Here is a 57,228-nt window from a genome sequence, read left to right on the forward strand (position 1 = left end):
GCGCCGCAAACCATGACATGGCTCTCGATTCATCACGCCGGGGGTGACCCCCGGTCACCGGACTCCTGTGCGCGCCGATAGGCGGCGACGGCGGTCGGCAGGGTCATGAACAGCTTGTCCGTCCCGACCGCGTCGATCATCCCCGCGGCGTCGAGGGGGTCACGCAGGTCCTGCTTCAGCCGTGCCAGCGCGAACACGATGCCACGGCGTTCGCATTCCGATCGAAGCTGTTCGAGCGCGTCGATCGCGGTCATGTCGATTTCGACATTGGCCTCGACGTTGAGCACGAACCAGCGCACCGGTGACGCGGATCGGTCTATCGCGTCGAGCGCCCGCCGCCGAAAATCTTCGGCATTGGCGAAGCACAGGGGCGCGTCGTAGCGGTAGACGAGCAAGCCGGGGATCAGCGTCGCTTCCGGATAGTCGTCGACGTCGTGCATCCCTGCAACGCCCGGCACGATTCCCAGAACGCTGTCGTGGGCGTGCGCGAGACGCCGAAGCAGATCGAGGATGGTCAACGCAACGGCAACGAGTACCCCCTGCAGCACTCCCAGGAGAACCACCGACAGCGCCGTCGCCAGCGCGAGGATGCACTCGCTGCGTCGGAACCGGGCCAAGCGACGGAATTCGCCGACGTCGACCAGTTTTACCGCCGCGTAGACGACCAGGGCGCCCAGTGCGGCAGCCGGGATGGTCGCCAGCGCCCCGGTGCCGACGAGGACCGCGACGATCACGACCGCCAACACCACCAGCGAATACATCTGCGTTTTCGCGCCGGATGCCACGCCCAGCGCGGTTCGGCTGCCGCTCGAGCTCACCGGGAAGCCGTGCATCAGGCTCACCGCGAGATTCGACGATCCCAGTGCGCGCAGCTCGGCGTTCGCGTCGATGTCATCGCCGGTTCGGGAGGCGAACGCCCGGGCGGTCAAGACGTTGTCGGAGAACGCCACCACCGCGATCCCCACGGCGGGCACCAGGAGCGCGCGCAGATCCAGGGCCGACACCGCGGGCAGACCGGGTGCCGGCAGGCCGCCGGGGACCATGCCCACCAGATCGATACCGTGCCGCGACAGCGAAAGGAGTCCCACCGCCACAGACGCTGCGGCCACCCCGATGAGTGGGCCGGGCAGCCGGGGCGCCCACCGCCCCAGAGCCGACACCGAAGCCAGTACTGCGATGCTCAAGATCACCGTCGGCCAGTGCCAGTGGGCGGCGCTGCCGAAGAACTCGCGGACCTGTTCGACGACGGCATCGCCAAATAGCGGGGTCCCCGACAGCCGGCCCAGTTGCCCGGCCACCATGGCCAGGGCGATCCCGCAGAGGTAGCCGACGAGGACTGGTTTCGAGAGCAGGTTCGCCAGATAGCCCAGCCGCAGGAAGCCCGCGATCAGACAAATCACACCGACCAGAATCGCCAGCGCCGCCGCACAGCCGGCGTAACGTGCTGGATCTCCCGCGCCCGCCACGGGGAGCAGCACGACCGCCGTCATCAGCGCCGTCGTCGACTCGGGGCCAACCGACAGTTGACGCGACGACCCCATCACGGCGTAGACAGCCAGAGGCGGTAGCGCCGCCCAGAGCCCCACCACGGGGTTCAGGCCGGCGAGCGTGGCGTAGGCCAGCGACTGGGGGATGAGATATGCCGAGACGCTCAGGCCGGCCTGTACGTCGCCACGAAGATCGGATCTGCGATAGGCACGAAGATGCGCCAGGCCCGGTAACCAAGGTGCCCAGGCGATAGTGCGAGCGAGGTTCAGATTTCTCAACCGACCGGGCATGCCAGCGACTCGCAGGACCGGGTTGTGTCCGAGTCGGCTGGCATCTGGGAGCGCATCAGGCGCAGTGTCTTGTTGAGCGTGAGCGGAATCAGATGCGCGGTCACGGTGGCGCGTTCGAGCAGGTCGCTGTACACGCGCGACACCAGGTCCTGGACCGCAGTCCTGTCCCAGTTCGGGTACCTGGCGCACACGGCGTCGACCACGCCGGTCAGTTCGTCTCTGACGAGCCGCGACGGGAGCGCGGCGACCGGGCGAACAACATCGGTCGAGACGGCGTCAACGATCACTGTGGTCACCTTCCCAAGGCCGCCGTCGGGCAGCCTCAGACTGACGCTAGGTCAACGTGATCGGCCCGTGCAGGGCCGAAATGCCTCTCGATCCGGGTCACCGCCGTCCAGGCAGGGGCCGATCGGCCCTGTCGGCGTGGACGTTCGCCGCGCTGTAGTCGACGTAGCGTCTCGGACCGATGGCGCCGCGTAAAGGAATCGGAGACGACCATGACCGCCGTTCACCCACAGGCCGATCTGACCGACATGCCGCTCCGCGATCGCCTGTGCGTGGTGGGGATTGACCACTTTGGACGATTCGGGTTCGACCAGTCGCTGCTCGAGCTGTCGATCGCCGCCGACGTCGATGTTTCGACACTCACCGAGATGTTCGGCTCCGTCGAGGGGATGCGCCGTGCGTGCGACGACTTCCTGATGTCGTCGATCCGGCGGTCGAAGACCGACGCTTTGACGTCACGTGATCCCGGCTCGTGGCTGGCTCAGCTGAAGAACATCGAGTCCTATGCCCCCATGCTCACCTACCTCATCCGGAGCTTGGAGGACGGCGAGCGGATTGGTCACACTCTGCTGCAACAGATGTCCGAGAACGCCGAAGAATATCTCGAGGCCGCGGTACGTGCCGGCACGGTGAAATCGTCGCACGACACCAGCGGGCGTGCCCGTCTGGTGGTGATGTTCGGCGCCGGCGGATTCCTGCTGTACCGGCGCATGCACCAGTCACCCGACGACATGGGCGCGGTGCTGCGGGACTACGCACGCGACCTGGTCATGCCGGCGCTCGAGATGTACACCTACGGTCTGATGACCGACGACAACATGTATCAGGCATTTCTCGCGGCCGCCGCCAATTCTGAGCGCTGAGCTCGGTCCACTCTTCGGCGGTGGCGTATCGCGGGGCTGGTCAGTCCCGGACCACCAGAATTGAGCAGTAGTTCGGATATCCGAGGATGTCGTGACAATTCGGCGACGTCGGTCCGCCCAACCCTTTGCCCTCCCGACGTCCGACGACGGCGAGTTTCGTGGGCCTGGATGCGTGAGTGTGGGCGTATCCCGTCGCCGAGCCGGCCGCGACCGTTTCCACATGAACGTCGGGGTAGCGCCGCACCCAGCTGTCCACACGCCGGTCGATCTGCACCACGTCCGTCCGGCGGATCCTGCCCTCCTGCATCGCATGACGCACGACCGCGTCGTTGTCGGGTTCGTCGTCTAGCACGACGGCGATCACCCCGTCTTCCGGTGCGAGCAGATGATTCTCGTGACGGATGATGGCCACCGGACAGTGGGCGCTCTCAGCGAGCGCGGTCGATACCGCCCCCACTGCGCTGCCGGGTCCACGTCCGCCGGCGCCGACACACACCATCGCCGCAGAGCGAGATTCCTCGGCCAGAACGTGCAGTGGGTCCCCGCGCAGCACGGAGCTCACGACCGAGATCGATGACGCCGCACTCGCGGTGATCAGTTCGAGGTCGGCCAGCGCGTCCGCAAGGCAATCGTGAGTCGGCGGCCGCCGGGAATCGTCCACCACGTGGATGAGCCGCAACGGGGCCTCCAGGGCGAGCGCTTCGGTCGCCGCCCAGGCGACAGCGCTTCGGGCATCAAGGGATCCGTCAAGTCCCACCAGGACCGGGCCAAGTGGATCGTTCATCATCGGCGCCCTTCTCATCGTCTCAGCCGGAGCCTATCGACACGGGTGCCCTGCATACCGGGGCCGATGGTCACCTCTCGAAGGGACTTCGTGCGGCAGGAATGCGCCCACTCGCCACAGTCCCTCCCGATTCGGGACTTACGTCTCTGTCGGGCGACCCGCGTTCTGCTGCATCGTCGATGAAGTGAGGACGATCGAAAGGGCGACGACTGTGACGAGCCATGGACCCGACCACGAGGCGATCCACGCCGCGCTTTCGCTCGCGATGCGCGCGCCGTCGATTCACAACTCCCAGCCGTGGCGTTGGCGGGTGGGTGAGCAGAGCCTGCACCTCTACGCGGAGCGCTCGCTGCATCTCGAGCACACCGACCCGGATGCCCGCGATCTGGTCCTCAGCTGCGGCACCGCACTCAATCACTGCGCCGTCGCGCTGGCCGCGTTGGGCTGGCAGCCACGGATTCACCGGATGCCCAACCCCGCGGATCCTCTACACCTGGCGTCGCTCGAGCTGCACCGACACACACCGACCGATGCCGACATCGCGTTGGCCGCCGCCATCCCCCGGCGACGCACCGATCGGCGGATCTACAGTTCCTGGCCGGTATCCATCGGCGACGTCGCGCTGATGGGCGCCCGTGCCGCTCGCACAGGAGTCACCATGCGTCGCGTCGAAACTTCTCCGCAGTTCAGAGCGCTTCTGGCGCAGGCAGTCTGGCAGCATGTCAACGACGCCGAATATCTCGCGGAGCTGACGACGTGGAGTGGTCGCTATGCGTCGATCGCAGGGGTGCCGGCCCGCAGCGTGCCCGAGTCGAACCCGGCGGCGGCGGTGCCCGGTCGGCTGTTCGCCGGCGCAGGCCTCGAGCAGCCTCATGACGCGGCGCCGAACGACGACAACGCCGTTCTGCTCGCCCTCGGTACCGCCACGGACGATACGCCGGCACGGCTTCGCGCCGGTGAGGCCATGAGTCTGGTGCTGCTCACCGCGACCGCTCTGGGTCTGGCCAGCTGCCCCGTCACCGAGCCACTCGAGATCACCGCCACCCGCGACGCCGTCCAGACCGACGTTTTTGGGGCGAGTGCGTTTCCTCAAGCGCTGGTTCGGGTCGGCTGGGCGCCGCTGAACGCCGATCCGCTGCCAGCGACACCCCGCCGCCCGTTGCATGACGTGGTGTCCTGGCTGGACGGAATGCCTTTCGAGTGACGGCTATTCGTGCTGGACGAGGTCGGCGACAATCGAGAGTTCGGGTCCATCCCGGTGCGTGCTGCTGACCCAGCCCGCATCGTTCAGGACCCGGAGCATGTCGAAGTTCTCCGCCAGGACATCCGCGGTGAAGTGTCGCAGACCGTGGGCTCGGGCGATGCGACCCAGTTCGCGCAGCAGGATGGTGCCCACGCCGCGCTGGTGCTGGCCGTGCGCGACGAGGACCGCAACCTCGGCATCACCGGGCCGGTCGGATTCGATGTAACCCGAGACGCCGATCAGCGTTCCGTCCTGGTATGCACCGAGGGTGTAATGGCCCGGAGATTGGTCGACGAGCGAATCGGCCCACTCGTCGAGGTAGCGCGGATGGGCAGTGAAGAATCGCAGATAGATCTCCCGCTCGCTGAGCGTCGCTGTCAGCATGAGGATCGCGTCCCGGTCCGGTGGTGTCAGCCGGCGCATCGTGATGGCGCTGCCGTCGAGGAGGGTCGCCGTGACAGTGCCCTCTGGCGCCTGTCGCATCTCTACCACGCTAGCGGGCGACGAGCACGGAGCACTGTGCATGGGCGGTCGTCACGGGACAGGCCTGAGTCCGGGCCCACCGGACGGCGTCGAGTACCGCGTCGGATCCGTCCACACCGACCACGACGGGTCTGCGGTCTGTCGTTGTCAATGTTCATTCCTATCGATGTCAAAGCAGCTCGCCACTGAAGGTAGACCGTGGGCGACTGAGGCGCCGGAGGCGTTGGACCCACCGGCCGGAGGACTTTGGTCACGACGACGACACAGGCGACGGCGACCGGGTCGCTGCTGACAGAAGGCCCGGCGACAAGGGACATCCGGCTCTCGCCGTCGGCCAGGCGCACGGCGGATGATGCGAAGCAACCTGATCACCGGCATCAATCGAATCCGGGAGGATTGACGATGTACGACGAGTCGCCGTTGCCCTCGGTCGATGGATTCACCCGTGTCTTCGGCCGAAATCCTCTGATCCGGGCCGTAGACCGAATTGAACCGGTGGCGGTGCTGGTGCTCGCCGTGCTGTCGTTCGGCTTCATCGCGATCGCCGGCGCAGTGGGCACGGACGTGTACGACACGAAGTCCCGCGAGTACGCGGATGAGGCGAAGAGCAGCCACCTCCTCACTGCCACGGTTGTCGAGGACAGCAGGGTGGTCGTGCTACCCAACAGCCTGGCTCACGTCGCAGCGGTCCGATGGAACGCCGCGGGCAGCAATCACACGGACGATATCCCGTCGCCGAGGAGGCTGAAGTCCGGTGAGACGGTGACCATCTGGGTCGATGCCCGCGGTGACCGGATCCAGGGGCCCCCGACGAACGAGCGGGCCGCCGGTGAGGCCATCGGCATCGCGGTCCTGCTGTGGTTCGGCGTGCTCGGCGTCGCCGGCGTCACCCTACTCGTGCTCCACCGGCGGCTCGACACGGTCCGCTGTGCCCGTTGGGAACGCGAGCTGGAGACCCTGACCGACGACGGCGGTCGCGCCAGCCGACGGCCCTGACACCGGAGCCAACGAACATCGCGGCCCCGACCGTCAACAGGCACATCGATCGGCGATGTGCCTTCACGCATGAGGAGATGACATGTCCGACAACACAACAGATCACGGGATCATCGTCGGTGTCGACGGGTCGCCGGCGGCCAAGGTGGCGGTCGACTGGGCGGCCCGCGACGCCGCCTTGCACAACGTTCCTCTGACCTTGGTGCACGCCCGGCAGGGCGTCGACGTGAACATGTGGCTCGACGTGCCGGTGTCCGAGGACTTCTGGCGGTTCGCCGAGCAGCACAGTCGAGACATCCTCGCCGATGCGAAGACGGTGGCCGAAGCCGCCATGGCCGGCGGGGACACTGTCGCCATCGAGGAACGCGCCGTCGCGGGCAACGTGGTGTCGACGCTGGTCGACCTCTCCAAGGATGCTCAGATGGTGGTGGTCGGCAGCCGGGGCATGGGCAAGGTGGGCCGGGTACTGCTGGGGTCGGTCAGTTCCGGACTGGTGCATCATGCGCACTGCCCGGTCGCCGTGATCCATGACGAAGACCCACTGATGCCACATCCCGACCGGGCGCCGGTGGTGGTCGGTATCGACGGCTCTCCGGCATCGGAGCGTGCCACCGCGATCGCGTTCGACGAGGCGTCGAGACGCGGTATCGATCTGGTTGCGGTGCACGCCTGGACTGATCCGGCCTGCTACGCCCTCCCGGACGCGGCGTTCGCCGCCGTCGAACCGCGCGCCGAGGTGCTTGCCGAGCGACTCGCGGGCTGGCAGGAGCGCTACCCCGACGTCGACGTGAAGCGGGTTCTCGTCCACGACCACCCGGCGCATCAACTGCTCGAACAGTCGGAAGCAGCGCAACTCGTGGTCGTCGGCAGCAACGGCCGTGGCGGCTTCGCCGGAATGGTGCTCGGGTCAATCAGCTCGGCCGTGGTTCAGTCCGCTCGTATGCCGGTGATTGTGGCGCGGGCGTCCTGACGGCCCGACCGCCAGGCTTCACGTCAGCGGCGCCGACCACAGCAGGACGGTGCCTCCGCCGTCCGCAGGTCCGATCGTGCAGTGGCCGCCGGACTCCTCGGCGCGGCGGCGCAGGTTCGCCAATCCACTCTCGGTGAGGGGACCCTCGAAGCCGGAACCGTTGTCGACGACCTCGATGCGCAGATCGTCCTCCACCTTGACCAGCACGGTGAGTTCGGTTGCGCCCGAGTGCCGCACCGCGTTGCTCACCGCCTCGCGCACCACCGCCTCGGCATGGTCGGCGAGTTCGTGGCCCACCACCGACAGTGGGCCGACGTACTGCACGGTGGTCCGTAACTCCGCAATCGCGAACTGGGCGACGGTCTCGTCCAGCCGTTGCCGCAGCCGGGTGCCGCCCGGCGCACCGCCGTGCAGGTCGAAGATGGCGGTGCGGATCTCCTGGATGACGTTCTGGAGATCGTCCACGCACTCGGTGAGCCGGCTCTGCACTTCGGGGACCCGGGCTCGGGGGATGGTGCCCTGCAGGGCGAGGCCGACGGCGAACAACCGTTGGATCACGTGGTCGTGGAGGTCGCGCGCGATGCGGTCCCGGTCGGTCAGCACATCGAGCTCGTGGATCTGGCGCTGAGCGGTGGCGAGCTGCCACGCCAGGGCGGCCTGATCGACGAAGGCGCCGATCATCTCCAACTGCTCGACGGTGAACGCCTGCCTGCCCGCTCGGCGCAGCAGCACGGCCACCCCGACCACCGTGTCGGTGGTCCGCATCGGTAGGACGAGTGCCGGCCCGGCATCGTCGATGACGTCGATCTGCCCGTCGATGGCGTGCACCAGACGCGGCGTCCGCGTCCGGAACGCCTCGCCGATCACGGTGCCGGCCACGGATATGGGTGCCGCGTCCGCCGCGTCCAGCCGGGTGTGGCCCGTCGCTTCGACGATCATGAGCTGTTCGACGTCGCTCAGCGGCGCCTCTACATCCGAGGGCACGGCGACGAAGGCAACGTCGGCGTCGATCAGCTTGAGCGACTCCTCCGCTACCAGGCGGAACACCCGGCCCGGATCGGCGCCGCCGAGCAGTTCGGTGCCGATGTCCCGGGTGGCCTCGATCCAGGCCTGCCTCGTGCGGGACTGCTCGAAGAGCCGGGCGTTGTCGATGGCGATGCCGGCCGCGGCGGCCAGCGCCTGGGTCAGAACTACGTCGTCTTCGCTGAACGGCAGGCCGGAAGCTTTCTCCGTCAGGTAGAGGTTGCCGTACACCTCGTCGCGGATGCGGATCGGCACGCCAAGGAAGGCGCCCATCGGCGGATGATTAGCCGGGAAGCCGACCGACGCCGGATGGTCGTGGATGTTCGTCAGCCGGATCGGCTGCGGATCGTCGATGAGCACGCCGAGCACACCCCGCCCTTGAGGCAGCGGACCGATCTTCTTCCTCGTCGGCTCGTCGATACCCTCGTAGATGAACTCGATCAGTTCGTGGTCGTGACCGCGCACGCCGAGTGCGCCGTACCGCGCGTCGATGAGTTCGATCGCCGTGTGCACGATCGTCTTCAGGGTGGCGTCCAGATCGAGACCGGCGGTGACGATGAGCATCGCGTCGACCAGGCCGTCCAACCGGTCGCGGTTCTCGACGATCTCCTCGACGCGGTCACGCACCTCGCCCAGCAATTCGCGCAGCCGTAACTGCGACAACGTCTCTCGGATCGGCCGGACTCCGCGGTCACCAGCAGGGGGCGTATCCGCCATCCGGCCAGTGTCCCACCGCACGTTCGACAGCGACACGTATCCGAGAAACGAACGATCAGTCGTCGGTGGGGCGCTGCGGGCGGTCGAGTTTCGACACGAACACGGCTGCCTGCGTGCGGCGTTCCATTCCCAGCTTCGCCAGCAGCCGCGACACGTAGTTCTTCACCGTCTTTTCCGCCAGGAACATCCGCGCGGCGATCTGCTTGTTCGTGAGCCCCTCCCCGAGCAAATCGAGCAGCACCCGCTCCTGATCGCTCAGCCCGGACAGCGGATCCGCGCGTTCCGCGTTGCCTCGGAGCTTGGCCATCAGCGCCGCCGCGGCCCGGTTGTCGAGCAGCGAGCGGCCCGCGCCCACCTCCTTGATCGCCTTCGCCAGCTCCATACCCTTGATGTCCTTAACGACGTAGCCGCTCGCACCGGCCAGGATCGCGTCGAGCATCGCTTCGTCGGACGTGAACGACGTGAGCATCAGGCACCTCAGGTCCGGCAGCCGGGACAGCAGCTCACGGCAGAGTTCGATGCCGTTGCCGTCGGGCAGCCGCACGTCGAGCACCGCGACATCGGGGTTCAGTGCCGGGATACGGGCCAGCGCCTCGGAGACCGATCCGGCCTCTCCGATCACGTCCAGCTCGGGGTCGGCGCTGAGGAGATCGATCAGACCGCGGCGGACCACTTCGTGGTCGTCGACGAGGAACACGGAGACCATGGCCGCCCTCTCGGGTGTGGGGGTGGAGCCGACTGCCGGAATTGACTGTCCTTCAGACAGTATGCCCAGCGTCACAGGGCGCCGTGCCGTTCGCAGATCAACACGGAGCAGTCGGTGTCGTGCAGTGCGGCGTGTGCGGCGGGCCCGGCCACCTCTGCCAAGCCGGAGCGCCGCTCCTGGGCCACCACGATCAGTTGAATCCGATCGGCATGCGCGGCAAGATAATTGATCGTCGTACCGCGGGCCGCCACCGCCTCGACCTGCAGATCGGGATGCAACCGGCGCGACCGTCCCAGTCGCTGCTCCAAATGCGCCCGGGTCAGCCGGTTGATGTCCGCGACCGCGCGCGGGTCGTGGATGTCGGTGTAGCGGGCCTGCCACGTGGTGAGCACCCGCACCGGAGCCCTGCGCAGGTCGGCTTCCTCGAGCGCGCGTTCGAGCACCCTGGTGCTTCCCGGGGAGTCATCGACCTCAGCGACCACCCAGCCGGGGCTTCGCGGCGTCGGGTCGTGGTGCCGGATGATGGCGACCTCGCAGTGCGCGGTTCGCGCGAGGGACGCTGCGACCGAACCGACGCGCCGTCCCGTGATGTGGTCCCGCCCGAGCGCGCCGAGGCACACCATGGTGGCCGACCGGGATGCCGCCGTCAGCGCATGTTCGGGACGGTCCTGGACGATCTGCACCTCGACCTTGACCGGCTGCTCCAGCGACTCCACCGCCATCACCGCCTCCTGCACCGCGACCTCGGCGGTGGCGAGGTCGCGGGCCGCCTGATGGGGGTCCGGCAGCGACGTCCGTGGAGTCACGGCGTACAACAGCCGCAACGGGATGTCGCGGCTGACCGCCTCGTCGACCGCCCACAGCGCGGCGGTCACCGCCGCGCACGAGCCGTCGATGCCGACGACCACCGCCGGGGACGGCATCGGCCGGTCATGATTCATGGTTTCTCCTACGTTCGCGTGATCGTTGCGTCGACGGTATTGGCGGACGAGGCCACTCGTTTAGAGCCGAAGGTCCCCGCTGAGGCGACGGTGGTCCCCTGCTGCAACGTCTTGAAGGGCGTACTCACCGGCGGATCTCCAGCACGTCGCTCAGGTGGCGCCGGGGTGTCGGCGGCGGGGTGTCGTCGAGCGCCGGCGTCACCCCGATCCGGATGAGCACCTGCGGGTTCTCACGGCCGACCAGCGTGGCGATGATGTCCCGGCTGACCGCGACCTCTGTGAGATGACTCAACGTGCATGTCGCCATTCCCGCCATCGTCGCCTCGAGCAGGATCTGCGACAACGTCTCTCCGCAACCGAGCACGTCGCGTCTGCTGTCACCATGTGCGGAGATCACCAGCACCGTCGACCGGTCCTCCGGCACGCTCAGCCGCCGCTCCCGGTGGTGGTTGCTCGCCGGGAAGACGCGACCGACGTCGACTCGATCACTTTCGGCTGTCGACACCAGCGAACCATTGGGTATGCCGTCTGCGCCCCCGAAGGACCCGGTCCACCACTCGAGTTCGGCGTGATAGTCCGAGTCGTAGAGCCGCAGCGACTCACTGAGTCTGGAGGCCTCGGCGAGCCGGGGACGCGCGGTGTCCGCGACGACGTCGAGCATGGCCACCGACTCATCGATTGCGCTGCGCAGCAACGTCTCCAGCGATTCCCAATTCGGCGGCGGACCGAAGGGCAGCCGGTCGGTGCGGCGCCGCAGGATGGCGCCGGCGCGCAGTCGGTGCGCCTCGGTCGCATAGGACATCGGGGAGAAGTCGATCGACGCCAGGTGGGTGCTGTCGTTGGGGTTCGGGTACCGGTCGACGTGGCTGATCCAGCCGCTGGCCGCCAAGCTGACCCGGAGGTGGTCGAGCACCGCACCACAACTCAGCAGCGCTTCCCGGCCGGACCGGTCGGTCGCCACCAGCCGGCCGGCGTCGAGGAACAGCTGCAACCCGTCACGGTCGGCGACCCAGCGCCACGGCTGGCTGTTGTGCACCGACGGCGCCCGGCACGCCAGTTCAACGGCGTCCTCGAGTACCCCGATCTCTGGTTGTGTTCGCATGCTGTTCGGCCTTCCTCTGCCCGCTTTGCCTCACGGTGACCGCCGGCGATCGCCGAGCGGAAGGGTCCTTTGTCCCCTTGTGCGGGGGAGGTGACTTTCGGCCTCGGTGACTCGGGACCTTCCGACCGGGTGAGGGGTCCGATGGCCGCTGCGGTCCGTTACGCGACGGCACGAACATCGACTCATGACGACGACGCCCACGACGGCGGTCACCCCGGCCCGCGCCGACCCGCCCGAACCCGCCACCGATGCCGATGCCGATGCCGATGCCGATGCCGATGCCGAGATTCACGAAACCCACACCGGCGTCGTCGTCCTGCTCGGCGCTGAGGCGTTCAAGATCAAGAAGCCGGTGGTCACGGATTTCCTCGATTTCAGCACGCCCGAACGACGCGAAAAGGTCTGTGCCCGAGAAGTCGAACTCAACAGGCGGATGGCGCCGGACAGCTACCTTGGTGTGGCGCATCTCGATGTCCCCGGTCGAGCGGTGGCCGAGCCGATCATCGTGATGCGGCGTTATCCCGATCGACAACGGCTGCGGGCGATCGTCCTGTGCGGCGAGCCGGCGGAGCCCCACCTCGCGGCCCTGGCAGGAATCTTGGCGCGCTTCCACGCCGGTGCCGGTCGGTCCGACACCATCGACGCCTGTGCGACCGTGCTGCAGACCCGGAAGCGCTGGCAGGAGAATCTCGCAGAACTCACCCGCTACACCGACTCGATCCTCTCCCGGGGCACCGTCGACGAGGTCAGGCGGCTGTCCATGCGCTACCTCGACGGGCGTGCCGAGTTGTTCGCCGGCCGCATCCGGGCGCGCCGCATTGTCGACGGCCACGGCGACTTGTCGACCGACGATGTCTTCTGCACGGCAGACGGCCCGGTGCCGCTGGACTGCCTCGAATTCGATGATCAGCTGCGGTTCGTCGACGGCGTCGACGATGCCGCTTTCCTCGCGATGGATCTCGAGTTCCTGGGCCGGCGGGAGCTGGCCGAGTACTTCCTCGACTGTTATCTCGAACGGGCCGGCGACACGCCGCCACGCTCGCTGATCGACTTCTACATCGCCTACCGGGCCGTCGTGCGCGCCAAGGTGGACTGCATCCGGGTGCGTCAGGGCCGCACTGGCTCCGCAGCCGACGCCCGGTGGCACCTCGACCTCGCCGCGAGGCATCTGCGTGCGGCGAATGTGCGGCTCGTCATCGTCGGCGGCGGCCCCGGTACGGGCAAGACCACCCTGTCGAAGGCGCTCGGCCAGTCGAGCGGGGCGCGGGTGATCTCCACCGACGATGTTCGCCACGAACTCCAGCAGGCCGGGGCGATCGGCGGACAGGCCGGTGATCTCGACGTCGGCTTGTACGCACCGGGTAATGTGACAGCCGTCTACGAGGCGGTGCTACGCCGCGCGAGCGATCTACTGTCGCAGGGCGAGTCGGTGATTCTCGACGGAACCTGGCGCGACCCCGAGCAGCGAGTCAGAGCACGACGGGTCGCCGAGCGAACATCAGCCACGTTCACCGAATTCGCCTGCGGTACAGAACTATCGACGGCACAGCACCGCATCACGCAACGCGGTCCGACGACCTCGGATGCCACACCGCAGCTCGCAGAACAGCTCGCCGGACGAGCCTGGCCCGGCGCGCACACGGTCGACACCGGCAGACCGCTGGCTGAGTCCGTCGCCGAAGCGCAACAGATCTGCTGTCTGGCGATCTGACCGCAACACGAATCAGGAGCAATTGCAATGCACGCCATGGTCTATCACGGTCCCGGACGGCGCTCGTGGGAAGAGGTTCCCGACCCGGCGATCAAGGACGCGACCGACGTGATCGTGCGTGTCGAGGCGGTCACGATCTGCGGCACCGACCTGCACATCCTCAAAGGCGACGTGCCGGAGGTGTCGACGGGCCGAATCCTGGGCCACGAGGCGGTCGGCACCGTGGTCGAGACCGGCGCGGCGGTGGCCAAGCTCACCGTCGGTGACCGCGTGCTCGTGTCGTGCATCTCCGCCTGCGGCAGCTGCCGGTACTGCCGCGACGGTCAGTACGGACAGTGCCTCGGCGGTGGCGGCTGGATTCTCGGCCATCTCATCGACGGCACCCAAGCCGAGTACGTCCGTGTGCCGTTCGCCGACAACTCCACACACAGGATCCCCGCCGGGGTGACCGATGACCAGATGGTGATGCTCGCCGACATCCTGCCCACGTCCTACGAGGTCGGCGTGCTCAACGCGGGGGTTCGCCCCGGCGACGTGGTGGCCATCGTCGGCGCCGGCCCCATCGGGCTGGCCGCGGTGCTCACCGCCCGCCTCTACAGCCCGTCACACATCGTCGTGATCGACGTGGCCCAGAGTCGCCTCGACGCGGCGAAGCGGCTGGGCGCCGATGTGGTGGTCGATTCGGCATCGCAGGATGCACGGGCCGTCATCGACGACCTGACCGGCGGCCTCGGCGCCGACGTGGCGATGGAAGCGGTCGGCGTGCCCGCGACCTTCGAGCAGGCCGTCACACTGGTGCGTCCCGGCGGACATGTGGCCAACATCGGCGTGCACGGCGCGCCGGCCACACTTCACCTCGAGGACATCTGGATCAAGAACCTCACCATCACGACCGGTCTGGTGGACACCCATTCCACGCCGAGGCTGATCGCGCTGATGGCCGCCCACCAGATCGACACCTCACCGATGATCACCCACCACTTCGGCTTGGACGAGTTCGACCTGGCCTACGACGTCTTCAGCAGGCCCGCCGACACCGGCGCACTAAAGGTGCTGCTGACCGCGCCCACCACACCCCACCCCGAGAAGTAGACCAGCGCAAAGGATTAGCCATGCCCGAGAACACGCTCCCGATCGTCGTGGGAATCGACGGATCCGACGGCAGTCTGCGCGCCGTACAGTGGGCGGCGGCTGTCGCCACCCGCCGCGGCTCGCCACTGCATCTGCTGCACTCCACCTCCACGGCCGGGCATTTCATCTCCGATGCCGCAATCATCGCCATCAAGGCGGCCGCCGCCGCCGACCACCACGCGGCTGCGGAGAAGTTCCTGACGATCGCCCGAGACACTGTCGCGGAGCGCTTCCCGGACCTCACCGTCGACGTCGAGGTGGTGTCCGAGCCCGCGGATCAGGCGCTGATCCGGCTCAGCCGTACCGCCGGATTGATCGTCGTCGGTTGCGACGACGTGAACCGTGCCGTGGCGCTGTTGCTGGGATCGACGTCGCTCGCCGTGTCGACGCACGCGCAGTGCCCGGCGGTGGTGTGGCGTGACGTCCCGCAACCCAGCAAGGCACCGGTGGTGGTGGGCGTCGACGGCACGGCGGCCGGAACAGCTGCGCTCGCATCCGCTTTCGATTTCGCGGACCTTTTCGGCGCCCCGGTCAGGGCGGTGCACAGCTGGTCGACCGGCTTGGGGGGTGACCAGGTGACCTTCCCCTACCTGATCGACTGGGCGGCGATAGAGACCGCGGAATGGGCGCTTCTCCGTGCCGCGGTGAAGCCGTGGCAGCAGCGATACCCGCGGGTGCGCGTCGAGTATTTCGTCGAGGTCGGTAAACCGAGCAGTGTGCTGCTCGACCGCTGCACCGATGCGCAGCTCGTCGTGGTCGGTGATCACCGCACCAACGTCGTGTCGGCGACGTTGCTCGGGTCGACGAGCCTGAACTTGTTACACCACAGCTTCGTTCCCGTGGTGGTCTGCCGTCCCGAGAAGGGGTCGTGACCCTACCGGTGGTGGTCGGTGTCGACGGCTCGGGCGCGGCATTGGAAGCCGCGTTGTGGGCAGTCGACGAGGCGGTGAGGTCGAGCTATGACAGCCCCCGCTGAGTCCGCACCCGTGACGAGGGAGATCCTCGGCCCCTCCGACCGGGCGCTCTCGCACGCCTCGTCGCGGGTACCGATCGCGCCACGCGATGCGCCGGTCTCCGACGTGCTCGACGCCATGCGTGGTCGGCAGTTCGACTCCGCCGCTGCGGTTGCGGTCGTCGACGGCGAGCGGCTGGCAGGCGTCGTGACCATCGAGCGGATGTTCGGTGCAGCCGAGGGGGCCCGCGTGTGCGACGTGATGGACCCCACGACGCCGGTGGTGGCCCCGGACACCGATCAGGAGCATGCGGCCTGGCGCGCTCTGCAGCGCGCGGAGCCCGGCCTCGCGGTCGTCGACGCCGACGGACGCTTCCGTGGCCTGGTGTCGCCGCAAGAACTGCTCAGGGTTCTGTTGCAGGAGCACGATGAAGACTTGGCGCGGCTGGGTGGCTTCGTGGCGGGCGTCGAGTCGGCGCGGTCGACGAGTGTCGAATCGGTGAGAAGGCGGTTGTGGCACCGGCTTCCCTGGCTGCTGCTCGGTCTGCTCGGCGCCATGGCATCGGCCGTCCTGATGACGGCCTTCGAAGACCAGCTCACGGCGAACCTTGCGGTGGCGTACTTCCTGCCGGGCATCGTGTACCTCGCCGACGCCGTCGGAACGCAGACCGAGACGTTGGCGATCCGCGGGCTGTCCGTCGACATCGGCATCCGCCGAATTGCGGGTCGCGAAGCCCTCACCGGCCTGCTGATGGGCGTCGTCCTCGGCGGCCTCATCATGCCGGTGGCGACCTTGATGACGGGCGACGCGGCGCTCGCGCTTGCGGTTTCCATCGCCGTGGTCGGCGCCAGCACCGTGGCCACCGTCGTGGCGCTTGTGCTGCCGTGGGTACTGAACCGCCTCGGCAAGGACCCGGCCTTCGGTTCCGGCCCGCTGGCCACCGTGGTCCAGGATCTGCTGTCCATCGTCCTCTACTTCGGTGCAGTGGCCCTGCTGCTCGGATGACCCATCACATCGACGAGATCGGTTGGCGAATCGTATGGACATGACTCGGAAACCCACCGAGCGCGAACTCTCCGCGGACTTCTACCGGGTGTGCGCCGCCGTCGTCATCGTGATCGGACACTGGCTCGCCGCGTCGGTGTACTTCAGGGACGGGCAGTTCGGCAACGACGACGTGCTCGCCGACCTGCCCTGGACCCAGTGGTTGACGCTGATCTTCCAGGTGGTGCCGGTGTTCTTCGTGGTCGCCGGATACGCCAACGCGGCCTCCTGGGCCTGCGCGCGCGGCGCCGACGACGTCGCCTGGTATGGCTGGCTTCGCCAGCGCGTGACACGGACGCTCGGCCCGACCACCGTCTACGTGGCGGCAGTGCTCGCCGTGATCGCAGCACTCGTCGTCTCCGGGGTCAGTCCGTCGCAGGTGGCGTTCGGCGGCTGGGCGGTGGCCCTGCACCTGTGGTTCATACCGATCTACCTGATCGTCGTGGCCCTCACCCCCATCGCCGTTGCCGCACAACAGCGATGGGGCTTGACGGCGGTCGCCGTGCCGGCAGCAGCCGTCGCAGCGGTCGACGCCGCGAGCTTCGCCGGGTGGCTCCCCCATCTCGGCGCCGTCAACTATCTGCTGTGCTGGGCGGCCGTCTTCCAGATCGGGGTCGCCTGGCACGGTGGCGCGTTGCAGCGGCGCAGGCCGCTGGTGCTGTTCGCGAGTGCCGCTGTGGCTCTGGCGCTTCTCGTGGGGCCCGGCCCCTACCCGGTGAGCATGGTCGGCGTCACCGGTGCGGCCGTGAAGAACACCACCCCGCCCACCATCGCCATGGTGGTGTTCGCGGTCGCCCAGGCCGGTCTGGTCATCGCGGTGGCGCCGGCCATCAGCCGCTGGTTGCGACACTCCCGGCTGCGTGCGCCAGTCGCGATCGCGAACCGCAACGTGATGATGCTCTACCTGTGGCACATGGTGCCCGTCGTCATCGTCTCGTTGATCGCCTACCCGACGGGACTGCTGCACCAACCTCCCCTCGGGTCAGGGGGATGGTGGCTCGCTCGGCTGGCGTGGTTGGCCGTCCTTGTCGTCGTCACCGCAGCGGAGTTGACCCTGCTGTGGTTCGGTCGGTCCTGGTTCGCCGCGCCGCTTCGTACCGTTCCGGTTGCGCTTCCGCGGCGCTTCGCCGCACCCGCGCTCCTCCTCGGTGCCGTCGCGGCGACGATCGGGTTGTCGCGCCTCGCCGCGAACGGATTCACCTCCGACGGACGCTTTCCCGTCCTCCTCGTGCTGCTCTTCGTCGCCGGTGTCGCGCTGGTGGCGTTGCAGCCTGTCGGCGCTCGCCGTTCGGTCAGGACGGTGGCGCACCCTTCTGTTGGTCCGTCGCTTCGGGGTCAAAGGTCCCTATAGCTCTCTGCTCAGCAGGTCTTAGTGTCAGATCAACGAAAGGGGCACACGATGACGAGCTCACCGTCAGGTCCGTACATTGCTGTGGGCGTAGATGATTCGCCGTCCTCGCAGCCAGCACTCGAGTGGGCGGCACGCGAGGCCGAGTTGCGGACGATGCCACTGGTACTCGTGTACACCACTCCCCCGCCTGCCGGTGTCTGGCCGGGAGCAGGGGTTCCGCCGGGACTGATGGATTGGCTCGCTCAGACCGGCCACGACATCCTCGAGGACGCCCGCCAGACCGCCAAGGAACTCACCCACGGTGCGGTTCCGGTGACGACGGAGTATGCGTTCATGTCGCCCGCCGCAGCCCTGGTGGACCGGTCGAGAACCGCGGCGATGGTGGTGGTCGGATCGCGCGGTCGCGGGGCCTTGGCCAGGACCGTGCTCGGGTCGGTCAGCACGGCACTCGTGCATCGCGCCCACTGCCCGGTGGGCGTGATCCACGACGACGCACCGACGAAAACTGCGGCGGGTGCGCCCGTACTGCTGGGGTTCGACGGGTCACCGGCCAACAAGACGGCCACCGAGCTTGCGTTCGAAGAGGCGAGCCGACGTGGCGTCGACCTCATTGCGATGCATGCATGGTGGTCCCCGGGGGCCTTCGAATTCCCCCAGACCGACTGGGAGCACCTGCGCGCCAAGGTCGACCTCCACATGTCTGACCGGCTGGCCGCGTGGCAGGAGCGCTATCCCGGTGTAACGGTGCACCGCGAGACCGTCCCCGATCAACCCGCGCGCCGCCTGGTGGAACGCTCGCAGGACGCGCAGCTACTGATCGTCGGCAGTCACGGCCATGGCGGCGTGGCAAGCGTTTTGCTCGGGTCGGTCAGCACAGCGGTGGTGCAGGCCGCCTCGATCCCGGTGATCGTCGCCAGGCAGTCCTGACACCTGAAGTCATCGCGGCTGCGACCGCTCGACCCGGGCCATTCGCCACGTCTGTCCCACCATGAGCCGATTGACGCCCGCCACGGCAGCCTTGACGTGTTCGTCCGCCAGGTCCAAATGAGAGATGAACTCGGCGTCGTCAGTGTTCGGCGACTTCTCGGCGACGGCCAGGCACATGTGCGCGGCAGTGTGGGCGTCCTCTGCAGACGCAGCGAGTTCGGCATTCACGTCCCGATCAGGTGCGGGAAGGTGTGCGGGCATGCCGACCGCCGCGGCATCGTGCATCCGGTGGCAGGCGGTCCGCAGGTTTGGCCCGTCGAGATGCATGACGGCGCGTTGCGTGGCATCGATTGCACCCTGCAATTCCGAAAAGGCCGAAGAGCGGTCGACCACCACTGTTGTATCGCCGGCGGATTGGACGACGAGGCGTTGATGGGCTCATCCGTTCCATTCACCAGTTTCAGCACGCAGACGACAACAGCGATCACCCCAATGACGACCACCAGGGCGGTCAACACCCGCCCCGTTCGGTACCAGGCATTCTCGACCGGTTCCGCCATCACATCTCGTCAGGACATCGAGCGGCGTTGTCGCCGCCGGCACCGATTCAGCTGTGCGTGCTGCTACCGGACACCCCGGACCCGATCACTTCGAGGACCGCGAGACGATGAACGTGCTCAGGACGGCCGTCACAGCGGTCACCCCTGATATGAACATCGCTGCACTAGGCCGGTCCATGACTCTCCCTTTTCGCTGGGCATGCGATCACCTTCAACGCTAGAAAGGCGGCGAAAGAAACGTCAGGGCCGTTGGTCCTGGGTCTCGGGGCTCAGTGGTCCTGAACCGAATCGAGCTGGGCTGTCGTCGAGGCCGCGAGCGCGCAGGGTCGACAGAAGTCGGGAGATGCGATCAGTGGCCTGGCTCGGCCTTGCTTGGTATCGCGGCCACCAGAGGAGTGTCGACTCCGACGCGGCCCAGCAGATGTGCGCCACCCGGCGAGCCCAGCGGCCGGTCGCGCCCGGGCAGGACGGTGGCGAAGAACGCCGCGTTGTCTGCAAGATGAGCGACTGAGTCTGCAGGAAGGTCGGTTTCGTACTCGATGGCATCCACCCGGCATATCAGCTTGCAGGCACCACAGTCGACGCATTCGTCCGGGTGGATGTACAGCGACCGCGCACCCTCGTAGATGCAGTCCACCGGACATTCCTGCACACACGACTTGTCCATCACGTCGACGCAAGCCGATCCGATCACATAGGTCATGCCACCAGGCTAGGAAGTCGACATCGCTCGCGCCGCGGCCGAATGACACCGCAGGGCGGTGACTTTGGTCCCCCACGAGTGGAGACGCCTCACGTCGTCAGCACCGCCGCGCCGGCGATACGCCCCGCACTCAACGCAGCCAGGGCATCGTCGGCCCGGCCGAGCGGATACCGGATGGCGGTCACCTCGACGCGGTGCCGGCCGGCGAAGTCGAGGAACTCCCTTGCGTCTACGCGTGTATTCGAGGTCACAGAACGCGACTGCCTCTCCTGGAACAGGTGGCGTTGGTAGTTCAGCACCGGTATGTCGCTGAGATGGATGCCGGCGACGGCAAGGGTTCCGCCACGGTCCAGCGCCTCCAGCGCGGGCAGTACCAGGTCACCCACCGGTGCGAAGAGTATCGCCGCGTCCAGCTTCACCGGGGGCGCATCGCTCGAGCCCTGAGCTGATGCCGCGCCCAACGACAACGCCAGTTCCCGCGCTTCCGCACCGCGCGTCATCACGTGCACCTCGGCGCCCTGCGCGATCGCCACCTGCGCGGTGATGTGGGCACTTCCGCCGAAGCCGTAGAGACCCAGACGCCCACCGGGGGGCAGCTCGGCGCGCAACAACGATCGATAGCCGATGATGCCCGCACACAACAACGGCGCCAACTCCTCGTCGGAATACCCCACAGGCAGTCGATGCACGAACGCTGCAGGAGCAGTGAGGAATTCAGCATAACCGCCGTCGGCATCCCACCCGGTGTAGCGGGAGTCCGGACACAGGTTCTCCCGCCCGCGTAGGCAGAATCGGCAGTGCCCGCACGTGTGCCTGAGCCAGGCCACTCCTACGCGGTCGCCCAGCGCGAATCCCTCTCCGACACCCGGGCCCACGGCGACGACCTCACCCACCACTTCGTGGCCCGGAGTGACATGCGGGCGGTGTACGGGCAGGTCTCCCTCGGCGACATGGAGGTCGGTCCGGCACACACCGCAGGCGCGGACGCCGATGAGAAGCTCTCCGTCGGCGGGTTCCGGCACAGCGGTCACGACCGACTCGAGCGGATGGTTCCTCATCGGCGCCGGCGTGCGGACGCGCCAGGCACGCATCGTGGTCGCGCTCACGTCAAGCCGGTCGCCGGCTCATGAGTGACGGCGCACTCGTCGACGCACACGCCGACCGTCCACTCCTTGCCTTCATCACTCGATTCGGTCATGTCTGTGCTCCTTCGAAAAGTTCGCTGACCCACGCGGGCACGCGGGCTTGTTCGACGTTAATCATCCGGCGGCGCGCCGTCGTAAGGCCCAGAGCACCCCGGCTGGCGGTCGACGGCCCGGGTGTAGGTGCGGATGGATCAGTGCCGAGCGACGATGACCGGGACGCGGGCTGCCGCGGCCACGGCGGCGCCGACCGACCCGATGACCATTGCCGTGAAGCCCCCGCGGCCATGGCTGCCGACGACGACGAGCTGACTGCGCTCGGACCTCTCCAGGAGATGGCGGATCGGGTGCTCGAATTCGATTGCTGATTGGACGATCACGTCGGGATACCGTTCCCGCCAACGGGCCAGGCGCTGGGCGAGCGTCCGTTCCGCCGCGGACTGCATCGTCGTCCAATTCGAACCGACGCCGGGCGCCGTTTCGGCGTCACTGCACACGTGTAATGCGAGCAGCGTCGTGTGACGCCGAGAGGCCTCGTCGAAGGCGATCGCCGTCGCTCGTTCGGAGGCGACCGAGCCGTCGATGCCCACCAGCACCGGCCGTGCCGCCGCGTCCGCGCTTGCCACCCCCCCGTCGTGAACGACGGCCACCGGGCAGTGCGCATGCCTGATCAGCCCGGCACTCACCGACCCGAGCAGGCTGCGGATCCCGGTCTGGCCACGGCTTCCCACCACCAGCATCTCCGCATCACTCGAGTACTCGGAGATCGTCGCAACGGGATTGCCGAACAACAACGCGCTGTCGACCTTTCGCCGGTCTCCGATCGTGGCCAGCGCGTCGCCGATGCACCTTCGTCCGTCGCTCTCCCGGGACTCGAGCACTTGCTCAGGCACGGGGCCGGCTGGCCAGATCAACGCCGACGTGGCGACCGCTGCCATGGCGACGGTGTGCACCACGCTGAGTGGAAGGTTGCGCAATTCCGCTTCTGCGACGGCCCAGCGCAGCGCGGCATCCGATGGCGGTGACCCGTCGACGCCGACCACGATCGGTCGAGCCCCCAGCTCTGGTGCAGGCAGGTCGTCGGCATGGACGTTCACCGGCTCAGCCGCACGTCTGCACCCCGCGGACGCCGAGTGCGTCGACGAGACTCACACCGGTGTCGAAAGAGGCGTGGCGGGAACGCGGACGCGGCACCACCAACAGTGAGGAGTTGGTTCCCGCATGCACCGGATCGCTGATTGCGCTGATGAGTTGGCCGAGCACACAGATGTCATCGGCACTCACCACGATGACGTGCTGCAATTCGGGGCACTGCGCCACAATGCCCAGTACATCGTCGACCCCCGGCATCGCCCAGATCTCCAGGTCGCCCTCTGCGGCCCATTCGGCGGATCCATATATCCCCGTAATGTATTCGTCGGCGTCCTGTCCGGGCGGGGTGAGCGCCATGAGCGCGGCGCGCCGCAGCCGTGTCTCGGTGATCGCCGCGCGCAGAACGGTGGCGGCACTTCCTGGATGGCCGAGGAGGGCGACAACCCAGCGATCGGCCGGAGCCGCATAACGGTGTCGGACGCGGTCCACCAGCGCCACCGGTGACAATGCCGCCCCTACGAGCAAACTAGCGTTCGGAAGCCGGTTCCCTAGAGGTGACGGATCGACCCCGTCTGCTCCAAGACACAGAATCGCTGCCCGGCGCGATTCGTCGATCAACACATTGGTGACATCCCCGAGGGTGACGCAACACTGCACTCGGACCGTGTGATTCTCGGCCCGTATCCCTTCGACTGCCGATTGCAACGCATATCGCGCCGTCGAGAGTGCGATGTCGACGTCCATGAGGCCTGGGTCCACGACCGTCACCAACCTCAACGACGTTTCCCGGCCGACCGCCTCGTCGACTGACCATATGGCCGCGGACAACGCTGCCCTGCCTCCGTCGACACCGACCACTACCGGATCGGCGACGTTATGCATGGCGAAGACTTCCGGTTGAATTGATCCTGCGGCACTCCGCCGACGCTAGAGGGAGGCGCCCTACCGGTTCAACGGGCAATAGTCCGGGTTCGTAGGGCCTTTCGTCACACACGTGACCACCTCTCACCAGCCTGCAGGCGACGGGTCGAGAGCGACGAGTGGTGCACACCAGATGAGCCTGGTGCCCCCCGCGGACAGATCGGTGACCGTGAAGTCGCCGCCCAACTCCTGCGCGCGGCTTGCCAGGTTGGCCAAGCCGCTGCGCCGTGGGGTGCCATGCGCTATGCCGCAGCCGTCATCGGAGATGTCAAGTGTGAGAACGTCGTCGACGGTGACCTCGACGGCGATCGACCGGGCGCCGGAGTGCCGGACCGCGTTGCTCAGCGCTTCGACGAGAACGGCTTCCGCCTGGTCGGCCAGCGACGGATGGATGACGGTCACCGGGCCGGAGAGTACGAGCGTCGCGGCCACCTCGCGATCCTCGGTCAGTCGGGCGAATGTCTCGTGGACGCGCTTGGCGAATCCACCGTGCGCCTCGTTGGGGTGCTGCAGATCGAAGATCGTCGAGCGGATGTCTGTCACCACGGCCCGCAATTCGTCGACCGAACGGGTGACCCGTGCGGCCAAATCCCGGTCTCGTACCCGCGCGACAACGCCCTGGAGGTCCATTCCCACCGCGAAAACTCGCTGGATGACCTGGTCGTGCAGATCGTGGGCAATCCTCTCTCTATCGGCGACCATCGCCATCTCGGCGGTGAAGTGTCTCGCACCGGCGACGGTGAGCGCGATCGCTGCATGATCTCCGAAGTCCCGGACCAGTTCCAAGTAGCTGTCATCAAAACGCGGAGCGCCGGCGCTGCGAGCGACGATGAGGACGCCGAGCGCACGTTGCTCGGAGCGCAGCGGCACCACGATGGCTGGTCGTCCACCAACATCGGTGAATGCCTCGATTGGACGCCGGAATGTCTCGGTGATGAAGGGTTTCCCTGACCGGAACACTGCGCCTGTCGTTGATCCCTCGACCGGGACTGCCTTTCCAAGAACCTCGTTGGAACATCGACCGACCGCTGCGGAGACCACCAGAGTGTCGACGTCAGCGGCGGGTTGCTCCGGGTCGCCGGGAATGAGTACGATCGCCTGTTCGGCGTCGGCGAGTTCCATTGCCCGACTTGCGATGACGCGCAGTGGTCGCATATCGGGATCGGCGTCCGACAGCAACGCGGCCATGATCTCCCGGCTGGCGCTGGTCCAGCGCGCCGCGGCCCGCGTCTGGTCGAAGAGCCGCGCGTTGTCAATCGCGACTGCGGCGGCCGACGCCAAAGCTCGAACGGCGAGCTCGTCGGATGCGGTGAATTCATGGCCGGGGCGTTCGTCGGCGACGTAGAGAGCGCCGAACTGCTCACCACGTATCGCGATCGGCATCCCTAGGAAGGAGCGCATCAGCGGGTGTTTCTCGGGAAGACCGGCCGCGGCCGGATCCGTGGCCAGATCCGCCACGCGCAGCGGCTCTGACGGGTTGTGGAGCAACCCGAACAGGCCTTTGCTCACCGGCGACTCCCGGACGGCTTGCGCCGATGGCTCACCGATCCCATCGTGCACGAAAGCTGAAAGAATTTCGTCTGCGCCCCAGACCCCAATCGCCCCGTAGCGGCCTCCGGTCATGACCTTCGCAGCTCTGACGATGTGTTCAAGCGTCGCGTCGAGGTCCAGTTCAGAACCGATTTCGAGTACGACGTCGACCAGGTGAGCCATTTCGGCGCGGTCGGCGACCAGCTCATCGAGTTGCTCATGCATCCGGCGTAGATCATCGGGCCTGCATGTCCCAAGGGCCGGACCGAGTATGTCGTTCACCGTCTCCACAACCTCTCCCCATGACCAGCAGGGAGGCGAGGACGACAACGACCGCTTCGAGTGCGCGGCGCGCGAACGCCGGCTACTAGTCAGGCATTCATCGTACGCCCCTCAGGCGCGCAGACGGGCGTCTTACCTGTGCAATTCCGACCCTTCGGCGGGCGCTTCTAGATCGAGCCAGATGCCCCAGGGCTCGGCTACCCGCCCGTCAACCGGCCAAGGCGACACGACGCACCGGTCAGGGCCGCACGACGAGAACGGACACACCGTGAGACGGGGAACCCGGGTGGTCGTGGGCACCGAGGATCCGCGGCACTTCCTTCGCGTCGGCACCGCCGATGACGGCCAGGCGGAAAGGATCGTCGTGTTCACGGAGAAACCGGGCGATATCGGCACGGTCCGAGATCGGGTAGACGTGCACGTCGGGATGCTGCGACCGAAGTCCCTCGACCACCCGGCCGAGGGCATCGTGGGCATCGGTCGGGCGGATTTTTCTGCCCAGCAGCAGAACCGGAAGTCGGCGGAGCTTGGCCTCCCGCATCGCCTGTTCGATGACCGCGTCGTCTGCCGGCGCGTTCTCGAAGGGCACGACGATCCACGCGGTGGCGCCGGACGGGTCGTCGCGCGGTGGACGAATCACTGCCACCGGGCACTGAGCCTTCTCGGCGAGATCTGCTGCAGTAGACCCCAGTATCGAGCGGGTGAAGCCGTCGATGCCGGCCGAGCCGACACACACCATGTGTGCGTCTGAAGAGCGAGCAATGAGCACTCCCGCAGGTTGTCCCGACGCGACGGCGGTCTCCAGCTTCACGGGCTGTCCGGTGGACTCCACCGCTTTCTGCGCTGCGCTCAGCGCGGCCTCCGCGTGGTGGACGTCCTCGTAGTAATCGTCCGGCGTTGGGTGGGTCGCCTTGATCACGCTCATCAGCAGCAGCGGAACGTCTCTGGTGACCGCTTCATCCACGGCCCACAGTGCGGCAGCGATGCCCGCATCGGAGCCGTCGACACCCACCAGTACCGACGACCGTTGTCCTGCAATGCTCATCGTTTTCACCTCCGACTTGGTTAACGATTCGACGCTACGACGATCCCGACGGTCCCGATGGGGCCATTGTTCCCCGGTTGGCCGCCGACGGTCTTACGCCATCAGCGCGTCACGCCGCCGGAGCCCGGCCGGGTGGGCGAGGATCTGCATCAAATCAGTGAAGTCGGTCGGTGATGTAGGGCTTTTTGTGTGGCGGTCATTCGTGGCACCAGACTTCCGTGGATTCATGCCAGGCTCCCGTTCCCAGATCACCGGGAAGAAACCCACGCCGATCAGTAATACCCAAGACATCGTCGGCGGCATCCCCATAGTTCAACGTGCAGGTTCGCAGACCGAGGTCCTTCGAAAGCCTCTGCAGAAGCGCGCTCAGCCGAAGAAAATGCCCCTCGTCGGCAAGCGCGGAGTCCTGCTGTTCCAGTAAACGAAACCGCTCCCACTGCGCGGCGACGGTGGCATACTCGCCCACCAACTCGAAGCCGACGTGACGATGCGGAACCGTGAACATACGAATAGCGGTGACGCGTTCGGATACGGGTGTCGTCACAGCCGTAATGCTTCCCTGATTCGTCCCGGCCTGCGAGGGTAGAAGGTCACTCATCTCAGCGATCTAGCCGCTCGCAGACGTCTCCGAATCGACACGCAAGAGTAGGTAGGAGAATCGGCGCGGGCCGGTCTCGAACTCGTTCTCCGGGTGGCGATCACCCAAACCCGCCGCGATGCGCCCGAACTGGGCGTCCGCACCGGTCGGTGAGAACCGGATGTCACAGCGTCGTTCGCGGCGTCGTTCGCAGCACCGAGAGCGCGTCTTGGGTGCCAAGCTCAGCGCGGACGTACGACGATCACCGGCACATGGGCAGCCTGTGCCACCGCGTTGCCGACCGAACCGAGCAGCATGCCGGCGAAACCTCCGCGGCCATGACTGCCGACGACGACCAGCTGTGCCCGCTCGGCCTGCTCGAGCAGCTCACGTGCCGGCGTGTCGAACTCCACGATCCGGTGAACGGTGACGTCGGGATAGCGTTCCTGCCATCCCGCGATGGCTTCGGCGAGGACCCGGTCCGCCGAATTCTGCAGTGTCGCTATCTCGAAGGCGCCCAGCGGCGACAGATCCGCATCGCTCCACGCATGTAGTGCGATGAGGTCGACTCCCCGCCGGGACGCCTGATCGAACGCGATCGCTGTGGCGGACTCCGACGCACGCGATCCGTCGATCCCGACCACCACTGGTCGCTGAGCCCATGCCGTCGTCGACGGCATCTCGTCGTGGATCACTGCCACGGGGCAGTGCGCGTGATAGATCAGGCCTGTGCTGACCGACCCGAGCAGCCGGTGATGGCGCCCGCTGCGGCCACGAGATCCGATGACGAGCAGTTGCGCCTCTTTCGACAGATCGACCAGTGAGGGCACGGCTCCGCCGTGCAGATGTTCCCCGCTGACCTCGAGGAGGTCGCCTTCCACCGCTTCCTCGGCCACCGCGATCGCGTCGGCGACGATTTGGCGGGCGTCGTTCTCCTGGATCTCGAAGACTTCGTCGGGAATCTGGCCGGTCGGCCACGCCAGGGTCGAGGCCGGGAACGCGAAGGAGGACACCGCGTGGACGACGGTGAGCGGAACGTGACGCATGCTCGCCTCGTGGGCCGCCCACCGCACCGCGACGTGAGATGACGGCGATCCGTCCACCCCGACGACGACTCCATTCGGCTCGATCAGTTCGGACATCGGTCACTCCCCTGCTTTGTTGTGCATCTGCCGACGACGCTACGAGCGCGGCGTCCGCGCCGATGGAGGCGTTTGTCTCGAACGGGGGAGCCAAAGGACCCTCACCCGCGGGTTGCCCTGCCCGGTGTCACCCCGCGGGCGCGATCACTCCGAAGTGACCGTCGACGCGGCGATACAGCAGGCTCGCGCGGCCTTGGGCGGCATCGATGTAGAACAGGAAGGGCAGTCCCAGCAGCTCGATCCGGTCGATCGCCGCTTCCTCGGTCAGGCAGGGAGTGGGCTGCGGGCTGAAGGTCACCGGGTTGGTGATCGGTCCGAGCTGATCCGCCAGTGCAGGTGCCACCATCGTCACACGCAGGCCTGTGGGTCCGCTTCGGTACACGACCCCCGCAGCGCTCGAATGCATCTCAGTGAACAGGTGGAAGTCGTAGTCCAACAGATCCATCTCGTCCACGGCCTCGTCGATCGTGCACGGCGCCATCGCGAACGACTTGCGCCTGACGATTCGACGCTCTCCGGGAGGGCGGGTGACATGTCCCGGTCGATGCTCGGTCAACCTGGGACGCGAGGCATCCCGCATCTCCGCCACAGCGTGTTCGCGGCGGCGCGCATGCCCGCGATCGATCCGCTCGAGCTGCCGACGCATCTTCGCCTGGAGCCGGTCGATCGCCTCGCGGGCCGTCGAACCCTCCACTTGAGCCCGCACCAGCCGGCCGTCGACGTCGAGCATCGCCTGCGCGACCACGGGTCGACTCACCGCGGGATCCGGGTGCCTGGTCAACTTCACACATGCCTGCAGCACCGGTCGGTGCGTGAGGCGGGAGAGTTCGCCGATCTTGATGCGGGCGTAGTCGGCGGCCCCCGGAATCTCACAACGGCTCGTCACCTCGACGCGGGAAGCCGGCGGCAGTTCTGTTCTGTGGCCCATGATGCATTGCTACGCCGTGGTTTCAGCGGCGGTTAGGGTCCAAAGTCATGGTTGGCGCCTCCGTGATAAACCCGCGGTGATCATGTCGATTTATCTCTGTGTCCCGAGCACCAGCCAGTCGCCGACCTCGGCTCTCATGGAAAGCCCCTTTCCTCGGTGCGATCGTGACCCCGGACGGCGCCGGACGAGAAGAGCACTATTTCCCTAGGGGCTGGGTCGAAAGTCCGCGTCGCGGATTTGCTTGCCCCGCTCGACCGCCGGCAATGCGATCGCCGAACGTCTGTCGGTCGATGTGGCGGTCGCCGCCTGACAGGTACTGCATGCTTGACGCCATGGCCGATCACCACGCCGACAATGTGCTCATCGTCCATTGGCACGACACCGGACGTTGGCTCGGGGCGTACGGCCGCCGAGGCGTACACAGCCCCCGACTCGATCGGCTGGCCGCCGAGAGCATCCTCTTTACCAACGCCTTCGCCGTTGCGCCACAGTGCTCGCCGTCGCGCGGCGCGCTGTTCACCGGACGTTACCCACACAGCAACGGCTTGATCGGACTCGCACACCACGGCTTCGAATATCGGCGCGGAGTCCGTACGCTTCCTCAGATACTTCACGACGCGGGTTGGTACTCGGCGCTGGTTGGGATGCAGCATGAGACATCGCATCCTGCACGGCTGGGCTTCGACGAGTTCGACGTGTCGGACGCGCACTGCGACCATGTCGTGTCGAGAGCTCAGGAGTGGCTGGCCGACCGTGGCGCACGGGCGAAGCGGAGCCCGTGGATGCTGACGGCGGGGTTCTTCGAAACGCACCGGCCCTGGCCACATGACCGATACGCGCCTGCACCGCTCGAGGACGTCACGGTGCCCGACTATCTGCCGGACCTGCCACAGGTACGCGCGGACATCGCGGACTTCTACGGCGCCATCGCGGTGGCGGACGCGGCGGTCGGCCGTCTGCTGGATGCGCTGGCAGCCGACGGATTGGACCGGAACACGTGGGTGGTGTTCTTCAGCGACCACGGCGCGCCCTTCCCGCGGGCGAAAGGCATGCTGTACGACGCAGGCACTGAGATCGCCCTGATCGTCCGCCCACCGACACGAATGGGCGTGCCACCGCGCCGATACCACGAACTCTTCAGTGGAGTCGATCTGGTGCCGACCTTGCTCGAGCTGCTCCGCATCGACATTCCCCCCGACGTGGAAGGCCTCTCCCATGCCCGGAACCTGCTGAGCCACCCCTCGGACACCATCGCCGTCCGCAACGAGGTGTTCACGGAGAAGACCTTCCACGACACGTTCGACCCTATTCGCGCGATCCGCACCGACGACTTCTGCTACATCGAGAATCTCGCCCCGCGTCAACTGGTCGACCTGCCGCGCGACATCGCGGACAGTCCGTCCGGACAAGCCGTCGCCTCGCTGGTCACGGGACCTCGCCCGGTGCGCGAACTCTACGACCTGACCGGCGACCCCGCTGAACTGGACAACCTGCTGACCGGCGAGATCACAAGGGGCATAGAGGAACTCGCCGAGGCGCTCGCCGTCCGACTGCACGTGTGGCGAGAAGCCATCGGTGATGTATGCCCCTCGGACCTGGCCGGCCGCCACCTCCTGGTCATGCGCACCGCGAGCTATGTCGAAGAATCTCAGTTGGTCTTGGGCCTGGAGCCGACGGACGACTCACCCCTGGGGCTCCAACGCGGCATGCGCCAGCTGACCGGCTGAGCACGACCTTCCCGCATCCGCAGCGTGTGTCGCACAGACTGATTACTCAGCCGGCGGCCCATGTCGAGGCGGTCTCGAGCTCGTCGAGACCGAAGAGCTTGATCTCGCCTGGCACCATCCACGCCAGGGCGTGCAGGGTGTGGGCCACCCACTCTTTGTCGGTCACCACCGCGATCCTTTCGAAGGCCGAGTGGTGTTGCAGCAGTACGCCGAAGCCCAACTTCATGTCCTCGGCCAAGCCGCCGGGCCCGAAGCCCTCGTAGTCCGACGCGATGACCTCGACGATCCTGATGGCCCGGCCATCCAGCAACGCCTCGATGGCCGGACGGACCTCGCGTAGATCGTCGCCACTGAGGCGGCCCGAGACTCGGATGCCGGCCACCCCGTCCGGCATGTCGGGCAGTACCTCGATCATCAGTGACTCCTCTCTGTGACAGCCGTTGTCACCTCGGCCGCATCACGATGACCGGGATGTCCGCCGTTCGAGCGACTTTTGCACTGACCGAACCGAGCAGCATGCCGGTGAAGCCGCCACGTCCATGACTACCCACCACCAACAGTTGCGCCCGCCGAGACTCCTCGATGAGCCGCTTGGCTGGGTCGTCGCGCTGAATACACCGCTGGACCCGGACATTCGGATACCGTTCCGCCCATCCGGCAAGTCGCTGGCCGAGGAGTTCCTCGGCTTTCTGCTGGTACTCGCGCCAGTCCAGTTCGACGGCGGGGAAGACGGTGAGATCGCTCCACGCGTGCACGGCGACGAGATCGACGCCGCGCCGGTCGGCTTCGTCGAAGGCCGCAGCCGTCGCCGACTCCGATGCAGGAGAACCGTCGATGCCCACCACCACCGGGGCATGGGGGTCGAGCGTTCGTCCCTCCTCCGCACGAACGACCGCGACCGGACAGAGTGCGTGATGGAGGACCGCGGAACTGGTCGAGCCGAGCAACAACCGACTGACCGCACCGTAGCCGTCGTTGCCCACGACGAGCATCCGTGCGTTCTTCGAGGCGGCGACGAGGGCGGAAACGATGTTGTCCGTCACCATTTCGGTGTGAACATCGGGCGGGGCGCCGACACCGATCGTCGCGATCACGTGACGCGCCCGGTCGATCACATCTTTGGCGTTGGCCTCCTGCCAGTCGGTGAGCGAGCCGTACGCCGCCCCCACCGGCCAGGTCGCCACCGCCGGCGGCATGACATGCACCAACGTGACCGACGAGCCGCACAGCCGTGCTTCGTCCGCTGCCCACCGCACGGCGGCATCGGACGCCGGCGAGCCGTCCACACCGACGACGATGTCGTTCTCCGAATCGTGAAATGACATCGGTGGCTCCTATCACCTGTTCGGGTTGGCATCGACGCTACGAGTGGTGAAAGCGGCGCGGCAGGGCCGTTCGGACCTCGCGACCGGGACCTTCGGCCGTGTCCGAGGCGCAACACGATCCCTAACGTCTCGGACATGAGCGATGAGATTCAGCCGGTTTCGATTCTTCCCGAGAGCGAATGCTGGAACCTGATGTCGGGCGTTTCGCTGGGCCGACTCGTCACCAGCGTCAGTGGCCATCCGGAGATCTTCCCGGTCAACTTCGTCGTCCAGCATCGCAGCGTGTTGTTCCGGACGGCGGAGGGGACCAAGTTGGTCAGCAGCGCGATCAACAACAACGTCCTGTTCGAGGCCGACGACCACAATGTGGCGGAAGGCTGGAGCGTCGTGGTCAAGGGCATCGCCAAGATCCTGCGTGAACAAGACGAGATCGCCGAAGCAGATCGCGCACAACTGCTTCCCTGGACGGCCACTACCAAGCGGCACTATGTCCGCATCCGTCCGATGAGTGTCACCGGCCGCCGCTTCGTCTTCGGCGCCGAACCGGCGGTCTCGGCCGGCAACTACTGACGGCTCACGGCACGATCGCCGCAGCCTCGCCAGCGCTCGTCGGAACTGCACTGTGCAAATGACTGCTCGCGGTGGCGGCGGACGCCTCCGCTTGGGCGTCGCCTTCTGCTCGCCGCTTGATGCCGATCAACATCCCGCGGGTGATCATCGCCCGGGCCGGTCCCAGCATCTCCGCCTTGAGGACCTCGCCGGGGTGGCGCAGCGCCAGGCGCGACCGGATCAGCAGGCGACAGCGATCCTCCCCGCGGGGAACCACGTGAAACGACCACACCGCGTCCCACAGGAACTGTGACGGTTCGTCACGCAGGATGATCGACTGTTGGTCGTCGAGGCCGACGACGTTGAACACGACGCCTGCGGGTAGGCCGAACCACCCCCTCGGCGCCAACCTGACCGTGTCACCGATCGTGAGGTGCTGCCATTCAGGGTGGATCCGGTCGGCATTGCGATAGCGCAATCCCACGACGTTCTCCAGTTTCTCGAAGCTGTAGAGCCCGCCGCGATCCTGACCGAGCTGCATCAGCCACGGCCACACCGACGCGGCCGAGGTGTTGATGGTCACGCCCTCGGTCGCCGTGAGCGACGGCGCAGCGACCAGTTCGTCACCGGGAAGCGGACCGCCCGCCTCTGCCTTGGTCGTGCCCCAGTCACGCAGATAACGTCGCGCCGCGTACAACAATCCCACCGCGACAACGCCCTTGCCCACTCGATTCGTCATGGCGTACAGCGTCACCCGCTGCCTGTGTGACCGCTAGGGTCGGTGGTCCCTTACCCGGCGGTGACGCGGGGCGTGACCGAGGGGCCGACATAGGGCGCTTGTTCGCCGCGGCACCGGGACCCGAGACGGTGAGCACCCGGCCGTTGAGCTCCGAAGGACCTGTCGCAAAGCGACTTTCGGCTCTACCCTCCGCCGCGCGTCAATCGTAGGGTCGGCCCATGGGCAAGCAGAGAGCCGGCGTCGCGAGTGTGATGGCCGCAGTCGGGGTGTACGCAATGTACCGCGCCGAGTTGTGGCCCCGGTTACAGACCTGGGGTGCTCTCGACGAAGAGATCGTCGCTGAGCTACCGGGCGACGAGTTCGTCCGCCCCGGCGTGGCGCGGACCACGCGGGCGGCGACGATAGACGCTCCACGTCAGGACATCTGGCCGTGGATCGCCCAGATCGGTGAGGGTCGCGGCGGCTTCTACAGCTACTCGGCTCTGGAGCGAGCGGTCGGCGCCGACATCATCAACGCCGACGTCGTGCATCCGGAGTGGCAAGACATCGAGAAGGGCGACACGATCTGGCTGGCGCGGCGCTACGGCCCGTCGGCTCGGCAGATCGTCGCAGCGGTGCAGCCGGGATCTCACCTCGTGCTGGTCTCACCCGAGGATTTAAACCGTCTGCAACGCGGCGAGAAGGCCAGCGGCTGCTGGGCATTCGTGCTGCGTCAACAGGCCGGGTGGATGCGCCTTCTGGTCCGCGGGAGTGGGCCGCTCGTCGGCAACCCGTTGTTCGACGTGCCGCATTTCGTGATGGAGCGAAAAATGATGCGCGGCATCGCCGAACGGGCGGAAGGGTTGAACCGCATGGAGGTCGCCGTCTACTCGTCCCAGCACCCCGCCGGTGCCGACATGGCAAGACATCTCTAGCCGGAAGCGATGGCCGATCCGCGTCAGTTGTGCACGACGAGCACCGGCCGGGTGGAGCGCGCGTTGACGCTGCGCGAACGGTGAGTCGGTCACAGGCGTGCTGATTTCGCGCGGTCAGCGCCGAGCGGTATCCGGCCGGTGCTCGTCGTGTGCAGACGCCGCAGGAAGGCCACCTGGCTTCACGACGCTCCCCTGCCCCGGGCTGCCAATGAATCGCCCTTATGCAAGACGCTCAGCTCCGCCAATCGCTGAACGCCCTCTTCTATTCCGCGCGCGAGGGCGTCGACGTCGGGTGCAGTGTCGTAGTCGCCGGTGATGCCGAAGAGGAAGCGGTCGCCGTAACTGACCATCGCGATGCCGGTGCGCAGATGAAGCGCGATGGGCGGCACCGGGAACATCTCCAACACCTCTCGACCCAGCACGCGCTGCCGGCGGCGGGGGCCGGGCACGTTCGTGGCCAGCGCGGTCACCGAGTTCTGCGGCAGTCTGGTCAAGAGCCGGATCGCCCAGGCCGAGAGAACGAACGGGATGCCGCCCGCTGCCGCCAGCATGGCACTGCCGCCCTCTCGCTGACCACTTCGCTTGGCGTCCGCCAGCCGGTTGTGCACCATCTCCAGCTGCCTCACCGGATCGGGTTCTTCCACGGGCAGTAAAGGCAGCATCGCCGACACCCGGTTGTCGGTCAGGTCGAACTCGGCAGCGGAGCGCAAAGAGACCGGGACCAATGTGCGCAGGGAGTGGCTTCCGGGCGTTTCGCCGCGAGCGAGCAAAATGGACCGGTAGCTGCTGGTGATGGCGGCTAAAGCCACGTCGTTCAGAGTCACGTCGAAATTCCGACGCACCTCGTTCATGACGCTGAGATCTACTCGCGCGGCGCTGAAACGACGCATCGTGGTGACGGGACCATTCAGGGACGATTCCGGCGCGGCTGTCAACACGTGCGCTGTCAGTTCCGCGGCACCCACCACAGCATGCTCGGCGGCGGCCGTGAGCGCTAGGCTCGCCCGCAAGAAGTCGGTCATCCAGTTCAACGGATTCAGTCTGGGCCGCAACATCCCTAGGACCGAGCCGCTCGGTTCGCGAGCCGCTCTGATGTCGGCTGCGAATGTCTCACCTACGCCGTCATCGCTGAGCTTGGACAACATCTGTGCCGTCGCGATGCCGTCGGCGATGCAGTGGTGGATCTTCATCAGCAGCGCCCACCGATCGTCGGCGAGACCCTCGATGATCCAGCACTCCCACAGCGGGCGGTCACGGTCCAGTCGTCGCTCCATGATGGTGGCGACCGTCGCGAAGAGTTCGGCGTCCCGGCCCGGACCGGGCAGCGCGATGCGATGCAGGTGGTGCGCGATGTCGAAGTGGGGGTCGTCCGCCCATTCTGGCGCAGCCAGGTCGAAGGGATGCGTACGAAGTATCTGCGTGCACCGCGGGATGGAGGCCGCCCGGCTGGCGAAGGCGATGACGAGCTCCTCGTAGTCCGGCAGCGGGCCCTCGATGATCGACACTCCACCGACGGCCAGACTCACGTGCGGGTCGGAATCCTCGGCTTGCAGGAAACTAGCGTCGAGTGTGCTCAGGTGCTCCATGGGCTGACTGTGCTCGCCGAGGCGGCCGACGTGGCAGAGCCGCAAGTCCTCGACGCTCGGGCACATCGTCGTTCGAACGTCGCGGGATGTGTGGGAACGAGTAAAGGCTCTGGAGGTGAGGACCTACGCCCCTGTACGCCATCGAGGTGGCCGACCGACGATCAGGGTTGGGCGTCGGCTGACTCGCCGACCATGAAGTGCAGGAGATCCGATGGACATCATGAATCAGAAGGACGCGTTGATTCTCATCGCGCCGTATGACGACCTGGCTGCGGCCCGTCGTGACTTCGCTAGCCTCCAGCATCAACTTCACGAGAAGCGACTCGAAGTGCGCGAAGCATTGCTGGTCGCCAAGAATGCAGAGGGCGAGCCCGAGGTACTCGAGACCAGCGCCAACCACGCGCGCAGCGGAGCCGGCCTGGGAATCGGTGTCGGAATCCTTTTCGGCCTGCTCATTCCGCCTTTGGCCGCGTCGATCGCCATCGGCGCAGCCGCCGGCGCCCTCGTCGCCAAGTTCGCCGACCACAGTCTCAAGAGCGGGCTGCAGCACGAAGTGGGAGAAGCCCTCGCGGCCGGCAGCGGCGTCGTGCTCGCGGTACTGAAGCCGGCGAGCAAGGCCTCGCTCGAGCACGCACTGACGGGTGCGATCCGCACCTCGGTCATTCCATTCTCCGATGCGACCATCGCGACCCTCGAGGCTGCGATCGCCGAAGCGATGGCCCCCGTCCATCCGAACCTCTCGCAGCCAGCCGCACCGTGACCGCACATCCGACCTGGAACGACACACGCGGCCCGGCGGGATCTGAGGAACCCGTCGGTGATCCATCGAGTGGGATCCGGTTGATCACCGTGACCATGAACCCTGCGCTCGACATCACCACTAGCACCGACGTCGTGCTGCCGACCGACAAAATGCGTTGCGGCGCAGCACGTTACGACCCAGGAGGCGGGGGCGTCAACGTCGCGCGTGTTGCTCACACACTCGGCGCCTCGGTGCTGGCGATGTTCCCGGCGGGCGGCGCCAGCGGTGACCTGGTCACCCATATGCTGGAGGCGACGGGATTGCCCGTGCGGCGCGTACCCATCTCGGAACCTACCCGGGAGAGTTTCACGGTGAACGAAGCGAGCACGGACCGGCAATATCGATTCGTTCTTCCCGGGCCGGTTCTCAGTGTCGCCGAGCAGGAGGACTGCCTACGACAGCTCCGTTCTGCAGCATCGGCCGCTGACTACGTCGTCGCCAGCGGAAGTCTGCCGCCCGACGTCTCGCCGGATTTCTACAATCGCATCGCCGGTGTGTGTGAGGAGATGGACGTCCACCTCATCCTCGACACGTCCGGCAGCGGTTTGCGGCACCTCGCGGGTCATGAGGTCCTGCTGCTCAAACCGAGTGTGCGCGAGCTACGCGAATGCGTCGGCCGCGAACTGCGAGACGAACAGGAACAACTGGCGGCGGCCCGCGGGCTCATCGAACGGGGCTGCTCCCGCAACGTGTTGGTGTCATTGGGAGCCCGAGGCGCGTTGCTGGTCACCCCCGAGGGCGCGCAGCGTTATCCGGCAGTCGCGGTGCCGGCGGGCAGCGGAGTGGGGGCCGGCGACGCCATGGTCGCCGCAGTCACCGTCGGGCTCGGCAACGGATGGTCCATGTCCAAGTCGGTTCGGCTCGGAATCGCCGCGGGCGCAGCCATGTTGATGACCCCCGGAACAGCGGCCTGCAATCGTGCCGACGTGGAGAGGCTGTTCGATGTGACCCCGGAGCCGATCGAGCTGTGACGGTCAGGGCCGCTCCGTCACAGTGTCGAGGCGACCAGATCGGTGAGATCGACGAGACGGTGAGCATAGCCCCATTCGTTGTCGTACCAGCCGACGATCTTGACCAGGTCACCGTTGACCTTGGTCAGGCCGGAGTCGAAGATGCACGACGAGGGGTCCGTCACGATGTCGGAGGAGACGATGGGATCGTCGGTGTAGGTCAGAAAGCCTTCGAGCTCACCCACTGCCGCCGCCGCGAAAGCCTCGTTCACACTGTCCACGGTCGCCGGTTCGCGCACCGTGACGGTGAGGTCGGTCGCCGAACCCGTCGGAACCGGTACACGCAACGCGTATCCGTCGAGTCGGCCCTCGAGTTGCGGCAGCACGACGCTGATCGCACGGGCCGCCCCAGTGGACGTGGGCACCACGTTGACCGCCGCCGCGCGAGCGCGCCGCAGATCTCGGTGTGGACCGTCCTGAAGGTTCTGGTCCGGCGTGTACGCATGAATCGTGGTCATCAAGCCGCGCTCGATCCCGAATGTCTCGTCGAGCACCTTCGCCATCGGCGCCAAGCAGTTGGTCGTGCACGAGGCGTTGGATACCACGGTCTGAGTGCCGTCGTAATCGCGATGATTGACCCCCATCACGACGGTGAGGTCGGCGCCCTTCGAGGTGGCGGACACCACCACCTTCTTCGCTCCGCCGTGCAGATGACCCCTGGCCAGCTCAGCAGCGGTGTAGCGACCGGTGGCCTCGACGACGACGTCGACACCCAGGTCTCCCCAGGGGACCATGGTCGGGCCACTGCCGATGGACCAGACCTTGATGCGATGACCAGCTACCAGCAGGTCATCGCCGTCCACCGATACCTCATGGGGCAGCCGTCCGAGGACGGTGTCGTACTTGAGCAGATGCGCCAGGGTGGCGGTGTCCGTGAGGTCGTTGATCGCAACGATCTCGACGTCGGTGCTGCCGGCACTGCGTTGCACGTCCACCGCACGCATGAAGTTCCGCCCCACCCGACCGAATCCATTGATGCCGACCCGGATCACCATGACGACTCCTCGAAGTTGCTTCGTGGCTGATTTTTCCGCCCCGTGACACCTGAGTGTGTCGGGGTTGCCGCGTGCGCAGCAGAGCACTAGGTCCTCCCTCTGCGCATCACGCTGCGGGCCGTTGGCTGCCGCCGGAGGACGTTCGGCCCTGTCGGGCTGCGCGGCCGACGGGGAAGGGTGGCGACTGTGGTGCAACGGTCGCGCTACGAGAGGACAGATCATGGGCGCAGCGAGGTTTGTGCAATTCTTCGAAGACTTCGGTATCGACGACGTGCCACTGGTCGGCGGGAAGAACGCCTCGCTCGGCGAGATGTACCAGAAGTTGTCGGACCGGGGCGTCCGCGTGCCGCACGGGTTCGCCATCACCGCCGCGGCCTATCGCTACATGTTGAGCGAAGCGGGCGCCTGGGACAGGCTGCATGACGAACTCGATCACCTCGATCCCGCAGACGTCGCAGCGCTGGGGCGGAAAGCCAAGCGTGCCAGAGAGATCGTCTACGGTGCAGGCCTTCCCGACGATCTGGCTGCCGAGATCCTCGACGCTTACCGCAGACTCCAACAGGAGTACGGCGAGGAAGTCAGTCTCGCCGTGCGCAGCTCCGCGACCGCAGAGGACCTGCCTACGGCGAGTTTCGCCGGCCAGCAGGATTCCTACCTGAACATCAAGGGCGACCAGAGCCTGCTCGACACCTGCCGCCGGTGCTTTGCGAGCCTGTTCACCGATCGCGCCATTCATTACCGAATCGACCAGGGCTTCGATCATTTCAAGGTCTCCCTGTCGATCGGCGTGATGAAGATGGTCCGTTCCGATATCTCGGCATCCGGAGTGATGTTCTCCCTCGACACCGAGTCCGGCTTCCGCGACGTCGTGTTCGTGACCGGCGCATATGGCCTGGGCGAGAACGTGGTTCAGGGCGCCGTCGACCCCGATGAGTTCTATGTCCACAAGCCGACCTATATGGTCGGTCATCGCACCGTTCTGCGCCGACTTCGCGGCGATAAGGCCGTCAAGATGATCCTCGTCGAGGGTGAGACCAAGAACACGACACGCAACGTCCCCACCCCGAAGGCCGACCGCGCCCGCTTCTGTCTCAGCGACGCCGACGTCCTGGAGCTGGCCGGCTACGCGTGCACAATCGAGGCGCACTACGGGCGGCCGATGGACATGGAATGGGCGAAGGACGGGGTCGACGGCAGGCTCTACATCGTGCAGGCCCGCCCGGAAACGGTGGCCTCCCAACACAGCGTGACCGCGTTGGAGTCGTTTGTGCTCGAGGGCCGGGCCGAGGTCCTCGTCGAGGGCCGCTCCGTCGGCGAGAGGATCGCCTCCGGCGCAGTGCGGCGGATCGAGAACCTGGACGAGCTCGCGGACTTCAAGCCTGGTGAAGTACTGGTCGCCGACATCACCACACCGGACTGGGAGCCGGTCATGAAGACGGCCGCCGCGATCGTCACCAACCGGGGTGGCCGTACCTGCCACGCGGCGATCATCGCCCGCGAGCTCGGCATCCCGGCGGTTGTCGGTACGGGCGGCGCGACCACTTCCGTGCCGAACGGCCAAGTGGTGACGGTGTCGTGCGCCGAGGGTGATTCGGGCCGGGTATACCGGGGCGCGGTCAGTTATCACGTCGACCGTACCGAGGTGGCCGACATGGCGAGGCCACGGACCCAGATCATGGTCAACCTCGGAAACCCCGACCTGGCTTTCAAGACGTCGTTCCTGCCGAACGACGGCGTGGGACTGGCCCGGATGGAATTCATCATCAGCGAGTACATCCGCGTCCACCCCCTGGCACTACTGCACCCAGGCGACGTCGACGACGCCGAAGCGCGCCGTACGATCGCCGCGTTGACCGAGGGCTATCCGGACGGCAGCGCGTACTTCGTCGAGCGCCTCTCAGAGGGCATCGGCACCATCGCCGCCGCCTTCTGGCCCAAACCCGTCGTGGTGCGGATGTCGGACTTCAAGACCAACGAGTACGCCAGCCTGCTGGGTGGGTCCGGTTTCGAGCCGTCCGAGAGCAACCCGATGCTCGGCTTCCGCGGTGCGTCGCGGTATGCGCATCCGGCGTACGCCGAAGGGTTCGCGCTGGAGTGCCGCGCGATGCGGCGTGTGCGTGACGACATGGGATTGACCAACGTCATTCTGATGCTCCCGTTCGTACGCCGGATCGCCGAGGCAGACCTCGTCCTGCAGACGATGGCCGACCTCGGTCTGCGCCGCGGTGAGAACGATCTGAAGGTGTATGCGATGTGCGAGGTCCCCAACAATGTGATCCTGATCGATCAGTTCGCTTCGCGCTTCGACGGCTTCTCGATCGGTTCGAACGACCTGACCCAGCTCACCCTGGGCGTCGACCGCGACAGCGAGATCGTCGATTTCGACTACGACGAACGCGACCAGGGCGTCAAGGAAATGATCCGGCTGGCAGTAGAGGGGTGTCGTCGCAACGGGATACATTCCGGACTGTGCGGGCAGGCGCCCTCGGACTACCCCGACATGGCGGAGTTCCTGGTCCGGATCGGTATCGAGTCCATGAGTCTGAACCCCGACACCGTGGTGAAGACCACCCGCCAGGTCCTGGAGCTCGAACGTCTGCTCGTGCCGAACCGATGACGCTGCCGGTCACCATCGACCCACGCCGCCATGACGCGGTGGTGTTCGGTCTCGACGACACGCTCGTCGACGCATCGCTCCTCGACAGGACCGTCGACCTTGCACGCGAATTGCGGCGGCGCGGTGTGGCTGCCGCTGCGCATTCGTCGAGCCCGCATTGCCGGCGAACGCTGAAAGCCCGCGGCGATGACGACCTGTTCGCCGTGTGCATCGACGGCATCGCCGGCGAACGCAGGACCGCGGTGCTCAGGGAGGCCGCCGGCCGACTCGGCATACGACCACAGCGCTGTGCGGTGGTCGAGACCTCTGCAGCCGGTGTCTCGGCGGGCCGCGAGGCCGGATTCACGTTCGTGATCGGCGTCGACCGGACCGGCAAGGGCGAGGATCTACTGCGCTGCGGTGCCGACGTCGTCGTCACAGACGTCGCCGACATCAAGGTTCGCACGGGTGACCGACACATCTCGGAACTCCCGAACGGTCTCACGTCCTACGGTCAGCTGATCGGCATCACGAGCGTCCGCGAATCGATGGTGTTCCTCGACTTCGACGGAACGCTGTCGCCCATCGTGTCGGACCCCGACGCCGCCGCCCTCGTCGAGGGCGCAGCGGAAGCGCTGCGGCTCGTGGCGGCGGTGTGCCCTGTCGCCATTCTCAGCGGCAGGGACCTCGCGGACATCCGGTCCCGCGTCGACATTCCCGGCATCTGGTACGCCGGCAGCCACGGATACGAACTGTCAGCGCCGGACGGCACGCATCACCAGACCGAGGCGGCCGCCGTGTTCGTGCCGCTGCTTCAGCGGGCGGCGGCCGAACTGACCGGCGCGCTGGCGACCGTTCCGGGAGTCGTGGTCGAGCACAAACGCTTTGCCGTCGCCGTCCACTACCGCGAGGTCGCACCGGAGCGGGTCGACGAGGTCACAGCTGTTGTTCACCAGGTCGGACAACGAGACGGGCTCCGGGTGACCTCCGGCAGAATGCTCGTCGAACTGCGTCCAGACCTGGACTGGGACAAAGGAACCACCCTGGCCTGGATCCGCGACCGTATTGACCCGGCCGGTGACCTGATGCCGATCTATGTCGGTGACGACCTGACCGACGAAGACGCCTTCGACGCGGTACGTCATGACGGGGTAGGAATCGTCGTCGCACACGACGAGGACGGTGACCGCAGGTCGGCCGCCCAGTTCAGCCTGCAAGGTCCCGAGCAGGTCCGCGAATTCCTCTACCGCGGGTCGCAGTGGCTGGCCTACAAGAGTCGGGCGTCGGGAGAGGCCTGGGAGTACAGCTTCGACGGCTACGACCCACAGACCGAAAAACTTCGGGAAGCATTGTGTACCTTGGGTAACGGTCGTTTCGCCACCCGCGGTGCTGCACCCGAGTCCGCCGCCGGGCAGGTGCACTATCCGGGGACCTATGCCGCGGGCGTGTACAACCGGCTGGTCGACGACATCGCAGGCGTAGACGTCGACAACGAGAGCCTGGTGAACCTGCCCAACTGGCTCGGCCTCACATTCCGGATCGACGACGGCAGCTGGTTCGACATCGACGAGGTCGACGTGTTGTCCTACCATCAGACACTCGACCTCCGTGGCGCCGTGCTGTCGCGGGATGTCCGATTCACCGACGATGCGGGCCGCACGAGCACTCTGCGGCAACGGCGGTTCGTCGCGATGCACCTGCCTCACGTCGGTGCGCTGTCGTCGACCGTCGTCGCCGAGGACTGGTCGGGCACCGTCGAATTCCGGTCGACACTGGACGGCGGCGTGACGAACTCACTCGTCGAGCGTTATCGCGATCTGGCGGCCCAGCATCTCACGTCGGTGGAGAAAGCTGAGATATCGCGCGATACAGTGCTTCTCAGCGTGCAGACCACGCAGTCGCACATCGCCATCGCGATGGCGGCGCGTAGCACTGCCTGGCGCAACGGACAGCCCGTAGCGGCGACCCACCGCGTGTTCGACGAGGGTGCCGCGATCGGTCACGACATCACCACCCGGATGTCAGTCGGTGAGTCCGCGACCCTCGAGAAGATCGTCACCATGTACACGGGCCGAGACGTCGCCATATCCGAACCCGCCGTCGATGCGACGCGCTCGCTGGCACGACTCGGCCGATTCGACGAACTGCTGGACGGCCACCTCATCGAGTGGGGGCATCTGTGGGAGCGGCTGTCCATCGACATCGACGGCTTTCCCGACGAGTTGCGTATCCTGCGTCTGCATCTCCTCCATCTCCTGCAGACCGTTTCGCCGAACACCGCCGCCCTCGACGTCGGTGTACCGGCGCGCGGACTGCACGGCGAGGCATACCGCGGTCACATCTTCTGGGACGAACTGTTCATCTTCCCCGTGCTCAACCTGCGCTTCCCGATGATCACCCGGTCCCTGCTGGAGTACCGGTACCGGCGGCTGCCCGAGGCGCGGGCAGCCGCGACTGCGGCCGGCTACCACGGAGCGATGTTTCCCTGGCAGTCGGGAAGCGACGGCCGTGAGGAGAGTCCACGGCTGCACCTCAACCCACGAAGCGGCAACTGGAACCCGGACGCCAGTGCCCGGGCGCACCACATCGGCATCGCCGTCGCCTACAGCGCCTGGAAGTTCTACCAGGCCACCGGGGACCTCGCGTATCTGATCGACTACGGCGCCGAGATGCTGGTAGAGATCGCCCGGTTCTTCGTCAGCAGAACCACGTACGACGAACAGCGCCACCGGTTCGGGATTCTGGGGGTCATCGGGCCCGATGAGTTCCACTCCGGCTATCCCGACGCGCCGTACACCGGCATCGACGACAACGCCTACACCAACGTGATGGCGGCCTGGGTCATCACGCGGGCGTTCGACGCCCTGAGCCTGCTGCCCCTGCCGAACCGGCTGGACCTCCTGGGAGCACTCGGACTGCACAGTGCTGAACTGGCCCATTGGGATGACGTCAGCCGCCGGATGTACGTGCCGTTCCACGACGGCGTCATCAGCCAGTTCGAGGGTTACGGCGATCTGGCCGAACTGGATTGGGAACGGCTCCGCCGGCAGTACGGCAGCATTCAGCGCCTGGATCGCATCCTGGAGGCCGAGCACGATGACGTGAACCGGTACAAGGCGTCCAAGCAGGCCGACGTACTCATGCTGCTCTACCTGCTCTCGGCTACCGAGTTGCGCGAGCTCCTCCGGCGGCTCGGGTACAGCTTGACCGCCGAGCAGATCCCGCAGATTGTGGACTATTACCTGGACCGGACGTCGCACGGGTCCACACTCAGCGGCGTCGTGCACACCTGGGTGCTGGCCAGGGCCAACCGCGACCGGGCCATGGAATTCTTCACCGACGCCCTCAACTCCGACGTCTCCGACATCCAGGGCGGCACCACGTCGGAGGGCATCCACCTGGGCGCCATGGCGGGTACCGTCGACCTGATGCAGCGGTGCTTCACCGGGCTCGAGACCCGGTCGAACCGCCTCATCCTGTCCCCCCACTGGCCGGAATCACTGGGCGTGCTGGCGATCCCGATTCACTACCGCGGTCTGCACCTGCACCTGCGGGTCAGCGGTAAGGGCGTCATCATCAACGCCGATCCCCGCGCTGCCGCCGGGATAGACGTGGAATGCCACGGGCAAGTTGTCAAGCTCATGCCCGGGGAAACCGTCCGGTTCCCCGGTTGATACGGACGGAGCGAGGACGTCACGCCGCTCCAAACCTGAGGCACCGGCTCCCGGTGCTCGACCGGTGGGCGAGCGCGACCCCCCTCTAACGCCCTGAGACGACTTGCGCGTCGAGAGCGCATCTGAGCCGATGCGCACAGTCACCACGCCCGTTGCAGGCTCCCCGGACAGGCCGTATCAGTGCGTTGTTCGTCCCCGGATTCGGCCAAGTCGTGCGGAGTGAGGGAGAAGGGCGAGTGCCTGCGCGTGAGCGCGGCATGAGGCTCGGTTGGTGCTCAGGGAAGCCCCGCCCGCGAGCGGCCCTCGATCTCAGGGGTGAGGACGATAGACCCTAGGCTTCACCCCTGATGCGCGTCGAACATTGTCACCATGACCATGTCCGACGCTTCTGAGCTTCTCATCGACTCGTCAATGCCTCTTTTCGACACGGTGATTACTGAGCACATCGTGGTAAGAGCCCGCCCGGCAGACACATTCGCGGCGGTAAGCGCACTTGACCTGCTCACGGTGCACTCGCCCCTGCTGATCCTGTCGATGTGGCTCAGAGGCCTGCCCGCCCGTTTGTCCGGCCAAGCTGCGTCGCCGATGCCCAAGCTGGTCATCGGGCCGGACATGGGTCTGCCGGGCTGGACGTTTCTCGGCCAACGACCGAACCGCGAACTCGCGTTCGGCGCAGTCGGTAGATTCTGGCAACCCGTGATCGAATGGCGCGATGTCTCCGCCGCCGACTTCGGTGCCTTCGACGAACCCGGCTGGGGCAAGATCGCCGCGAGCCTCTCCGTCCAGCCGTACGGCGCCTCGGCAGCCCTGGTGACCTACGAATGCCGCACATTGACAACCGATCCCGATTCACGTCGACGATTCCTACGCTACTGGCGACTGATCCGGCCGTTTGCCGGCCATGTGTTGAGGGTGACGCTTCGACAGATCGCCGAGAACGCCGAAGCATCCTGCACTCCCCCGCCGTCACTGCTGATTCGATGACCAGGACCCGCATCCTATGGCCACTGGATCCAGCGCGGCGGCACTAGCTGTCTGGCGGCGGCGACCAGGGTGAACCACCGGTTCTGGGCTGAATCTGGGCCGACGGAAGCGAGGACAGTTGGGCCGTCGCGCCGTCCAGGTTCCGCCGAGCCGCCGGCGTCAGCCCCATCCTGAGCTCGAATTCGAACCCCCTGATCGCGAGTACATGCACGACCGGCAGACGCCCAAAGCACTGTTGGCTGGTCGCCATGATCGCCGGGATGGAGACCGCGTGCGACGTGAACGTATGGTCCATCGCGGGCGCCGCGCGCTCCACCCTGAACGAGGCGACCGAAGCCGCCATCGTGGCGTCGATGAACAACACCCGTTCCTTGGTGCTGATCATCTCGGCGTCTTCGAGTAGCAGCTGGTAACCCCTGTGCAGTTGCGCATTCGGGCAAAGGCCCTCGGCCTCGAGCCAATCGATGAAGGCCCAGCCCAAGCCGTCGTCCTGCCGACCCACGTTGCCGATACCGTAGATCAGGCATGAGTCGTGGTCGAAGTCGTCGAGTCTCATGGACCGGTTGACGAGCGGACGCGTTCGTCGACCACGTTTCCCGCCGGATCGTGAACGGTGACGATCAGCGGCATCTGGCCGAAGGCATGCGTCGCGCAGCTCAGGCAGGGGTCGTAGGCCCGGATCCCGACTTCGATGGCGTTCATCATGGCGTCGGTGATCTCGCTGCGCCCCTGCAGGTAGTCCTCGGCGACGGATCGCACGGTGCGATTGATGACCTGATTGTTGTGCGTGGTGGCCACGATCAGGTTGGCGAAGGTGATGTCGCCCTCCGGACCCGCACGATAGTGATGAAGCAGTGTGCCGCGGGGCGCCTCGACGACACCGACCCCCTCCCCCACCCATCCACCGGTTCCGGGAGACACGATCAGATCTTCCCGCTGCAAATCGGGATCGCGCAGTAGTTCCTCGATCAGTTCCGCCGCGTGCAGCACCTCGATGGTCCGTGCCCAGTTGGTGTGCAGCGTCATGTTGTTCGCCGCGCCGCCGGTGTAGGCGTGGAAGCGCTCGAGCGCCTCCTGCGCGAGGGGTGTCGAGAGCGACCTCGTCACGTTCATCCGCCCGAGAGGGCCGACCCGAACCGAACCCTTCTCTCTGCCGATGTCTTTCAGGAACGGGAACTTCATGTACGTCCAGTCTTCGACGGCTTCCGAGAAGTGGTCCAGGTAGTCGTGGTAGTCGATGTCACGGATGACGCGCTTCTTCGCGTCGACGATTCGCAGCATGCCGTGGTAGTAGTCCACGTCGCCGTCGGCGTCGACCAGGGACATGTTCAGGGCAGGCACGTCGGCGAATCCGTCCACCTCACGCCGGTGCTCGGCGTGGAACTCGTAGAACAGCCGAAGCCCGTCCTGGGCGTAATCGATGACCTCGTCGATCGACGGGAGCCCCGCCTCGCCGTTCAGCAGCCGATCGCACTCGGCGCGGCTGAGATTCTTGTCGACGCCGCCAGGCACCGAGTTGATTCCGTGCATTCTCCGGCCGAAGGCGGTCTTGATGACCTCCTGTCCCCATTTGCGCAACATGATCACCCTGCGCATCAACGCGGGGTCGGCCTCGATGAGGCCCATGAGGTTGCGCTGCTCGGGCGCGGCATCCATCCCGAACATCATCTCGGGGACCACCAGGTAGAAATATGCCGTCGCGTGGGATTGCAGCATCTGCGCATAGTGGCCGAGACGGCGGATCTTCTCCGCCGTACAAGTGATCCGGGCACCGGAATCCGTTCCGGCGCCGATCATCTCGTCGAGCGCCTTGGCGCCGCAGAGATGGTGGCTGACGAAGCAGATTCCGCAGATGCGTTGCATCAGCATCGGCGCTTCCCAGAACGGATGGCCCTGGATGAATTTCTCGAATCCGCGGAACTCGACGACATGCAGCCTCGCATCGACGACGTTACCCTCGTCGTCGAGGTGCACGGTGACCTTGCCGTGGCCTTCGATACGCGTGACAGGGTCGATGACGATCTTCTGGCTCATACACGGTCTCCGAGATCAGTCGTAGTGAATCAGTGAGCGCGGCAAGCTGACCGGGCGGCCGTGAACGAGATCGTCGAGCACCGCGAATATGGTGTCGGCATCCGGTGGGCATCCCGGGATGAAGTAGTCCATCTCGACCACTTCGTGGCAGGGGTAGACCTTGGTGGTGAGACGGGGGATGTCGGGGTGGGAGGGGATGACGGGCTCGGCGCCCGGAACCGCTGTCGGTGAGGTGAGGTACGCCTCGGACAGACAGTCCTTCAACTCGAACACGTTGCGCATCGCCGGGACACCACCCCAGACGGCGCACGCGCCAACGGAGATCAGGATGTCGCAGTTCTCCCGGTAGTGACGCAGCGTCTCGATGTTGTCCTCATTCGCGACTCCGCCTTCGATGAAGCCGATCGCGCATCGTTCGGTGATCCGCTTGATGTCGGTGAGCGAGGACCGGTGGATGGTGACCGTGGTCAGGAGCGAGAGGAGGCGCTCATCCATGTCGAGAAACGACAACGTGCATCCCCAGCAACCACACAGTCCGATCATCGCCACATTGATCTTGCCCCCGTGCGACGCGGTCAACGCCGGATCCGGCGGCGTCGAAGACATCTGATGGGACACAATGTCTTTGCTCACGGTGCGCCGTATTCGTCCGAGATGTCCAGTGCCCGCTTCCGAATGGACTCGACTTCGAACTTGCGCCGGCCGATCGGAACGTCGAACCCGACACGTTTCTCGAGGATGGCACCGACCGGACAGATCTCGACCGCATAGCGGACCTGCTCCACCGGCATGGCGTCGGCGCGGTCGGTGTCGACTTCGATCCGGGACTCGGCGCCACGCCGGCTGATGCTGAAGATCTTCTCACCGGTGGCCTCATCACGGACGAACTCCACACACCGCTGGCAGAAGATGCACCGATCCCGCTCCAGCCAGATCTTCTCCGAAACGTGGTCGCGGGCTCTTTCCGGGAAGCGATACGGGAAGCGAGAGACCACCATGTCCACCTCGTAGCCGACAGCCTGCAACGTGCAGCGGCCGCTCTTCTCGCAACTCGGACAATTGTGGATGCCCTCGGCGAACAGCAACTCCACCAGCGCCTTCCGGAGATCTGCGGTTTCCGGTTCATCGACCTTCACGTTCATGCCGTCCGAGACTCGGACCGTACACGCCGCGACCACCGTGCCATCGACCTTGACCGAGCACACCCGGCACGTTCCGAGGCACGGCTTGTCCTTCAGATAGCACAGCGTGGGGATGTAGACACCGGCGTCGGCAGCGACGTCGACCAGGTTTCGGTGCTCATCGGTTGACACTGCGACGCCGTCGATGTCGATGCGGACGGTCACGGTGTCCCGTCCGGCGCCGACACGGCGCGTGCGGTGTCGTAACCCGCCAGGGCGGCGTCGACATCGAAGGAGGGCAGCAGCGTCTGCTGCTGCGTGCGCAACCTGCTCTGGTAGTCCTCGGGGAACTTCTCGATGGAGCTCAGAATGGGGTTGGCCGCGGTGGCCCCGAGACCGCACCGACTGGTTGCCGCCACGAGTGCACCCCAGCGGACGACGTCATCGAGGTCCTTCTGCACCGCGTTGCCGTGGACGACGAGTCCGATCTTGTCGCGGAGCGCGACGGTTCCCGCGCGGCACGGAACGCAGATCCCGCAGGACTCGTCGGCGAAGAACGTCGTGTAGTCCTTGACGCAGTCCAGCAGGTCACGGGTGCCGTCGAAGATGGTGACAGCACCGTTGCACGGGATGTCCTCGTAGGCGATGCTGCGTCGGCCGTCCGCCCTCACTGACAGACACTCGCCCGACGGGCCACTGATCTGCACCGCGCGGGTATCCCGCGCGCCGACGAGGGTCAGCACCTCATCCAGGGTGATACCCCACTCGACCTCGTAGACGCCGGGACGGTCGCAGTCGCCGGCGACGCTCAGCAGGCGCGCGCCTGCCGAGGCCGGTGTGCCCATGCGGCGGAACCATTCGGCACCCTCCGCCATGACCCGGGTCGCGGCGGCGAAGGTCTCGACATTGTTGACGCACGTGGGGTTGCCGAGATAGCCCTCTTGGACAGGGAACGGCGGTTTGAGCCGCGGCGTCCCCCGTTTACCCTCACACGACTCGATCAGCGCCGACTCCTCGCCACAGACATACGCACCGGCACCCATCTGGATTCGGATGTCGAAGTCGAATCCGGGTCGGCCACCGATGTCGTGTCCCAAGAGCCCGTCGTCTTTGAGTTGCTGGAGTCGGCGTTGCAGATAGTTTTCGAGGTAGACGTATTCAGCGCGGAGATAGAGAATTCCGTGTCTACTACCGATCGCGTGGGCTGCGATGATCATCCCCACCAACACGTCGTCGGGCGAGCGGGTCAACAGCGCCCGGTCCTTGAACGTGCCGGGTTCACCCTCGTCGGCGTTGCAGATGACGTACTTGTCGTCACCCGGAGCGGCTCGGCACATCTGCCACTTCAGTCCGGTCCGAAAGCCTGCGCCACCGTATCCGCGTAGCCCGGACTCGGTGATCGTGTCGATCGTCCGCGTCGGACCGTCGGCGAGGCAGCTCTTGAGGACGACGTCGTAGTCGGTGTGGCCGCTGAAGAACACCGGCCCGTGCGTGCGGACGTTGGACTCGACCAGGGTGTCGATGTAGGAGACGCCGCCGTCGGCCAGGCCCGCTGGATTGGCGATGTCGGCGGCGGTTCTGCCTGCCTTCAACTGTGCCACGATGCCCGAAACCGACTCGGGCGTCAGGCGGGTGAACACCACCCTGTCGATCAGCATCGCCGGTTCCTGATCGCTGAGCCCGATGCACGGCGCTTCGAAGAGGCCGAAGATGCCCGCAGAGTCGGTTCCGCCGAAGCGGACCCCGGTCTGCTGTTCGAGCGCGTCGTAAACGGCCCGGTATCCGTTCATCTTGGCGATCACAGTGTTGCTCAAATAAATCCGGTGCCGGCCGGATGGTTTGCGGTGGAAGAAGTGATAGAAGGAGGCCGTCTCCACGATGTCCAGCGGCGACCGATTCAACGCGGGCGCCAGGAGTGCCACGACGTCGTCGGGAATGTGACCGAAGAGTTGCTGCACGTCCCGCAGGATGTCGAGCAGCCGCGTTCCGTCGTGGCGGTGGCGCCGGAGGACGTCCTCGACCGACGCGCCGTATGACTGCGGATCTGCCGGCATGCTCCTCATTCGCAACTCCCGCCGTAAGTGACCGGCCGTCTGGATTACACGCTAGGCCCGCAGGCGCACGTTTCGTGGAGGCTTTGGTCCTCGACCTGGGTACCTGATCCCGGCTAACCGGGCGGGGCCTCCGCGAGCGTCAGCCACCATTCAGCCGGCCAGCGCCAGCACCTCGTCGAATCCTGCGAGCAGACAGTCGAGGAAGACGTCGAAATCGGGGATTGCTCCAGTATCGGCGTTGATGCCCATAGCGCAGGTGTCGACGTACGACAGCAGGGTGATGTTGAACGCCGCGCCGATCGTGGGTGAGAACGCATACTGACTCCGTACCCTGGCCCCGGCGAGGAAGACCGGTATCGGGATGCCCGGCACGTCGCTGGCGACGAAGTCGACATTGCGAAGGACCGAACTGACGTACCAGAGCGGGGCCAGGTTCAATCCGCCGGCGATGAGCTCAGTGTGAGCCAACGACTTCTCGTGCCGAACTTCGCCCGCCCGGTCGTGAATGACCCGGATTCGGTCAGCCGGGTCGACGATGCCGGCAGGCACCCCGAATCGCATCAGCGTCGCCCGGTTGCCGCCCGGCGGGTCGTCCGCTGTCCGGATGCTGATCGGCATCGTGACGGTGAGATCGCCGACCGTGACGCCATGCTTTTCGTGATAGCGGCGCAGCCCTCCGGCGACCGCAGCAAGGAACGCGTCGTTCACCGTACCGCCGGCAACACCACCCGCCCGGTGCAGGGTGTCCTTCGGTACGTCGTGTATCGCGAGGCGCCGACTTCGGCTCCGCACGAGCATGATCGGCGATCCCGGCTGTGCCATCGGACGCATGGTGCGGTATATCGAGGCTGTCGTGTCGTATGCGGATGTCATGGTGCCGACGGGTTGGCGAATCCCGCTTGCCACCGTAGCCCGGGCTGCGTTCCACACCGCCGATACCGCGCCCGCCGCCAGGCCGGTCCCGTCCCATAGTCCGCCTTGCCACCAGCCACGGGCGGTACATGGCACCGGTGCAGGCATGTCACGGACCTGGCACGTCTCGTACCGCTCGGTGTCGTCATAGAGGATGGCCCCGAGCTCGACGGCGCCGACCCCGTCGGTGAGCGCGTGGTGCAGCTTGCACAACAGCGCCGCACCGCCGTCGGACAAGCCGTCGATCAGCGTCACCTCCCACAACGGGCGTGTGCGATCGAAGTCCGCCACCGCCGCGATCCGGGCCATCTCGAGGAGCGTGTCGACCGTCCCCGGGGCGGAGGCGGTCACCCGTCGCAGATGGTAGGAGAGATCGAACTCCGGATCGGAGTCCCAGCGCGGGGGCAGCGGCGCAGGCGACGTGATCACCCGCTGCCGGAACACAGGTACGCGTCGGGCGAGCTGCTCGAACCGGTTGACGAGCTCCGGCCAATCCGGAGTGCGGTCGAGCACCACCAAGGTGACGATGGTCGACCGCAGCCGAGCGTCGGATTCGATCGACCAGACGAATGCATCGCTGTTCTGTAAGAAGTCAGCCATGTCTACCGCGGCACGAATGTGGGCTCACGCAGCATCGAGGGGTTCCGGCCCTAGTCGCCGCCGGACTTGCCGAGCGCACGGTCCGCGCTACGGATCAGGTTGCGGTTGAGGTCATATTGCGCGTCGACGAGCTTGTCGGCCAGCTCGATCGCGGCGGCGACGATCTTCGTGCGAAGCGGTTGGACCGCCTCTGGTATTGCCTCGTCGAGTGACTGGCGAAACGCCCGCAGCGCCTCGGCCGTGGCATGCTGGCCGGCCTTCGCGGCATCGCGGACGTCGTCGAGTAGATCCACGGACTGCGCTGCCTCGGGCTGCGCTTCAACGGTCTGAACCATCTCGGTTCCCTTCGTAGTGGTTTCGGTAGTGCCGGGATCGACGCTATCCATCCCCGGCGTCGTGCGTTACCGGCGAAAGACCCCGCGCACCTGGCGACGGTCCCCTCGTCGGTGCCTCAGAAGACGGACCGTTAGGGCCGAAATCCTCTGTCGAGGTTCGTGACAACCGCCGATGCTCGGATTCGAGGAGGTCGAAGGATGCGCAGGCACTGGCTGGTCATGGAAGGCGACGGACCTCCGGCGCCGTACCGCACCCGGATCGCCGCGGCCGGGCGGCATCTACCCACATCCCGTTTGACCACCGATCAGTTGATGGCGACCACCCGGCACGACACGCACATCGACCTCGAGCGATTGACCGGCATCCATGAGCGCCGCGTCTCAGACGGAGGCGACGACTCCTACAGCCTCGCCACCGCCGCCGCACTCGACTGCCTGGAATCGGCACATCAGGATGCCGCCACGCTCGATGTGGTGATCAGTTGCAGCATAACGAAATTCCGAGGAGGCCTCACCCAGTGGGTCGAGCCGACGATGAGCAGCGCTGTCGCCCGTGCGATCGGGGCAGAGAATGCCATGACCTTCGACCTGTCCAATGCCTGCGCCGGAATGCTCACCGGCGTCACGGTTCTCAACGACTGGATTCGTCAGGGAACCGTGCAGCGAGGATTGGTGGTCAGCGGTGAGTACATTTCCCAACTCGGCCAGAATGCCGCGCGGCACATCCGGACCATCATGAGTAAGGAACTCGCCTGCCTGACGCTCGGCGATGCAGGTGCGGCCCTTCTGCTGGAACGAGTTTCGCCGACCTCCGCCGGCATCAGCCTCGCCGGCTTCACCACGGTCGCCGACCACAGCCGGCTCTGCCTGGCCTACCCGAAGGGGGACGATCCCGGGGCCCGGATGTTCACCGATTCCCGGGGCATCCAACGCGCCGCCATCGCCGACACGCCCTATCTGCTGCACGAGTTCCTGGATGCCGCGGGCATGGCCATGCACGACATCGATCACGTGATCACGCATCAGACATCGGCCCGTGCGATACGTAAGGGGATGGCTGCCATCACCGCATCCTTCGGAGAAGGCCCACGGCACGACGCCGTGGTCACCGTCGACCACTACGGCAACACCGCATCGACCACCCACACCGTGGCCCTGGTCGATGAACTGGAGGCCGGTCACATCCGGCCCGGTGAATCCGTCGCGCTCGTCGCACTGGCATCGGGATTGGAGATCGGCGTGGTCCTCTTCACCCTCGACGAGGAGATGGTGAGTCGCTATGGGCACCGTCATTGAGAGCCTCGAGGTCACCGCGCGGAGGTGGCACACCCGGCGCAGCGCGCTTCACCTCGCCGTGTCGGCGGCGAAGGCATGCCTCCGCCAGGCCGGACGAAGAGCCGACGAGGTCGACCTCCTGATCAATGCCGGGATCTATCGCGACCGCAACCTGGCGGAGCCCGCGCTCGCGGCGCTCATCCAGGAGGACATCGGGGCGAACGCCGAAGATCCACACGACGGCGGTCACGGAACCTTCTCCTTCGACGTCGCGAACGGTGCCTGCGGCGTGCTCACCGCACTGCAGATCGCCGACGGATTCCTGCGATCGAACACGATCGGGTGCGCTCTCGTCGTCGCCAGTGACGCCGACCCGGGACGCAGGCGTAGCGTGCGCTTTCCGTTTTCACCCGTCGGGGCGGCCATGTTGTGCAGCTGGCGCGATGACGAGCGCGGACTCGGCCGTGTGCAGTGGGTGAACGTGCCCGACGGCGGCGAGAACTTCCGCGCCACGGTGGGACTCGACCACTCGCGGAACATCCTCCGATTCTCTGTGTCTCCGGAGATGGACGAGCAATTCGCCACCGCGGGCGCCGAGGCAGCCCGTCGCTGCCTGCGCGATGCCGGACTGAAACTCGACGAAGTCGACCAGATCATCGCCGCTCCGGCCCGCGAGCGATACCGGGCTGCGCTGGCCACACGCCTCGACATTTCGGTGGATCGGATCACCGTCGCAGCCGACAGCAGGATGCACACGGCCGCTCTGGTCGCGGGGTTACAGAACGCCGACCCGGTGCGGCCAGGCGGCTCGACTCTTCTGATCGCCGCAGGCGCGGGCGTCACCGCCGGCGCCGCCCTGTATCGGGCATCGGTCAACGCCGGCAGCGATTGGATCCGCCCCCAATCGGGCGCCCGACGGGAGAGCGCTAGCCCGACTCCGCCGTCCGCTTGATCGCGGCCAGCGTGGCGGGGATGCCGCTCTTCGCCGCGTCGCTGCGTTTGGCGATCTCCGCCTCCGCCGCCTCGCCGTACCGCTCGTGGAAGCCGGCGATGCCCTTGGGCAGGAACGACCACGACTCGGTGAGCAGCGTGCCCGCCGGATCGTCCTCGGCGGCCATCGTGAAGCCCCAGCGCACCCAGCCGTCGTTCACCTCCCAGGCGAACTCGCGGCCCTCGTCGGCGGCCACCACCTGGCTGCGCGTCTCCCAGGTCCGCTCCGGGGTCTCGTTGCGGCCGACGAACCACGCCCCGACATTCGGACCGCCGCCGTCCTCCCACCAGCACGCCTTACACACCGGACTCCACTCCCCCATCCGGGTGATGTCGGAGACCAGCGCGTAGACCCGCTCGGGCGGGAGCGCCACACGGATCGCGTCGGAGAACTCGAGATCGGTCACGCTGGCAGCGTACGACCCGGTATCCGCTGGACGACCGGCGCATAATTACCGGTGATGACGCGACCTGATCACCAGAACCGAAAACCTGCGATCCTCACCGTCGACGACGACCCGGCGGTGTCACGCGCAGTCGCGCGGGATCTGCGCCGCCACTACGGCGAGCGGTACCGCATCGTGCGTGCCGAATCCGGCGCCGACGCCCTCGACACCCTCAAGGAACTCAAGTTGCGCGGCGACACCGTCGCGGTGCTCGTCGCCGACTACCGGATGCCGCAGATGAGCGGCATCGAGTTCCTCGAGAAGGCGATGGAGTTCTTCCCGCTCGCGCGCCGGGTGCTGCTGACGGCCTACGCCGACACCCACGCCGCCATCGACGCGATCAACGTCGTCGACCTGGACCACTACCTGCTCAAGCCATGGGATCCGCCGGAGGAGAAGCTCTACCCGGTGCTCGACGGCCTGCTCGAGGAGTGGCGCGCGGTGGGCGACCGGGCGATGCCGTACACCAAGGTCATCGGGCACCGGTACAACGAGCGGTCATGGCAGGTGCGGCAGTTCCTGGCCCGCAACGAGTACTCGTTCCGCGCGATCAACGCCGAGGACGACAAGGGCAGACAGCTCCTCGATGCCGCGGGCGTCGACGGCAGCCGGCTGCCGGTCGTGATCACCGAGAAGGGCGAGACGCTCGTCGAGCCGACCGACGCCGAGCTGGCCACCCTGCTCGGCCTGTCGACCACCCCGCAGCTGGACATGTACGACCTCGCGGTGATCGGCGGCGGCCCGGCCGGGCTGGCGGCCGCGGTGTACGGCGCGTCCGAGGGGCTGCGGACCGTGCTGATCGAGAAGTCGTCGACGGGCGGGCAGGCCGGCCGCAGCTCGAAGATCGAGAACTACCTGGGCTTCCCGACCGGCGTCTCCGGAGCCGAACTCACCACGTCGGCGCGCAGGCAGGCCGAGCGCTTCGGCGCAGAGGTGATCACCACGCAGGAGGCGGGCCGGCTCGAGGTCAACGGCATCGGCGCCGCGCATTCGATTCGCCTGCCGGACAACACCATCGGCGCCCGCGCCATCATCCTCGCCACCGGCGTCGAGTACCGCCAGCTCCAGATCACCGGCTGCTGGGACGATCCCGACGACCCGGACTGCAACTACGTCGGCCGCGGCGTCTACTACGGGGCCTCGGTGTCCGACAACAGCGAGTGCCAGGGTGAGGACGTCTACATCGTGGGCGGCGCGAACTCGGCGGGGCAGGCCGCGATGTACATGGCCGAGACGGCAAAGTCGGTCACGATGTTGATCCGGGGGCCGTCGCTGGAGGCGGGGATGTCGCAGTACCTCGTCGACCGGATCCTCAAGAAGGACAACATCCGGGTGCGCACCTGCACCGAGGTGAAGGACACCCTGGCCGAGGACGGTCACCTGGCCGGCCTCGTCCTGATCGACAGGCAGTCCGGCGAGACCGAGACGGTGAACTGCGACCGGATGTGCTGCTTCATCGGCGCGACCCCTCGCACCGACTGGCTCGAGGAAGCGGGAATAGCCCGCGACGATCACGGTTTCATCCTGTCGGGACCAGATGTGACCAAGGTCAGCGGATGGATGCTGGAACGCCCGCCCCACCACCTGGAAACAAGTGTGCCCGGAGTGTTCGTTGCAGGAGACGTGCGTT

Annotated in this window: 52 protein-coding genes (1 of these 52 only partly in view); 21 read left to right on the forward strand and 31 right to left on the reverse strand. The window is 66.5% G+C overall.

Features of this window, described 5'->3' with window-relative positions:
- Positions 1-32: 32 nt before the first annotated feature.
- Both sulP and AB0K11_RS04095 read right to left on the reverse strand, forming a co-directional pair.
- Complete coding sequence (gene sulP / locus AB0K11_RS04090) at positions 33-1,778, reverse strand: sulfate permease (protein ID WP_364972476.1); 1,746 nt, start codon at positions 1,776-1,778, stop codon at positions 33-35.
- The gene (locus AB0K11_RS04095; RefSeq protein WP_364972479.1) at positions 1,763-2,065 is read right to left on the reverse strand and encodes a hypothetical protein; all 303 of its coding nucleotides are present in this window, start codon (positions 2,063-2,065) and stop codon (positions 1,763-1,765) included. Before AB0K11_RS04095 ends, sulP begins: the two co-directional genes overlap by 16 nt.
- Positions 2,066-2,311: 246 nt before the next feature.
- On the opposite strand from AB0K11_RS04095, the gene AB0K11_RS04100 reads away from it, so the two are divergent.
- Positions 2,312-2,926: a TetR/AcrR family transcriptional regulator gene (locus AB0K11_RS04100; protein WP_364973716.1), complete on the forward strand. Its 615-nt coding sequence runs from the start codon at positions 2,312-2,314 to the stop codon at positions 2,924-2,926.
- A gap of 40 nt (positions 2,927-2,966) precedes the next feature.
- Here the strand turns inward: AB0K11_RS04100 and AB0K11_RS04105 are convergent, their stop codons facing one another.
- Positions 2,967-3,710: a universal stress protein gene (locus AB0K11_RS04105; protein ID WP_364972481.1), complete on the reverse strand. Its 744-nt coding sequence runs from the start codon at positions 3,708-3,710 to the stop codon at positions 2,967-2,969.
- A 211-nt stretch (positions 3,711-3,921) separates the two neighbouring features.
- Between AB0K11_RS04105 and AB0K11_RS04110 the strand changes: the two genes are divergently transcribed.
- The gene (locus tag AB0K11_RS04110) at positions 3,922-4,914 is read left to right on the forward strand and encodes an NAD(P)H nitroreductase (protein ID WP_364972484.1); all 993 of its coding nucleotides are present in this window, start codon (positions 3,922-3,924) and stop codon (positions 4,912-4,914) included.
- A gap of 3 nt (positions 4,915-4,917) precedes the next feature.
- Here the strand turns inward: AB0K11_RS04110 and AB0K11_RS04115 are convergent, their stop codons facing one another.
- Positions 4,918-5,436: a GNAT family N-acetyltransferase gene (locus tag AB0K11_RS04115; RefSeq protein ID WP_364972487.1), complete on the reverse strand. Its 519-nt coding sequence runs from the start codon at positions 5,434-5,436 to the stop codon at positions 4,918-4,920.
- Between the two features lie 495 nt (positions 5,437-5,931).
- On the opposite strand from AB0K11_RS04115, the gene AB0K11_RS04120 reads away from it, so the two are divergent.
- The gene (locus AB0K11_RS04120) at positions 5,932-6,432 is read left to right on the forward strand and encodes a hypothetical protein (RefSeq protein WP_364972489.1); all 501 of its coding nucleotides are present in this window, start codon (positions 5,932-5,934) and stop codon (positions 6,430-6,432) included.
- 82 nt (positions 6,433-6,514) lie between these two features.
- Entirely contained in the window at positions 6,515-7,402 is an 888-nt protein-coding gene (locus AB0K11_RS04125) for a universal stress protein (RefSeq protein ID WP_364972492.1), read from the forward strand.
- 18 nt (positions 7,403-7,420) lie between these two features.
- On the opposite strand, the gene AB0K11_RS04130 is transcribed toward AB0K11_RS04125, so the two are convergent.
- The 4 genes from AB0K11_RS04130 to AB0K11_RS04145 form a co-directional block, all read right to left on the reverse strand.
- Positions 7,421-9,142, reverse strand: a complete 1,722-nt coding sequence (locus tag AB0K11_RS04130) for a GAF domain-containing sensor histidine kinase (RefSeq protein WP_364972494.1) — start codon at positions 9,140-9,142, stop codon at positions 7,421-7,423.
- A gap of 55 nt (positions 9,143-9,197) precedes the next feature.
- Entirely contained in the window at positions 9,198-9,848 is a 651-nt protein-coding gene (locus AB0K11_RS04135) for a response regulator transcription factor (RefSeq protein WP_364972497.1), read from the reverse strand.
- A 71-nt stretch (positions 9,849-9,919) separates the two neighbouring features.
- Positions 9,920-10,789, reverse strand: coding sequence for a universal stress protein (locus tag AB0K11_RS04140; protein WP_364972500.1), 870 nt, complete (start codon positions 10,787-10,789; stop codon positions 9,920-9,922).
- A gap of 124 nt (positions 10,790-10,913) precedes the next feature.
- The gene (locus AB0K11_RS04145; RefSeq protein ID WP_364972502.1) at positions 10,914-11,891 is read right to left on the reverse strand and encodes an NAD(P)H nitroreductase; all 978 of its coding nucleotides are present in this window, start codon (positions 11,889-11,891) and stop codon (positions 10,914-10,916) included.
- Positions 11,892-12,075: 184 nt separating this feature from the next.
- Between AB0K11_RS04145 and AB0K11_RS04150 the strand changes: the two genes are divergently transcribed.
- The 6 genes from AB0K11_RS04150 (at position 12,076) to AB0K11_RS04175 (ending at position 19,008) form a co-directional block, all read left to right on the forward strand.
- Positions 12,076-13,602 (forward strand): AAA family ATPase, encoded by a 1,527-nt coding sequence (locus tag AB0K11_RS04150; protein ID WP_364972504.1) that lies wholly within the window; start codon positions 12,076-12,078, stop codon positions 13,600-13,602.
- A 27-nt stretch (positions 13,603-13,629) separates the two neighbouring features.
- Positions 13,630-14,694 (forward strand): zinc-dependent alcohol dehydrogenase family protein, encoded by a 1,065-nt coding sequence (locus tag AB0K11_RS04155; RefSeq protein WP_364972507.1) that lies wholly within the window; start codon positions 13,630-13,632, stop codon positions 14,692-14,694.
- A 20-nt stretch (positions 14,695-14,714) separates the two neighbouring features.
- Entirely contained in the window at positions 14,715-15,605 is an 891-nt protein-coding gene (locus AB0K11_RS04160; protein ID WP_364972510.1) for a universal stress protein, read from the forward strand.
- An 87-nt stretch (positions 15,606-15,692) separates the two neighbouring features.
- The gene (locus tag AB0K11_RS04165) at positions 15,693-16,691 is read left to right on the forward strand and encodes a magnesium transporter (protein WP_364972517.1); all 999 of its coding nucleotides are present in this window, start codon (positions 15,693-15,695) and stop codon (positions 16,689-16,691) included.
- A 34-nt stretch (positions 16,692-16,725) separates the two neighbouring features.
- Positions 16,726-18,081 (forward strand): acyltransferase family protein, encoded by a 1,356-nt coding sequence (locus AB0K11_RS04170; protein WP_364972519.1) that lies wholly within the window; start codon positions 16,726-16,728, stop codon positions 18,079-18,081.
- A 48-nt stretch (positions 18,082-18,129) separates the two neighbouring features.
- Complete coding sequence (locus AB0K11_RS04175; protein ID WP_364972522.1) at positions 18,130-19,008, forward strand: universal stress protein; 879 nt, start codon at positions 18,130-18,132, stop codon at positions 19,006-19,008.
- A gap of 9 nt (positions 19,009-19,017) precedes the next feature.
- Here AB0K11_RS04175 and AB0K11_RS04180 read toward each other — a convergent pair whose 3' ends face one another.
- The 10 genes from AB0K11_RS04180 to AB0K11_RS04225 form a co-directional block, all read right to left on the reverse strand.
- A complete protein-coding gene (locus AB0K11_RS04180; RefSeq protein WP_364972524.1) occupies positions 19,018-19,404 on the reverse strand; it encodes a hypothetical protein in 387 nt (128 codons plus the stop codon).
- Between the two features lie 513 nt (positions 19,405-19,917).
- Positions 19,918-20,271 (reverse strand): ferredoxin, encoded by a 354-nt coding sequence (fdxA, locus tag AB0K11_RS04185; RefSeq protein ID WP_364972526.1) that lies wholly within the window; start codon positions 20,269-20,271, stop codon positions 19,918-19,920.
- A gap of 89 nt (positions 20,272-20,360) precedes the next feature.
- Positions 20,361-21,362 carry a zinc-binding alcohol dehydrogenase family protein gene (locus AB0K11_RS04190; RefSeq protein WP_364973719.1) on the reverse strand — a complete coding sequence of 334 codons (1,002 nt, stop codon included), beginning with the start codon at positions 21,360-21,362 and terminating at the stop codon, positions 20,361-20,363.
- Positions 21,363-21,607: 245 nt separating this feature from the next.
- Entirely contained in the window at positions 21,608-22,510 is a 903-nt protein-coding gene (locus AB0K11_RS04195) for a universal stress protein (RefSeq protein WP_364972528.1), read from the reverse strand.
- A 4-nt stretch (positions 22,511-22,514) separates the two neighbouring features.
- A complete protein-coding gene (locus AB0K11_RS04200) occupies positions 22,515-23,387 on the reverse strand; it encodes a universal stress protein (RefSeq protein ID WP_364972531.1) in 873 nt (290 codons plus the stop codon).
- A 123-nt stretch (positions 23,388-23,510) separates the two neighbouring features.
- On the reverse strand, positions 23,511-25,181 hold the full coding sequence (locus AB0K11_RS04205; RefSeq protein ID WP_364972534.1) for a GAF domain-containing protein: 1,671 nt from the start codon (positions 25,179-25,181) through the stop codon (positions 23,511-23,513).
- 295 nt (positions 25,182-25,476) lie between these two features.
- Complete coding sequence (locus tag AB0K11_RS04210; protein WP_364972536.1) at positions 25,477-26,250, reverse strand: universal stress protein; 774 nt, start codon at positions 26,248-26,250, stop codon at positions 25,477-25,479.
- A gap of 229 nt (positions 26,251-26,479) precedes the next feature.
- Entirely contained in the window at positions 26,480-26,827 is a 348-nt protein-coding gene (locus AB0K11_RS04215; RefSeq protein ID WP_364972539.1) for a hypothetical protein, read from the reverse strand.
- 275 nt (positions 26,828-27,102) lie between these two features.
- A complete protein-coding gene (locus AB0K11_RS04220) occupies positions 27,103-28,002 on the reverse strand; it encodes a universal stress protein (protein ID WP_364972541.1) in 900 nt (299 codons plus the stop codon).
- Between the two features lie 127 nt (positions 28,003-28,129).
- Positions 28,130-28,930, reverse strand: coding sequence for an HPF/RaiA family ribosome-associated protein (locus AB0K11_RS04225; RefSeq protein ID WP_364972544.1), 801 nt, complete (start codon positions 28,928-28,930; stop codon positions 28,130-28,132).
- Positions 28,931-29,262: 332 nt separating this feature from the next.
- On the opposite strand from AB0K11_RS04225, the gene AB0K11_RS04230 reads away from it, so the two are divergent.
- On the forward strand, positions 29,263-30,657 hold the full coding sequence (locus AB0K11_RS04230; protein WP_364972546.1) for a sulfatase: 1,395 nt from the start codon (positions 29,263-29,265) through the stop codon (positions 30,655-30,657).
- A gap of 46 nt (positions 30,658-30,703) precedes the next feature.
- On the opposite strand, the gene AB0K11_RS04235 is transcribed toward AB0K11_RS04230, so the two are convergent.
- Together AB0K11_RS04235 and AB0K11_RS04240 are read right to left on the reverse strand one after the other, a co-directional pair.
- Positions 30,704-31,072: an STAS/SEC14 domain-containing protein gene (locus tag AB0K11_RS04235; protein WP_364972549.1), complete on the reverse strand. Its 369-nt coding sequence runs from the start codon at positions 31,070-31,072 to the stop codon at positions 30,704-30,706.
- Between the two features lie 28 nt (positions 31,073-31,100).
- The gene (locus tag AB0K11_RS04240) at positions 31,101-31,982 is read right to left on the reverse strand and encodes a universal stress protein (RefSeq protein WP_364972552.1); all 882 of its coding nucleotides are present in this window, start codon (positions 31,980-31,982) and stop codon (positions 31,101-31,103) included.
- 135 nt (positions 31,983-32,117) lie between these two features.
- Here AB0K11_RS04240 and AB0K11_RS04245 point away from each other — a divergent pair, with 135 nt between their 5' ends.
- A complete protein-coding gene (locus AB0K11_RS04245) occupies positions 32,118-32,552 on the forward strand; it encodes a pyridoxamine 5'-phosphate oxidase family protein (protein ID WP_364972555.1) in 435 nt (144 codons plus the stop codon).
- A 4-nt stretch (positions 32,553-32,556) separates the two neighbouring features.
- Here the strand turns inward: AB0K11_RS04245 and AB0K11_RS04250 are convergent, their stop codons facing one another.
- Positions 32,557-33,270 carry an SRPBCC family protein gene (locus tag AB0K11_RS04250; RefSeq protein WP_364972558.1) on the reverse strand — a complete coding sequence of 238 codons (714 nt, stop codon included), beginning with the start codon at positions 33,268-33,270 and terminating at the stop codon, positions 32,557-32,559.
- A gap of 218 nt (positions 33,271-33,488) precedes the next feature.
- On the opposite strand from AB0K11_RS04250, the gene AB0K11_RS04255 reads away from it, so the two are divergent.
- The gene (locus AB0K11_RS04255; RefSeq protein WP_364972560.1) at positions 33,489-34,184 is read left to right on the forward strand and encodes a hypothetical protein; all 696 of its coding nucleotides are present in this window, start codon (positions 33,489-33,491) and stop codon (positions 34,182-34,184) included.
- Between the two features lie 179 nt (positions 34,185-34,363).
- Here AB0K11_RS04255 and AB0K11_RS04260 read toward each other — a convergent pair whose 3' ends face one another.
- On the reverse strand, positions 34,364-35,770 hold the full coding sequence (locus tag AB0K11_RS04260; protein WP_364972563.1) for a wax ester/triacylglycerol synthase family O-acyltransferase: 1,407 nt from the start codon (positions 35,768-35,770) through the stop codon (positions 34,364-34,366).
- 211 nt (positions 35,771-35,981) lie between these two features.
- Here AB0K11_RS04260 and AB0K11_RS04265 point away from each other — a divergent pair, with 211 nt between their 5' ends.
- Together AB0K11_RS04265 and AB0K11_RS04270 are read left to right on the forward strand one after the other, a co-directional pair.
- Entirely contained in the window at positions 35,982-36,530 is a 549-nt protein-coding gene (locus AB0K11_RS04265; protein WP_364972566.1) for a DUF1269 domain-containing protein, read from the forward strand.
- Positions 36,531-36,625: 95 nt separating this feature from the next.
- Complete coding sequence (locus AB0K11_RS04270) at positions 36,626-37,543, forward strand: 1-phosphofructokinase family hexose kinase (RefSeq protein ID WP_364973721.1); 918 nt, start codon at positions 36,626-36,628, stop codon at positions 37,541-37,543.
- Positions 37,544-37,560: 17 nt separating this feature from the next.
- Here the strand turns inward: AB0K11_RS04270 and gap are convergent, their stop codons facing one another.
- Complete coding sequence (gene gap / locus AB0K11_RS04275) at positions 37,561-38,577, reverse strand: type I glyceraldehyde-3-phosphate dehydrogenase (RefSeq protein ID WP_364972569.1); 1,017 nt, start codon at positions 38,575-38,577, stop codon at positions 37,561-37,563.
- Between the two features lie 220 nt (positions 38,578-38,797).
- Between gap and ppsA the strand changes: the two genes are divergently transcribed.
- From ppsA to AB0K11_RS04290, 3 genes are all read left to right on the forward strand, one after another.
- Positions 38,798-41,194, forward strand: a complete 2,397-nt coding sequence (ppsA, locus tag AB0K11_RS04280; RefSeq protein WP_364972571.1) for a phosphoenolpyruvate synthase — start codon at positions 38,798-38,800, stop codon at positions 41,192-41,194.
- Positions 41,191-44,847: a trehalose-phosphatase gene (gene otsB / locus AB0K11_RS04285; RefSeq protein WP_364972573.1), complete on the forward strand. Its 3,657-nt coding sequence runs from the start codon at positions 41,191-41,193 to the stop codon at positions 44,845-44,847. The genes ppsA and otsB overlap by 4 nt, the downstream gene beginning before the upstream one ends.
- A gap of 369 nt (positions 44,848-45,216) precedes the next feature.
- Positions 45,217-45,831, forward strand: a complete 615-nt coding sequence (locus AB0K11_RS04290) for a hypothetical protein (protein ID WP_364972575.1) — start codon at positions 45,217-45,219, stop codon at positions 45,829-45,831.
- 43 nt (positions 45,832-45,874) lie between these two features.
- Here AB0K11_RS04290 and AB0K11_RS04295 read toward each other — a convergent pair whose 3' ends face one another.
- From AB0K11_RS04295 to AB0K11_RS04325, 7 genes are all read right to left on the reverse strand, one after another.
- Positions 45,875-46,387 (reverse strand): hydrogenase maturation protease, encoded by a 513-nt coding sequence (locus AB0K11_RS04295; RefSeq protein ID WP_364972578.1) that lies wholly within the window; start codon positions 46,385-46,387, stop codon positions 45,875-45,877.
- Positions 46,384-47,865 (reverse strand): Ni/Fe hydrogenase subunit alpha, encoded by a 1,482-nt coding sequence (locus tag AB0K11_RS04300; RefSeq protein ID WP_364972581.1) that lies wholly within the window; start codon positions 47,863-47,865, stop codon positions 46,384-46,386. The genes AB0K11_RS04295 and AB0K11_RS04300 overlap by 4 nt, the downstream gene beginning before the upstream one ends.
- A gap of 15 nt (positions 47,866-47,880) precedes the next feature.
- Entirely contained in the window at positions 47,881-48,471 is a 591-nt protein-coding gene (locus AB0K11_RS04305; RefSeq protein WP_364973723.1) for an NADP oxidoreductase, read from the reverse strand.
- Between the two features lie 23 nt (positions 48,472-48,494).
- Positions 48,495-49,211 (reverse strand): 2Fe-2S iron-sulfur cluster-binding protein, encoded by a 717-nt coding sequence (locus AB0K11_RS04310; RefSeq protein WP_364972584.1) that lies wholly within the window; start codon positions 49,209-49,211, stop codon positions 48,495-48,497.
- Positions 49,208-51,040, reverse strand: coding sequence for an NAD(P)H-dependent oxidoreductase subunit E (locus AB0K11_RS04315; protein ID WP_364972586.1), 1,833 nt, complete (start codon positions 51,038-51,040; stop codon positions 49,208-49,210). Before AB0K11_RS04315 ends, AB0K11_RS04310 begins: the two co-directional genes overlap by 4 nt.
- Before the next feature lie 150 nt (positions 51,041-51,190).
- Positions 51,191-52,552, reverse strand: a complete 1,362-nt coding sequence (locus AB0K11_RS04320) for a wax ester/triacylglycerol synthase domain-containing protein (RefSeq protein WP_364972588.1) — start codon at positions 52,550-52,552, stop codon at positions 51,191-51,193.
- Between the two features lie 50 nt (positions 52,553-52,602).
- Positions 52,603-52,938 carry a hypothetical protein gene (locus AB0K11_RS04325; RefSeq protein WP_364972591.1) on the reverse strand — a complete coding sequence of 112 codons (336 nt, stop codon included), beginning with the start codon at positions 52,936-52,938 and terminating at the stop codon, positions 52,603-52,605.
- Positions 52,939-53,085: 147 nt separating this feature from the next.
- On the opposite strand from AB0K11_RS04325, the gene AB0K11_RS04330 reads away from it, so the two are divergent.
- Positions 53,086-54,183 carry a 3-oxoacyl-[acyl-carrier-protein] synthase III C-terminal domain-containing protein gene (locus AB0K11_RS04330; RefSeq protein WP_364972593.1) on the forward strand — a complete coding sequence of 366 codons (1,098 nt, stop codon included), beginning with the start codon at positions 53,086-53,088 and terminating at the stop codon, positions 54,181-54,183.
- Complete coding sequence (locus tag AB0K11_RS04335) at positions 54,167-55,114, forward strand: 3-oxoacyl-[acyl-carrier-protein] synthase III C-terminal domain-containing protein (protein WP_364972595.1); 948 nt, start codon at positions 54,167-54,169, stop codon at positions 55,112-55,114. The genes AB0K11_RS04330 and AB0K11_RS04335 overlap by 17 nt, the downstream gene beginning before the upstream one ends.
- Here AB0K11_RS04335 and AB0K11_RS04340 read toward each other — a convergent pair.
- Entirely contained in the window at positions 55,089-55,559 is a 471-nt protein-coding gene (locus AB0K11_RS04340) for an SRPBCC family protein (protein WP_364972598.1), read from the reverse strand. The genes AB0K11_RS04335 and AB0K11_RS04340 overlap by 26 nt on opposite strands.
- A gap of 54 nt (positions 55,560-55,613) precedes the next feature.
- On the opposite strand from AB0K11_RS04340, the gene AB0K11_RS04345 reads away from it, so the two are divergent.
- Positions 55,614-57,228, forward strand: partial view of an FAD-dependent oxidoreductase gene (locus AB0K11_RS04345; protein WP_364972601.1) — the 5' portion only. The gene runs 86 nt beyond the window's last position; 1,615 of the gene's 1,701 nt are visible here — the first part of the coding sequence; its start codon is at positions 55,614-55,616; its stop codon lies off the right edge, out of view.

Source organism: Mycobacterium sp. NPDC050551 (genome assembly GCF_040674075.1).
Taxonomy (GTDB): Bacteria; Actinomycetota; Actinomycetes; order Mycobacteriales; family Mycobacteriaceae; genus Mycobacterium.

Excerpts from the sequence above, each read along its gene's own strand:
- AB0K11_RS04225 (WP_364972544.1), bottom strand. The coding sequence starts at position 28,930 with ATGGGCCACAGAACAGAACTGCCGCCGGCTTCCCGCGTCGAGGTGACG.
- AB0K11_RS04250 (WP_364972558.1), bottom strand. The coding sequence starts at position 33,270 with ATGACGAATCGAGTGGGCAAGGGCGTTGTCGCGGTGGGATTGTTGTAC.
- AB0K11_RS04235 (WP_364972549.1), bottom strand. The coding sequence starts at position 31,072 with ATGATCGAGGTACTGCCCGACATGCCGGACGGGGTGGCCGGCATCCGA.
- AB0K11_RS04135 (WP_364972497.1), bottom strand. The coding sequence starts at position 9,848 with ATGGTCTCCGTGTTCCTCGTCGACGACCACGAAGTGGTCCGCCGCGGT.
- AB0K11_RS04150 (WP_364972504.1), top strand. The coding sequence starts at position 12,076 with ATGACGACGACGCCCACGACGGCGGTCACCCCGGCCCGCGCCGACCCG.
- AB0K11_RS04290 (WP_364972575.1), top strand. The coding sequence starts at position 45,217 with ATGACCATGTCCGACGCTTCTGAGCTTCTCATCGACTCGTCAATGCCT.
- AB0K11_RS04145 (WP_364972502.1), bottom strand. The coding sequence starts at position 11,891 with ATGCGAACACAACCAGAGATCGGGGTACTCGAGGACGCCGTTGAACTG.
- AB0K11_RS04240 (WP_364972552.1), bottom strand. The coding sequence starts at position 31,982 with ATGTCATTTCACGATTCGGAGAACGACATCGTCGTCGGTGTGGACGGC.
- AB0K11_RS04190 (WP_364973719.1), bottom strand. The coding sequence starts at position 21,362 with ATGCGTGCCTGGCGCGTCCGCACGCCGGCGCCGATGAGGAACCATCCG.
- AB0K11_RS04100 (WP_364973716.1), top strand. The coding sequence starts at position 2,312 with ATGCCGCTCCGCGATCGCCTGTGCGTGGTGGGGATTGACCACTTTGGA.
- AB0K11_RS04335 (WP_364972595.1), top strand. The coding sequence starts at position 54,167 with ATGGGCACCGTCATTGAGAGCCTCGAGGTCACCGCGCGGAGGTGGCAC.
- AB0K11_RS04130 (WP_364972494.1), bottom strand. The coding sequence starts at position 9,142 with ATGGCGGATACGCCCCCTGCTGGTGACCGCGGAGTCCGGCCGATCCGA.
- AB0K11_RS04315 (WP_364972586.1), bottom strand. The coding sequence starts at position 51,040 with ATGCCGGCAGATCCGCAGTCATACGGCGCGTCGGTCGAGGACGTCCTC.
- sulP (WP_364972476.1), bottom strand. The coding sequence starts at position 1,778 with ATGCCCGGTCGGTTGAGAAATCTGAACCTCGCTCGCACTATCGCCTGG.
- AB0K11_RS04205 (WP_364972534.1), bottom strand. The coding sequence starts at position 25,181 with ATGCATGAGCAACTCGATGAGCTGGTCGCCGACCGCGCCGAAATGGCT.
- AB0K11_RS04320 (WP_364972588.1), bottom strand. The coding sequence starts at position 52,552 with ATGGCTGACTTCTTACAGAACAGCGATGCATTCGTCTGGTCGATCGAA.
- AB0K11_RS04155 (WP_364972507.1), top strand. The coding sequence starts at position 13,630 with ATGCACGCCATGGTCTATCACGGTCCCGGACGGCGCTCGTGGGAAGAG.
- AB0K11_RS04140 (WP_364972500.1), bottom strand. The coding sequence starts at position 10,789 with ATGAATCATGACCGGCCGATGCCGTCCCCGGCGGTGGTCGTCGGCATC.
- AB0K11_RS04200 (WP_364972531.1), bottom strand. The coding sequence starts at position 23,387 with ATGCATAACGTCGCCGATCCGGTAGTGGTCGGTGTCGACGGAGGCAGG.
- AB0K11_RS04325 (WP_364972591.1), bottom strand. The coding sequence starts at position 52,938 with ATGGATAGCGTCGATCCCGGCACTACCGAAACCACTACGAAGGGAACC.
- AB0K11_RS04125 (WP_364972492.1), top strand. The coding sequence starts at position 6,515 with ATGTCCGACAACACAACAGATCACGGGATCATCGTCGGTGTCGACGGG.
- AB0K11_RS04170 (WP_364972519.1), top strand. The coding sequence starts at position 16,726 with ATGGACATGACTCGGAAACCCACCGAGCGCGAACTCTCCGCGGACTTC.
- AB0K11_RS04245 (WP_364972555.1), top strand. The coding sequence starts at position 32,118 with ATGAGCGATGAGATTCAGCCGGTTTCGATTCTTCCCGAGAGCGAATGC.
- AB0K11_RS04230 (WP_364972546.1), top strand. The coding sequence starts at position 29,263 with ATGGCCGATCACCACGCCGACAATGTGCTCATCGTCCATTGGCACGAC.
- AB0K11_RS04330 (WP_364972593.1), top strand. The coding sequence starts at position 53,086 with ATGCGCAGGCACTGGCTGGTCATGGAAGGCGACGGACCTCCGGCGCCG.
- AB0K11_RS04165 (WP_364972517.1), top strand. The coding sequence starts at position 15,693 with ATGACAGCCCCCGCTGAGTCCGCACCCGTGACGAGGGAGATCCTCGGC.
- AB0K11_RS04105 (WP_364972481.1), bottom strand. The coding sequence starts at position 3,710 with ATGAACGATCCACTTGGCCCGGTCCTGGTGGGACTTGACGGATCCCTT.
- ppsA (WP_364972571.1), top strand. The coding sequence starts at position 38,798 with ATGGGCGCAGCGAGGTTTGTGCAATTCTTCGAAGACTTCGGTATCGAC.
- AB0K11_RS04255 (WP_364972560.1), top strand. The coding sequence starts at position 33,489 with ATGGGCAAGCAGAGAGCCGGCGTCGCGAGTGTGATGGCCGCAGTCGGG.
- AB0K11_RS04270 (WP_364973721.1), top strand. The coding sequence starts at position 36,626 with ATGAACCCTGCGCTCGACATCACCACTAGCACCGACGTCGTGCTGCCG.
- AB0K11_RS04295 (WP_364972578.1), bottom strand. The coding sequence starts at position 46,387 with ATGAGACTCGACGACTTCGACCACGACTCATGCCTGATCTACGGTATC.
- AB0K11_RS04220 (WP_364972541.1), bottom strand. The coding sequence starts at position 28,002 with ATGTCCGAACTGATCGAGCCGAATGGAGTCGTCGTCGGGGTGGACGGA.
- AB0K11_RS04305 (WP_364973723.1), bottom strand. The coding sequence starts at position 48,471 with ATGTCTTCGACGCCGCCGGATCCGGCGTTGACCGCGTCGCACGGGGGC.
- AB0K11_RS04175 (WP_364972522.1), top strand. The coding sequence starts at position 18,130 with ATGACGAGCTCACCGTCAGGTCCGTACATTGCTGTGGGCGTAGATGAT.
- otsB (WP_364972573.1), top strand. The coding sequence starts at position 41,191 with ATGACGCTGCCGGTCACCATCGACCCACGCCGCCATGACGCGGTGGTG.
- AB0K11_RS04115 (WP_364972487.1), bottom strand. The coding sequence starts at position 5,436 with ATGCGACAGGCGCCAGAGGGCACTGTCACGGCGACCCTCCTCGACGGC.
- gap (WP_364972569.1), bottom strand. The coding sequence starts at position 38,577 with ATGGTGATCCGGGTCGGCATCAATGGATTCGGTCGGGTGGGGCGGAAC.
- AB0K11_RS04160 (WP_364972510.1), top strand. The coding sequence starts at position 14,715 with ATGCCCGAGAACACGCTCCCGATCGTCGTGGGAATCGACGGATCCGAC.
- fdxA (WP_364972526.1), bottom strand. The coding sequence starts at position 20,271 with ATGACCTATGTGATCGGATCGGCTTGCGTCGACGTGATGGACAAGTCG.
- AB0K11_RS04300 (WP_364972581.1), bottom strand. The coding sequence starts at position 47,865 with ATGAGCCAGAAGATCGTCATCGACCCTGTCACGCGTATCGAAGGCCAC.
- AB0K11_RS04260 (WP_364972563.1), bottom strand. The coding sequence starts at position 35,770 with ATGGAGCACCTGAGCACACTCGACGCTAGTTTCCTGCAAGCCGAGGAT.
- AB0K11_RS04265 (WP_364972566.1), top strand. The coding sequence starts at position 35,982 with ATGGACATCATGAATCAGAAGGACGCGTTGATTCTCATCGCGCCGTAT.